The following is a 57351-nucleotide window of genomic DNA, read 5'->3' on the forward strand; positions in this document are numbered from 1 at the left end:
CTGCCCCTGCTACTGGCTATCGGTGGCCTGCTGTGGCGGCGCAAGTACCTGTATCAACGGCTGGGTAAAGTGCATCAGGATATCGGCCACTTCCGCCGTGACAGCCAGTGGCACACGCCCCAGGCCATCCTGATCAACATCCTCCTGGCGATGCCGGTGAGCCTGGGCCTGGCACTGTGCAGTTATGCCCTGCAGATCGATGCCCGCGGCCAGAACGCCAACCTCGGTGCGGCGCTGTGGCAACTGGCCCAAGCCTGGTTGGTGTTCTACACCGCCTACCGCATCCTCGCCCCCGGCGGCGTGGCGGAGATCCACTTCCGCTGGCACAAGCCGCAGGTCGAGTTCCTGCGCGGCTGGGTTCGCCGGCTGGGCACCGTGGTGCTGGCGCTGGTCGGTGTGGTAGCTGTCGCCGAGCACCAGCCTTCGGCCCTGGCCGACGATGTACTCGGTATCGGTGTGGTACTGACCTGCTATGCGCTGATGGCCTGGCTGCTCAGCCGCCTGCTGCTCAGCAGCCCCGCGCACCGTGACACCTCGCTGTTCCGCAAAGCTGTCGGGGTGGCTTTCACCGCCCTGCCGATCGCGCTGTTCGTGGCAGTCTGCTTTGGCTACTACTACACCGCACTGAAACTGACCGACCGGCTGATCTATACCCTCTACCTGCTGCTGTTCTGGCTGGTGATCGAGGCGGCCTTCGTCCGCGGCCTGTCGGTGGCTGCACGGCGCCTGGCCTACCAGCGCGCACTGAGCAAGCGCCAGGCCGCCAAGGAGGGGCTGGATGGTGAAGTCATCACCGAAGAGCCGACCCTGGACATCGAACAGGTCAACCAGCAGTCGCTGCGCCTGATCCGCCTGGCCCTGCTCGGCGGCTTCATCGCCGGCTTGTACTGGGTCTGGTCGGACCTGATCTCGGTGTTCGCCTACCTCAATAACTTCACCCTGTACGAATACACCAGCGGCACTGGCACCGCCGCCAGCATGGTGCCGATCAGCCTCGGCGACCTGCTCGGCGCCCTGGTGATAGTGGGCATCACCTTCGCCCTGGCCGGCAACTTGCCGGGCCTGCTGGAAGTGCTGGTGCTGTCGCGCCTGAACCTGGCCCAGGGCAGTGCCTATGCCACCACCACGCTGCTGTCCTACACCATCGTCGGCGTCGGCATCGTCAGCACCCTGTCGACCCTCGGGGTAAGCTGGGACAAGCTGCAATGGCTGGTGGCGGCACTATCGGTGGGCCTGGGCTTCGGCATGCAGGAGATCTTCGCCAACTTCATCTCCGGCATCATGATCCTGTTCGAGCGCCCGGTGAGGATTGGCGACACCATCACCATTGGCAACCTGTCTGGTACGGTCAGCAAGATCCGCATCCGCGCCACCACCATCACCGACTTCGACCGCAAGGACATCATCGTCCCCAACAAGACCTTCATCACCGGCCAGCTGATCAACTGGTCGCTGACCGACACGGTCACCCGGGTGACGCTGAAGCTGGGCATCGACTATGGCTCCGACCTGGACCTGGTGCGCGACCTGCTGCTCAAGGGCGCCCACGAGAACCCGCGGGTGCTCAAGGACCCAGAGCCGATCGTGTACTTCCTGAATTTCGGCGAGAGCTCGCTGGACCATGAGCTGCGCATGCACGTACGTGACCTCGGCGACCGCAACCCGACGCTGGACGAGATCAACCGCTACATCAACCGCGAGTTCAAGGCCCACAACATCAAGATCTCGGTACGCCAGGTCGAGGTATTCCTGATGGACCCGAAAGGCGGCAAGCAGCAGTTGATCCCGATGGAGCAACCTAAGCCGGATGGCAGTCCTTCGGCCTGAGTGGGCTCGAATACTTTATTCTGTGCAAATCCCCTGCGAGGGCTTCGCCCTCGTTCGCGGGCAAGCCCGCTCCCACAGAGACCGCACATTACTGTGGAAGCGGGCTTGCCCGCGAAGGGCCGTAAAGCGGCCCCGATGTCCCGACTTCAGGAGCCGGCCCCGTGAAAGCCCTCGACCAACTCAGCTTCGACAACCGCTTCGCCCGCCTGGGCGATGCGTTCTCCACCCAGGTCCTGCCCGAGCCGATCGCCGAGCCGCGTCTGGTAGTGGCGAGCGAGTCGGCCATGGCCCTGCTCGACCTCGACCCTGCCCAGGCCGAATTACCAGTATTCGCCGAAATATTCAGCGGTCACAAGCTCTGGGAACAGGCCGACCCACGAGCGATGGTCTATTCCGGCCACCAATTCGGCTCCTACAACCCGCGCCTGGGCGATGGCCGCGGCCTGCTGCTGGCTGAAGTGCTGAATGACCAGGGCGAACACTGGGACCTGCACCTCAAGGGTGCCGGCCAGACGCCGTACTCGCGCATGGGCGATGGGCGTGCCGTGCTGCGCTCGTCAATCCGTGAATTCCTCGCCTCCGAAGCCCTGCACGCCCTCGGCATCCCCACCAGCCGGGCGCTGTGTGTGATCGGTTCGAACACCCCGGTGTGGCGTGAAACCCGAGAAAGCGCCGCCATGCTCACCCGCCTGGCGCAGAGCCACGTGCGCTTCGGCCACTTCGAGTACTTCTACTACACCAAACAGCCCGAGCAGCAGCGCGTGCTGATCGACCATGTGCTGGAGCAGCACTACCCCGAATGCCGCGATGCCGAAGAGCCGTACCTGGCGATGTTCCGCACCATCGTCGAGCGCAATGCCGAGCTGATCGCCCGCTGGCAGGCTTATGGCTTCTGCCACGGGGTGATGAACACCGACAACATGTCGATCCTCGGCATCACCTTCGATTTCGGGCCATACGCCTTCCTCGACGACTTCGACGCCAATTTCATCTGCAACCACTCCGACGACCGTGGCCGTTACAGCTACGCCAACCAGGTGCCAATCGCCCACTGGAACCTCAGCGCCCTGGCTCAGGCCCTGACCACGGTGATCGAAGTGGAACCGCTCAAGGAAGCGCTGGGCCTGTTCCTGCCGCTGTACCAGGCGCACTACCTGGACCTGATGCGTCGGCGCCTGGGGCTGACCACTGGCGAAGACGACGACATGGCGCTGGTCGAGCGCCTGTTACAGCGCATGCAGAGCGGTGGCGTGGATTACAGCCTGTTCTTCCGCAGGATGGGGGAGCTACCCGTTGCCGAAGCGCTGAAGGTGGTGCGCGACGACTTCATCGACCTCGCCGGCTTCGATGCCTGGGGCGCGGATTACCTGGCCCGTTGCGCGCGCGAGCCCGGTAATGCCGAAGGCCGCCGTGAGCGGATGCATGCCGTGAACCCGCTGTACGTGCTACGCAACTACCTGGCGCAAAAGGCCATCGAAGCGGCCGAAGCGGGGGACTACAGTCAAGTGCGGCGGCTGCATCAGGTGCTGAGCAAACCTTTTGAAGAACAGCCCGGGATGCAGGCCTACGCCGAGCGGCCGCCAGAGTGGGGCAAACACCTGGAAATCAGTTGCTCTTCATGAATTCTGGGGCCGCTGCGCGGCCCTTTCGCGACACAAGGCCGCTCCTACAGGCCTGTGCGAGCCCTTGTAGGAGCGGCCTTGTGTCGCGAAAGGGCTGCGCAGCAGCCCCAAAAAACTCAAGGAATCAAAAATGTCCGACCCACTGGTAATCCCCTGCCCCCACTGCAACGGCCTTAATCGCCTGCCGGCAGCGCGCTTGGGTGACGCCCCAAAATGCGGCCGCTGCAAACAGGACGTACTGCTGAGCCAGCCCTTTGAACTCAGCGAAGCCAATTATGCCAGCCAGATCAAGGGCGACCTGCCGCTGCTGATAGACGTCTGGGCCGACTGGTGCGGCCCATGCAAATCTTTCGCCCCGACCTTCGAGCAGGCCGCCCGCCAGCTCACGGGCCGCTGCCGCCTGGCCAAGCTCGACAGCGAAGCCAACCGCAACCTCGCCGGGCAACTGGGCATTCGCTCGATCCCCAGCCTGATCCTGTTCAAGAACGGCCGCGAAATCAGCCGCCAGGCCGGGGCTTTTCCACTCCAGTCGTTGCTGGAGTGGCTGCGTAGCCAGGGGGTCTAAGCGTTCTCTTCGAGCAGCGAATGCAGCTCGACAAACTGCTGGGTCAGCTTGTGCCGTGGTTCCAGGTGGATCAACGGCAGGTTGGCGTGGTGCGATTCGCGCATCTTCACCGAGCTGCCCAGGTACACCGGCAACACCGGCAGCCCTTCGGCCAACAGCTCGTCGAGCATCTGCTGGGGCAGGCTGGCGCGGGACTGGAACTGATTGACCACGATGCCTTCGACCACCAGGTCTTCGTTGTGGTCGTCCTTGAGCTCTTCGATTTCAGCCAGCAGGCCGTACAGCGCCTGGCGCGAGAAGCTGTCACAGTCGAAGGGAATCAACACACGATCAGCCGCGATCAACGCGGAAACCGCATAGAAATTGAGGGCCGGCGGTGTGTCGATGTAGATCCGTTCGTAGTCTTCGTCCAGCTCGTCGAGCAACTTACGCAGCTTGTTGATCTTGTGCTTGGCCTCAAGCTTCGGCTGCAGGTCGGCCAGCTCTGCCGTGGCGGTGACCACGTGCAGGTTATCGAACGGGGTTTCGTAGATATCGACCTTGTTCTTCTTGCTGAATGGCCCGCTGGACAGGCTTTGCTTGAAGAAATCGGCGATACCCATGGGGATATCGTCGCCGGTCAGGCCGGTCAGGTACTGGGTCGAGTTGGCCTGGGCGTCCAGGTCGATCAGCAAGGTCCGATAACCTTCGCTGGCGCTCACTGCCGCCAGGTTGCAAGCGATGCTCGACTTGCCCACGCCACCTTTCTGATTGAACACCACGCGCCGCATGATTGACCTCCGTGTATCAACGAATGCCCGAGTATGTGGCGGCGACGCGGCTATGGCCAGTGCCATTTGCCCATTAGCCGGAACAAGGTGCAAACATCACCCCTGGCCAGCCACCAACCCCGTCAGCAACTCGGCGAACGCCCGGGCCATCGCCGAGCCACCCCGCTCGCGCTGCACCAGCCATACCGCCGACATCGCCCCTTCATCCAGCAGGGTGCGGTACACCACGCCTTCGATGCGCATGCGCTGGAACGACGCGGGCAGCACCGAGACCCCCAACCCCGCCGACACCAGGCCGATAATGGTCATCGCCTCCCCTGCCTCCTGAGCAAAATGCGGGCTGAACCCGGCCTGGCGTGCCAGGCTCAGCAACTGCGCATGCAACCCGCTGCCGTAGCTACGCGGGAAGAACACGAACGGTTCATGGGCCAGGGCGGCCATGTGCACGCCATGCTCCGTGCCTTCGGCCAGCGGATGCGAGGCATTGATCACCGCCACCAGCGGCTCGCGGAACAACTCGGTGGCCACCAGGCCCTCCGGCAGCGGCATCGGCCGCATCAGCCCGACCTCGATGGACTCGTCGAACACCCCTTCGGCGACATCCCGGCTGCTCATTTCCTTGAGGTTCAGGTGCACTGCCGGGAAGCGCTGGCGAAAGGCATGGATGGCCTTGGGAATCTTCGAGGTGAACGGCGCCGACGAGGTGAAGCCGATCTTCATCTCGCCCAGCTCACCCAACTGCGCGCGTCGCGCCACGTCGGCCGCCTTCTCTACCTGCGCCAGCACCTGGCGCGCCTCTTCGAGGAACAATCGGCCAGCCTCACTCAGCTCGACCCGACGATTGGTCCGCTCGAACAGGCGAGCGCCAAGTTCCTGCTCCAATGCCTGGATCTGCTGGCTCAAGGGCGGCTGGGAGATGCCCAACTGCTGGGCGGCGCGGCCGAAGTGCAGCTCTTCGGCAACGGCGATGAAGTAACGCAAATGGCGCAGTTCCATCATTGGCTCCAATTAGGTCGCTGAACGTCTCAAATAGGTCGAACAATATATTGGATCTAATCATTAGCCAGCTATATGCTTTTTTCATTGCGCCAGAGGTACCGCCCGTGAAAACTGCTGTAGCCCCCCTTCCTGCCGACCCAGAACCTGCCCCCCTGAACGAAATGTGGATCGAGAAAGGCACCCCCGCCTTCATGAAGACCGTGCTGGCCCTGTTCAGCGGCGGCTTCGCCACCTTCGCCCTGCTGTACTGCGTGCAGCCGATGATGCCGCTGCTGTCGAAGGAGTTTTCCATCAACGCGGCGCAAAGCAGCCTGGTGCTGTCGGTGTCGACAGCGATGCTGGCGTTCGGCCTGCTGATCACTGGCCCCATTTCCGATCGCATCGGCCGTAAACCGGTGATGGTCTTTGCCCTGGTCTGCGCTGCGCTGTCGACCCTAGCCAGCGCGGTAATGCCGAGCTGGGAGCTGGTACTGGCCACCCGCGCCCTGGTGGGCTTGTCGCTGAGCGGCCTGGCGGCGGTAGCAATGACCTACCTGAGCGAAGAGATCCACCCGCAGCACATCGGCCTGGCCATGGGCCTGTACATCGGCGGCAACGCCATCGGCGGCATGAGTGGGCGGCTGATCACCGGGGTATTGATCGACTTCGTCAGCTGGCACACGGCGATGCTGACCATCGGCGGCCTGGCCCTGGTGGCAGCGCTGGTATTCTGGAAAGTACTCCCTGAATCGCGCAATTTCCGCCCGCAGCTGATGAACCCACGCAGCCTGCTCGATGGCTTCGTCATGCACTTCAAAGATGCCGGGCTGCCTTGGCTGTTCCTCGAAGCCTTCCTGCTGATGGGCGCGTTCGTCACCCTGTTCAACTACATCGGCTACCGCCTGCTGGCAGAGCCTTACCACATGAACCAGGCGCTGGTCGGTTTGTTGTCGGTGGTGTATCTGTCGGGCATCTACAGCTCGGCGCAGGTGGGTGCCCTGGCCGACAAGCTGGGCCGGCGCAAAGTGTTCTGGGCCAGCATCGTGGTCATGGCAGGCGGCTTGCTGATGACCTTGGCCAGCCCGCTGGCGCTGGTGATTGTCGGCATGCTGGTGTTCACCTTCGGCTTCTTCGGTGCGCACTCGGTGGCCAGCAGCTGGATTGGCCGTCGGGCACTGAAGGCCAAGGGGCAGGCTTCGTCGTTGTACCTGTTCTGCTATTACGCAGGGTCCAGCGTGGCCGGTACGGCGGGCGGGGTGTTCTGGCACCAGTGGGGCTGGAACGGGATAGGGCTGTTCATTGGCAGCTTGTTGGCGGTAGCGTTGTTGGTGGCATTGCACCTGAGCAAGTTAACGCCTAAAGCGGTGTGAGAAATTCGCGGGCAAGCCCGCCCCCACAAACCTCGGCACAACAAAAAGCCCGGCACATTGGCCGGGCTTTTCATTTCAAGGCACTTACTGGTGGTATTGCGCCGACAGCTCGTGCACGGCGTTGATGAACACACCGGCATGCTCCGGGTCGACTTCTGGGGTGATGCCATGACCGAGGTTGAACACGTGGCCAGTGCCTTTGCCATAGCTGGCGAGGATACGCGCCACTTCCTGGCGGATGGCTTCGGGCTTGGCGTACAACACGGTCGGGTCCATGTTGCCTTGCAACGCCACCTTGTCACCGACCCGGCGGCGGGCGTCGCCGATCTCGCAGGTCCAGTCCAGGCCCAGTGCGTCGGCACCGGCCTCGGCGATGCTTTCCAGCCACAGGCCGCCATTCTTGGTGAACAGGATTACCGGCACCTTGCGCCCTTCATGCTCGCGGATCAGGCCGCTGACGATCTTGCGCATATAGGCCAGGGAGAACTCCTGGTAGGCCGCCGCCGACAGGTTGCCGCCCCAGGTGTCGAAGATCTGCACCGCTTGAGCGCCAGCGAGAATCTGGCCGTTGAGGTAACTGGTGACCGACTGGGCCAGCTTGTCCAGCAACAGGTGCAGGGCTTGCGGGTTGTCGTAGGCCATGGCCTTGGTCTTGCGGAAGTCCTTCGACGAACCGCCTTCGACCATGTAAGTGGCCAGGGTCCACGGGCTGCCAGAGAAACCGATCAGCGGCACGCGGCCATTGAGCTCGCGGCGGATGGTGCTGACCGCGTCCATCACGTAGCCGAGGTCTTTCTGCGGGTCAGGGACCTGCAGCGCTTCGATATCGGCCGGGGTGCTGATGACCTTCTTGAAACGCGGGCCTTCGCCGGTCTCGAAGTACAGGCCCAGACCCATGGCGTCAGGGATGGTGAGGATGTCCGAGAACAGGATCGCTGCGTCCAGCGGGTAGCGGTCCAGCGGCTGCAGGGTAACCTCGCAGGCGAACTGCGGGTTCATGCACAGGCTCATGAAATCACCGGCCTTGGCGCGGCTGGCGCGGTACTCCGGCAGGTAGCGGCCGGCCTGGCGCATCATCCAGACTGGGGTAACGTCCACGGGTTGCTTGAGCAGTGCACGCAGGAAACGATCGTTCTTCAGGGCAGTCATGTCGGCATCCGGAAAAATAGTGCGGGCATTTTCTCAGACGCCAGCGCAAAAGGCACGGTCAAGACCATGCGTTTTGTCTATTGGGTGCCACAGATCAAGCGTTTTTGTATACAAAATCATCGCGGGCAAGCCCGCTCCCACAGGGTTATGTGCAAAACCTCTGTCGGAGCGGGCTTGCCCGCGAATGCGATGGATCAGACTTCGAGGTAGTCCAGGATACCTTCGGCAGCGTTACGGCCTTCGAAGATCGCAGTCACCACCAGGTCCGACCCCCGCACCATGTCGCCACCGGCGAACACTTTCGGGTTGCTGGTCTGGTGCTTGAACCTGGCTTTCTCCGGCGCCACCACGCGGCCCTGGCTGTCCAGCTGGATGCCATGTTGCTCGAACCATGGTGCCGGGCTCGGGCGGAAGCCGAAAGCAATCACCACGGCGTCGGCCGGCAGGATCTCTTCGGAGCCCGGGATCGGCTCGGGGCTGCGGCGGCCACGGGCATCCGGCTCGCCGAGACGGGTCTCGACCACCTTCACACCTTCGACCTTGTCCTCACCAACGATGGCGATGGGCTGGCGGTTGTAGAGGAATTTAACGCCCTCTTCCTTGGCGTTCTTCACCTCTTTGCGCGAACCCGGCATGTTGGCTTCGTCACGGCGATAGGCACAGGTCACCGACTTGGCTCCCTGGCGGATCGAGGTGCGGTTGCAGTCCATCGCAGTGTCGCCACCGCCCAGCACCACGACCTTCTTGCCCTGCATGTCGACGAAGTCTTCCGGCGATTTCTCGAAACCGAGGTTGCGGTTGACGTTGGCGATCAGGAAGTCCAACGCGTCGTGCACGCCTGGCAGGTCCTCACCCGGGAAACCGCCCTTCATGTAGGTGTAGGTGCCCATGCCCATGAACACGGCGTCGTATTCGGCGAGCAGCTGCTCCATGGTGATGTCCTTGCCCACCTCGGTGTTCAGGCGGAATTCGATACCCATGCCGGTGAAGACTTCGCGGCGATTGCTCAGCACGGTCTTTTCCAGCTTGAATTCGGGGATACCGAAGGTCAGCAGGCCACCGATTTCCGGGTTCTTGTCGAACACCACCGGAGTCACGCCGCCACGCACCAGCACGTCGGCGCAGCCCAGGCCGGCAGGGCCGGCGCCGATGATGGCGACGCGCTTGCCGGTTGGCTTGACCTTTGACATGTCCGGGCGCCAGCCCATGGCGAAGGCGGTGTCGGTGATGTACTTCTCGACCGAGCCGATGGTCACCGCGCCGAAGCCGTCGTTCAGGGTGCAGGCACCCTCGCACAGACGGTCCTGCGGGCATACACGGCCGCACACTTCCGGCAGGGTGTTGGTTTGGTGCGACAGTTCCGCCGCAGCCAGGATGTTGCCTTCGGAAACCAGCTTCAACCAGTTGGGGATGAAGTTGTGTACCGGGCACTTCCATTCGCAATACGGGTTACCGCAGCCCAGGCAGCGGTGTGCCTGTTCTACGGACTGCTGCGGTTTGAAGGGTTCGTAGATTTCCACGAACTCCTTCTTGCGCTGGCGCAGCAGCTTTTTCTTCGGGTCCTTGCGGCCCACTTCGATGAACTGGAAGTCGTTGTTCAGACGTTCAGCCATTTTTCAAAACCTCTTTACCGCAGTTGCCAGCCTCAGGCTGCAAGCTGCAAGACGATCACTTGAGCACGACGGGCCCCGCACACGGGGCCGTCAATTGCAGCTGTTCTTACTGCGGGTTGGCACGGGTGCTGGACAACAGTTGCTTGAGGTTGGCCGCCTTCGGCTTGACCAGCCAGAAGCGCCGCACGTAGTCGTCCAGGTTCTCGAAGAGCTCACGCCCCCACTCGCTGCCGGTCTCTTCCACGTATTCGCCAAGGACCCGCGCCAGGTGGCTGCGGTAGGCTTCCATCGCCTCACCACTGATACGCTGGATTTCCACCAGCTCGTGGTTGAGCTTGTCGACGAAGCTGTTGTCCATGTCGAGCACGTAGGCGAAGCCGCCAGTCATGCCAGAACCGAAGTTGTAACCGGTCTTGCCCAGAACGCAGACAAAGCCGCCGGTCATGTATTCACAGCAGTGATCGCCAGTACCCTCGACAACAGCGTGGGCGCCGGAGTTACGCACAGCGAAGCGTTCGCCTGCGGTGCCGGCGGCGAACAGCTTGCCGCCCGTGGCGCCATACAGGCAGGTGTTGCCGACGATGGCGCTGTGCTGGGTTGCGAACGGGCTGCCAGCTGGCGGCACGATGGTGACCTTGCCACCGGTCATGCCTTTGCCGACGTAGTCGTTGGCGTCGCCTTCCAGGTGCAGGTTCAGGCCACCGGCGTTCCACACGCCGAAGCTCTGGCCAGCAGTACCCTTGAAGCGGAAGGTGACCGGCTTGTCGGCCATGCCCTGGTTGCCGTAAAGCTTGGCGATTTCACCCGAGATGCGGGCACCGATGGAGCGGTCGCAGTTGCAAATGTCGAGGCTGAATTCGCCACCGGCCTGATCGCGGATCGCCGGCAGGGCCATCTCGACCATCTTCTCGGCCAACTCGCCCTTGTCGAACGGCGGGTTCTTGTCGACTTCGCAGAACTGCGGCTTGTCGGCCGGGATGTGCGAGCTGCCCAGCAGCGGGGTCAGGTCCAGGTACTGCTGGCGCTCGGTGTCGCCTGGCAGCACGTCGAGCAGGTCGGTACGGCCGATCAGCTCGCCGAGGCTGCGCACGCCCAGCTTGGCCAGCCACTCACGGGTTTCTTCGGCGACGAAGGTGAAGAAGTTGATCACCATGTCGACGGTGCCGATGTAGTGGTCCTTGCGCAGTTTCTCGTTCTGGGTGGCCACGCCGGTGGCGCAGTTGTTCAGGTGGCAGATGCGCAGGTACTTGCAGCCCAGGGCGATCATCGGCGCGGTGCCGAAGCCGAAGCTCTCGGCGCCGAGGATGGCCGCCTTGATCACGTCCAGGCCGGTTTTCAGGCCACCGTCGGTCTGTACCCGTACCTTGCCGCGCAGGTCGTTGCCGCGCAGGGTCTGGTGGGTTTCGGCCAGGCCCAGTTCCCACGGGGCGCCAGCGTACTTGATCGAGGTCAGCGGCGAAGCACCGGTACCACCGTCGTAACCGGAGATGGTGATCAGGTCGGCATAGGCCTTGGCCACGCCGGCGGCGATGGTGCCAACGCCAGCTTCAGCCACCAGCTTGACCGAAACCAGGGCCTGCGGGTTGACCTGCTTGAGGTCATAGATCAGCTGCGCCAGGTCTTCGATCGAGTAGATGTCGTGGTGCGGTGGCGGCGAGATCAGGGTCACGCCTGGTACCGCGTAGCGCAGCTTGGCGATCAGGCCGTTGACCTTGCCGCCTGGCAGCTGGCCGCCCTCGCCGGGCTTGGCGCCCTGGGCAACCTTGATCTGCAACACTTCGGCGTTGACCAGGTATTCCGGGGTCACGCCAAACCGGCCAGTAGCCACCTGCTTGATCTTCGAGCTTTTGATGGTGCCGTAGCGCGCCGGGTCTTCACCGCCTTCACCGGAGTTGGAGCGTGCGCCCAGGCGGTTCATCGCCTCGGCCAAGGCTTCGTGAGCTTCTGGCGACAGCGCGCCCAGCGAGATACCGGCGGAGTCGAAGCGCTTGAGGATGGCCTCCAGCGGCTCGACCTGGTCCAGCGGCAGGGCCTCGTCGGCCACCTTCACTTTCAGCAGGTCGCGGATCATCGACACCGGGCGCTGGTCGACCAGCGTGGTGTATTCCTTGAACTTGGCGTAGTCGCCCTGCTGCACGGCGGCCTGCAAGGTGTTCACCACGTCCGGGTTGTAGGCGTGGTATTCGCCACCGTGGACGAACTTCAGCAGGCCACCTTGCTGGATCGGCTTGCGCGCGCTCCAGGCTTCGGCTGCCAGCAGCTTCTGGTCACCTTCGAGGTCGACGAAGCGCGCACCCTTGATGCGGCTGGACACGCCCTTGAAGCTCAGGCCGACCACTTCCTCGGCCAGGCCCACGGCTTCGAACAGCTGGGCGCCACGGTACGAGGCGATAGTGGAGATACCCATCTTCGACAGGATCTTCAGCAGCCCCTTGGAGATGCCTTTGCGGTAGTACTTGAAGACTTCGTCCAGATCGCCCAGCACTTCGCCGGTACGGATCAGGTCGGCCAGTACTTCATACGCCAGGTACGGGTACACGGCCGAGGCACCGAAGCCCAGCAGCACGGCGAAGTGGTGCGGGTCACGGGCAGTAGCGGTTTCGACCAGGATGTTGCTGTCGCAACGCAGGCCCTGCTCGGTCAGGCGGTGGTGCACGGCACCCACGGCCAGCGAAGCGTGCACCGGCAGCTTGCCCGGAGCGATGTAACGGTCGCTCAGCACCAGCTGGGTCTTGCCGCCACGCACAGCTTCTTCAGCCTGGTCGGCGATGTTGCGGATGGCCGCTTCCAGGCCGACGCTCTCATCATAGTTGAGGTCGATCAGTTGGCGGTCGAAGCCTTCGCGCTCCAGGTTCATCAGCGAACGCCACTTGGCAGGCGAGATGACCGGCGAGCTGAGAATTACCCGCGAAGCGTGCTCCGGGGATTCCTGGAAGATGTTGCGCTCGGCGCCCAGGCAGATTTCCAGGGACATGACGATCGCTTCGCGCAGCGGGTCGATCGGCGGGTTGGTCACCTGGGCGAACTGCTGGCGGAAGAAGTCGTATGGCGAGCGCACGCGCTGCGAAAGCACAGCCATCGGCGTGTCGTCACCCATCGAACCGACCGCTTCCTGGCCCTGCTCGCCGAGTGGGCGCAGGACCTGGTCACGCTCTTCGAAGGTGACCTGGAACATCTTCATGTACTGCTTGAGCTGGTCAGCATCGTAGCTGGCCACGCCCTGGTCATCGGTCAGGGTCGCCTGGATGCGCAGGGCGTGCTGACGCAGCCAGCGCTTGTACGGGTGGCGCGACTTCAGACGGTTGTCGATGGCGTCAGTGTCGAGAATCTGGCCGGTTTCGGTGTCCACGGCGAGGATCTGACCCGGGCCGACACGGCCCTTGGCCAGGACTTCCTCAGGCTGGTAGCCCCACACGCCGATTTCCGAGGCGATGGTGATGTAGCCGTTGGTGGTCGTCACCCAGCGCGCCGGGCGCAGGCCGTTACGGTCGAGCAGGCACACCGCGTGGCGGCCTTCGGTCATGACGATACCGGCCGGGCCATCCCACGGCTCCATGTGCATGGAGTTGTACTCGTAGAAGGCGCGCAGGTCGGCGTCCATGGTCTCGACGTTCTGCCAGGCTGGCGGCACCAGCATGCGCACGCCGCGGAACAGGTCGATGCCGCCGGTAACCATCAGCTCGAGCATGTTGTCCATGCTCGAGGAGTCGGAACCGACGCGGTTGACCAGCGGGCCGAGCTCTTCGAGGTCGGGGATCTGGTCGTTGGCGAACTTGGTGCGACGGGCCATGGCCCAGTTGCGGTTGCCGGTGATGGTGTTGATCTCGCCGTTGTGGGCGAGGAAGCGGAACGGCTGCGCCAGCGGCCATTTCGGCAGGGTGTTGGTGGAGAAGCGCTGGTGGAACACGCAGATCGCGGTTTGCAGGCGCTCGTCACCCAGGTCTGGATAGAACGCCGCGAGATCGCGCGGCATCATCAGGCCTTTGTAGATGATGGTCTTGTGCGAGAAGCTGCAGATGTAGTGGTCGGCGTCGTGGGCGTTGGCCACGGACGAACGGCGACGGGCACTGAACAGCTTGATGGCAAATTCCTGATCGCTCAGGCCTTCACCGCCGATGAACACCTGCTCGATCTGCGGCAGGCGCTCCAGGGCCAGGCGACCGAGCACGCTGGTGTCGATCGGCACCTTGCGCCAGCCGACCAGCTTCAGGCCGGCAGCAACGATTTCGCGGTCCATGTTGGCGCGGGCGGCTTCGGCTTTGACCGGGTCCTGGTTGAAGAACACCATGCCGACGGCGTACTGCTTGGGCAGCTCGACAGCAAAGTGTTCCTGGGCCACGGCACGCAGGAATTGATCGGGCTTCTGCATGAGCAGACCGCAACCGTCACCGGTTTTGCCGTCAGCGTTGATACCGCCGCGGTGGGTCATGCAGGTCAATGCCTGCATGGCGGTTTGCAGAAGGTGGTGGCTCGGTTCGCCCGTCATATGGGCGATCAGGCCAAAACCACAGTTGTCCTTGAATTCTTCGGGATGGTACAGACCTGTTTTCATAGACACTTTCTCACCAGGTTCACCTCTCAACCGGAGGCAAATCTCTTTTATGTACAACCACTTACCATCCACGCCGATCAAACGCCAGCTTTTTTGCGGTGGCCATGGAAAACCATTGTTGCACAGCGACAGTCACACCCACAAATTTTCATGTCTCACCATTGAAAATTTATGTCGCAATTTTGAATGTTTTTACGCCATTAGCCGTGATAGCGGCTTGGCTCGAGTCTGAAGCGTTTCAGCCATGACTGCAACTGAGGCTTGTGGCCGGCAGTCTGGGACAGAAAAGCCTGCCGCGCTCAGGCGCAGCAGGCTAGTCGAATGTCATTAATCGCTCAGCAACTGGGCGGCGGGGTGATGCCGCCCGGCAGGTATCAGCGGGCCGAGGCCAGCTCTTGTTGGACGCTGGCAACGGTACGTGGCCAAGGTTTACCAGCCTGGACCTTCGCTGGCAAGTTCTTGATTGCCGCAACCGCTGCGTCGCGGTTGGCAAAGTTGCCGTAGGTGACTACGTACAGCGGCTTGCCCTGCAGGTTTTTCTTGAAGTAGCGATAGTCGCCACCCTGCGCCTTGACGAAAGCCTGGGCCGACGCTTCGGAGCTGGTACCGAGGATTTGCACCACATAGTTGCCTGGCTTCTGGCCCGAGTACCAACCACTGCTGCCGGTGCCGCCGGCTACCGGTTTTTCTACTGGCTTGACGGCTGGCTTGGCGGTAGCGACCTGCGTCGGCGCGGCTGGCGCCGGCTTGGCAGGCGCAACCGGTTTGGCAGGCTGGGTAGCGACAGGCTTCGGCGCTGGAGCAACCGGCTGAACCGGCTGAACGGGTGCAGTAGCCTGGGCCATGCTCGGCGCCGGGCCGGCAGGTACACCCTGCGGTGGCGCGATCGTGGTCACGGTAGGCGGGTTGCCAGGTTGCAAGGCCGTGTTGCCGGCCGGGCCGCCCTCTTCGCCGTCACCCATGCCGGCAGCCTGCGCCAGAGGCTCGCGCATGACCGGCTGGGACTGACCCACCAGCGGCAAAGGCATCGGCTGCGACTGACCGGAGAATTCGATGGCCGGGTTGCCGTTGTTCGATTGGGCGCCCCCCGGCTGGCCTTCGCCCAACGGCAACTGCGCCTGGGCCACAGGCGCCTCGGCAGGGGCCTTGTCGCCTTTCTTGGGCATCAGAACCGCAGCACCTACGGCGACCACGACGACAGCGGACAGCGCGAGTACGTGTTTCTTAGGCATTTTGAACCCCATGGATGGTCGCTTGACCGTAGTACGGCTGGCGATCATGGCTTCGATCAAAGTATCGCGGGCGACCTGGTTGATGTTGCCAGGCCATCCGTCGGAGTTTTCATGAATATCGACCAGCTGTTCACGGGTGAACACCTCGATGCCCCGGCCAGCGCCCTCCAGGCGTTGTTCCAGGTACTCGCGGGTTTCTTCCTCACTGTAGGGGGCAAGTTCAATGACGTGGAAGCGCTCTTCCTCGACGTGAATCTCGTCCAACCCGGCAATCAGTGAAGGCTCGCCGAACAGGAACACGTGCGGGCGCCCTTCCGGTAGCCCTGCCGCCAGTTCCAGCAACGCTTGGAGTGCCGACTCGTCGAGTTGTTCCGCATCGTCCACCAGCAAATAGACTTCCTGCCCGGTCAGTGCCAGTTGCACCACCTTGTTCAGGATCGCCTGCACTTCTGGCTGGGCCACTTCCAGGGTTTGCGCCACCTGGCCAAGCACGCTGGCGGCATCGCTGGCGCCGCGGGCAGACACCACCACGCTCAGCACCGACTGCTTGTTGGTACTGGCCACCAGGGCTTGGCGCAGCAGGGTCTTGCCGCTGCCCACGGGGCCGGTGACCACCAGCATCAGCTGGCTGTAGCGGGCCAGGTGATGCAACTGGCCCAGCACCGGCTTGCGCTGGGCAGGGAAAAACTTGAAGCCGGGCACACGCGGCGCGAACGGATCGTGGCTCAACTGGTAATGTTCGAGGAACGCCTCATCGGCATGCAAACTGGTCATTACGCTGTCACAACCTCAAAGCTGGGCCACGATCGCGCGGTAATCCGCCGACAGCGTGGCCTGAAGAATCTCTTTCGGATAGTCGTCGGTGATCACGGCCTCGCCCAACTGGCGCAGCAGCACCAGCCGCAGGCGGCCATCGAGCACCTTCTTGTCGACCGCCATATGCTCCATGAAATGCGCCGGGGTCATTTCCTGTGGTGGCACCACCGGCAAACCTGCGTCCTGCAACAGGTGAATACCGCGATCACGCTCGGCCTGGTCGATCCAGCCCAGGCGCATGGACATTTCCAGGGCCATTACCGTGCCTGCGGCCACGGCTTCGCCGTGCAGCCACACGCCATAGCCCATGTGCGTTTCGATGGCATGCCCGAAGGTATGCCCAAGGTTCAGGGTTGCCCGCACGCCTGATTCGCGCTCATCGGCGCCGACCACCGCCGCCTTGGCCGCGCACGAGCGGCGGATCGCTTCGGTCAGCGCCGCGGGCTCCAAGGCACGCAAGGCCTGCATGTTGGCTTCGAGCCAGCCGAGGAAAGGTTCGTCGCAGATCAGGCCGTACTTGATCACTTCAGCCAGGCCTGCCGACAGCTCGCGCTCGGGAAGGGTCTTGAGGCTGGTGGTGTCGATCAACACCGCGTTGGGCTGGTAGAACGCACCGACCATATTCTTGCCCAGCGGGTGGTTGATGCCGGTCTTGCCGCCCACCGAAGAGTCGACCTGGGACAACAGCGTGGTGGGTACCTGAATGAAGTCGACACCACGCTGGTAACAGGCTGCGGCAAAGCCAGCCATGTCGCCGATCACCCCGCCGCCGAGGGCGACCACGGTGGTGCGGCGGTCATGCCGGGCGCCGAGCAGGCCGTCGAAGATCAGTTGCAGGGTCTGCCAGTTCTTGTGGGCTTCGCCATCCGGGAGGATGACCGGCAGCACCGAGTAGGCACCGAGGGTCTTGCTCAGGCGTTCGAGGTACAGAGGCGCGACGGTTTCGTTGGAAACGATGGCAACCTGCCGCCCGGCGATGTGCGGCGCCAGCAGTTCAGGTTGGTCCAGCAGGCCTTCGCCAATGTAGATCGGGTAGCTGCGCTCGCCGAGGTCGACCTTTAGTGTCTGCATGTATCCCCACAATGTACTTGGGCGCGGCGCCGGCTGTGCGACCCGCGCGGTAACGTTGAACCTCGCCTCGGCGCTGGCCGAGAATAGTCCCGGCTTAGCGGGGCGGCAACTGCTGCAGGCGCTCGAGAATATCAAGCACCACCATGCGCGGTGGCCGTTCGTCGGTTTCCACCACCACGTCGGCGATCTCGCGATAAAGCGGGTCGCGTGCTTCCAGCAATGCGCGCAGGGTCGCTTCCGGGTTGGCGGTGCGCAGCAACGGGCGGTTGCGATCGCGCGCAGTACGCCCGACCTGCTGTTCCACCGAGGCGTGCAGGTATATGACCCGGCCGCCCTCGTGCAGCGCCTGGCGGTTTTCCGCGCGCATTACCGCACCGCCGCCGGTCGCCACGACCACGCCATCGAGCGCGCAGAGCTCGGCGATCATCGCTTGCTCGCGGTCACGGAAGCCCGGCTCGCCTTCTTTATCGAAGATCCACGGGATGTTGGCGCCGGTTCGCAGTTCGATTTCCTTGTCGGAATCCTTGAACAGCAGGCGCAGCTCTTTGGCCAACAGGCGCCCGATGGTGCTCTTTCCAGCGCCCATGGGCCCTACAAGTATCAAATTTCGCACAGAATCAACGACTCACAGCAATCGCCTGGTCACTCATGATACGCGGAGTCAGGAAGACCAGCAGCTCGGATTTTTTCTCTTGTAATGCATCGCGTCGAAACAGCCGCCCAACATACGGCAGATCGCCGAAAAATGGCACCTTGTCGACCACATTGTTTTGCGTGGTCGAATACACGCCACCGATGACGATGGTCTCACCGTCCGCAACACTGACCTTGGCATTGACCTCGTTCTTGCGAATCGGCGGCACGTCATTCAGGGCATTGACGAAATCAGGTTCATCCTTGGTCACCTTGACTGTCATGATGACCTTGCCGTCCGGAGTGATCTGTGGCGTGACTTCCAGCGACAGCGACGCCTCGCGAAAGGCCACAGAGGTGGCGCCACTCGTGCTGGTTTCCTGATATGGCACCTCGGTGCCCTTCAGAATTCTGGCCGTTTCCTTGTCGGCCGTGACCACCTTGGGTTGGGAGATGATTTCTCCGTTGCCGCTCTTTTCCATCGCACTGAGCTCCAGGTCCAGCAACACGCCGCCGCGCAAAAGGCCTACACCGATACTGGCACCACCCCGCTCCATACCCAGGTCGACGAACAGATCCTTGCCCAGTTGCGGCGCTTCCCCATATAACCGCCGCCCCCAACGCACGCCCAGGCCTTTCTCGTAGTCGACATTGGCCTCCACGATGCGCGCCTCGATCTCCACCTGGCGTACCGGCACGTCAAGTTGCGCGACCAGCTGCCGCAACTCGGCCAGGCGTTCTGCGGGCTGATGCGCCACCAAGGTGTTGGTGCGCGCATCGACGCTCAAGCTGCCACGACCGGTCAGAATGCCGTCATCCGCCAGTGTTGCCAGCAGCAGCTCTGCAAGTTCGGAAGCGTTGGCGTGATGAATCGGCAGCAGCTCTCGTCGCAACGGCTGCAGTTGCGCATCCAGTTCCTGCCCGATACGGGCGCCGCGGGATTGCTCGGCCAGCTCGGCTGCAGGTGCAACCAGCAGCACATTCCCCTCCTCGCGCCGCGCCAGCCCCTTGCTGCGAAGGACCAGCTCCAGCGCCTGATCCCAGGGTACTTCGTGCAGCCGCAAGGTGACATTGCCTTGCACCGTATCGCTGGCCACCAGGTTGACCCCGGCGTAGTCAGCCAGCACCTGAAGCACCGAGCGCACCTCGACATCCTGGAAATTCAGCGATATGGGCTCACCCCGATAGGGTGCTGCCATGCACCACTGACTGGGTATCAGGGCCACCGCCATCCACATCAACAGGCATTTCATCACCTTCCGTGATCTCCGTATTCGCGCTCTTCCTGAGCGTCAGCATCACCGTGCGCTCGCGCCACACGCCCCCTACGAACAGTCGCTGGCGCACTTCCAGCTGGCGTTCGCCGACCTCTACAACAACCCCTCCTTCACGCCCCAGCCGGTCACCGGGGCGAGCGCGATACAAGCGCCCTGCAGACGCCAGCAACGCTTCGCGCTGCAGCCCCCGTTGCAAGCTGCCGACCATTTGCAACTGTGCCAGCGGGACGCTGCCAAGCCCGCCCTGAGCGTCACGTGTCGTCCAGGCGGAAAACAGATCAACACCCACTGGCAGCACCTCAGCACGGGCGGGTAAATCAGCGAGGGAGACAGGTTCGGGCACAGCTCCGTCGGCTTGGTAGGCATGAACCCGCATGCCAAGGCGCAACAACCCTGGCCGGTCATCGGCAGGCTCCAGCCATAACGCCTCGGCGCGCAGCAGGCGAACCTGACCAAGCCAGTCGTCCAGCCACACTCGCAACCCCGAATAACGCCCGACGACCTGCACATCCAAGGGGGTCTGCCAGTAACCAGGCTGCTTTACGTCATCTCGCACATCCAGTTGCTCGAAGTGCAGGCCATGCGCATGCCCCGAGGCAGCCAACTGGTCCAGTAAATCGCTCATGCCAGCGCCGGCAGCAAGACGCCAGCGGGCTTCCTGCAATAGCTGCTGCGCATCATCGAATGCCTCACGCATTTGCGAGAGCGCCAGTACCTCGGCAATCTTGGTTTCATGCTCCTGAACCAAGTCGCTTTGCCTGGCATGTTCCACGCCCTGGAGATGCGACCATTGCGGCAGGCGAAACAGGCAGCCAAGCCCAAACACGATGAGGCCTACCGCGCATGGCAACGTGAAACGAAGTAACCGCGAACGCTCGATGAGGGCCAGCCACATCTCTTGTTGAAACAGATTCACGACCACAACGCCGACAGACGAGCCAGCAACAGAAACTCATCGCCACCCGGCAAGCTTTTGAGGCTTTTAAGCTCCAGGTCACGCGCCACGCCAGAGCGCTCCAACTCACGCATGAGCTGCGCCACGACGGCGCCGGAGGCAGCTACACCGACCAGGCGCAGTTGTGAGCCTTCCAGTTCGAGCTTGCGCAGTTGAACACCCTCCGGCAGGTCCCGTTCCAAGTCGGCGAACACGGCGGTCAGTAGCCCCTGATCTGCACGCAATCCAGCCAACGCGGCAGCCTGCGCACGTACCACGTCATAGGATTGCCTGATGCGATCATGTTCGTTCAGCTGCGCCTCGAGCGCATCGATTGCAGCCTGCTGCCCATTGTTGGCAATGGCTTGCTGCCGAACGCGCTGGCGGGCCAGCTGGTCCATCAACAGCACCGCACACAGTGCCATGACAGCAGCCCCCAACAACGTCAGGCGCAAACGCCGGAGCACTGCCAGGCGTTGCCGCTCTCGCCACGGCATCAGATTCAGACGCAGCATCAGCGCACGCTCCCCATCGCCAGGGCGAAAGCCAAGGCCATGTGGCCGTCACTGCAATCCACACCTGCCACCGGCGGCAATGGCCGGCAGGGGAACCCGAGTTGCTCACTCAGTCGACCGAGCAAACCGTGCCCAGGCACCGAAGCCCCAACGACCAGCACTTCCTCCGGCCCCTTCCCTTCACCGAACAGATTGTCGGGCAAATCAGGTGCCGCCCCCGGGAGCAACTCCCGCCGCAATGGCAGCGTCTCGTGAATCCAGCCATGCAGTGTCGAACTGCCCGGTTCAATGCGCAGCAGCGCTGCTGCGCCTTTGCTTGGCATCAACCGACGCAAGGCAATACTGTCGACCTCGACGACCTCCAGTTCCAGCCCTGCGGCCTCGAATGCTGCTGCCAGAGGCTGCAGCGCGCTCTGACGACTGGCCGCGACCAGCACATCCAGGCTACCTGGCTGTGCCGGCGAGGCGCCGAGCACCTGGAAGTCCAGCACCAGGTCTTCAAGGGGGAAGGGAAACAACCGCTCTGCGTCCGCCAGCAGTTGTGCCTCCATCTGGCTCGGGGCCTGACTGACTGGCAGCTGACACAGCTTGCAGATCACTTGCGAGGCAGGTAGCGCCACAGCTGCCCGGCGCTGCCGACTACCAGATTGCCGAAGAGCATCGCGCAAGGCATCTACGAACCACTCAGGGTCCTGCCTGCCGCCGCCGGGCGCAAACGGTTCGCATGCATGCAACGCCCAGACAAGCTGCTCATAGCGCCCCCTGTGGCGGCGCAACTGTGCAATACGTATAGAGTCAGAGGCGATTTCGACCCCCAACAGTGAACTGGCATCCTTGCCAAAACGTCCAAGCATCACGACTTCCTTGTTACAACCATGAACCGCCCCATTGCCGGGCCTGGACGGCCAGACGGTGCAGCGGGCCGCCTGGCCGGTCACCCGGCGAGGCGAAAAATGCTTATAATGCCCAGCGTTTTTTCGTCCGCCGGCCCCGTGCGCAATTCACCCCTCAATCTGGACACCGAAAAGCCTTGATACGCCTGCTGAAGTTCTTCTGGTGGTCTTTCGTCGCAGTCATCTGCGCGCTCGTACTCGGTGTGAGCGGTGCGTTTCTGTATCTTAGCCCCAACCTGCCATCGGTCGATTCGCTCAGAAGCATCCAGTTGCAGATCCCCCTGCGGGTGTATAGCAGCGACGGCAAACTGATTGCCGAGTTCGGCGAAATGCGCCGCTCGCCGATCCGCTTCGCGGAAATTCCGCCACAGTTCATTCAGGCGCTTCTGTCAGCCGAGGACGACAATTTCCTCAATCACTACGGGGTCGACCCAAGCAGCCTGATGCGTGCTGCGACCCAGCTGGTGAAAACTGGTCACATCCAGACCGGCGGCAGCACCATCACCATGCAGGTGGCGAAGAACTTCTTCCTCACCAGCGAGCGCAGCTTCTCGCGCAAGACCAACGAAATCTTGCTGGCCCTGCAGATCGAGCGCGAGCTGACCAAAGACGAAATTCTCGAGCTGTACGTCAACAAGATCTACCTGGGCAACCGTGCCTACGGTATCGATGCTGCCGCGCAGGTCTACTACGGCAAGTCGATCCGTGACGTGAGCCTGGCGCAGATGGCGATGATTGCCGGCCTGCCCAAGGCACCGTCGCGCTTCAACCCGCTGGCCAACCCGGTACGCGCCAAAGAGCGTCGCGACTGGATCCTGGGCCGTATGTACAAGCTCGGCAAGATCGACGAAGCGAGCTATCAGGCCGCCCTGGCCGAGCCGCTCAATGCCAGCTACCACGTGCCGACTCCTGAAGTGAACGCGCCTTACGTCGCCGAAATGGCCCGCGCCGAAATGGTTGGCCGCTATGGCAGCGATGCCTACACCGAAGGCTTCCGCGTCACCACCACCGTGCCAAGCGACATGCAGGAAATGGCCAACAAGGCCATTCTCAACGGCCTCACCGAATACGATGAGCGTCACGGTTATCGCGGTCCGGAAGCACGCTTCCCGGGCAAGACCCACGCTGCCTGGCTGCAAGAGCTGAGCAAGCAGCGCAACCTCGGCGCACTGGAGCCGGCCATCGTCACCCAGGTCGAGAAAGACGGCATCAAGGTGCTGACCCGTGACGGCAAGGAAGAACACGTTGCCTGGGATACCATGAAATGGGCACGCCCATTCATCAATACCAATTCCCAGGGCCGTGCGCCGCAGTCACCTGCCGACGTTGCACAGGTCGGTGACCTGGTTCGCCTGCAGCGCCTTGACGAGGGCAAGCTCAAGTTCAGCCAGGTACCCGGTGCACAGAGTGCGCTGGTAACCCTCGACCCATACAACGGCGCCATCCGCGCCCTGGTTGGCGGCTTCTCGTTCGAGCAGAGCAACTACAACCGTGCCATGCAGGCCAAGCGCCAGCCAGGCTCGAGCTTCAAGCCGTTCATCTATAGCGCGGCACTGGACAGCGGCTACACCGCCTCCAGCCTGGTCAACGATGCGCCGATCGTGTTCGTCGACCAGTACCAGAACAACGAGTGGCGGCCGAAAAACGACACCAACACCTTCCTCGGCCCGATCCGCATGCGCGAGGCGCTGTACAAGTCGCGCAACCTTGTATCGATTCGCCTGCTGCAGGCCATGGGTGTGGACCGCACCATCGATTACATCAGCAAGTTCGGCTTCAACAAGCAGGACCTGCCACGCAACCTGTCCCTGGCCTTGGGCACCGCGACCCTGACCCCTATGGAAATCGCCACTGGCTGGAGCACCTTTGCCAACGGCGGTTACAAGGTCAACCCGTACCTGATCGACCGTATCGAAAGCCGCAATGGCGAGACGCTGTTCACCGCCAACCCGGCCCGCGTACCGCAAGGTGCCGAGGACCATGCCGGGCTGGCAGCACCGGAACAACCGATCAGCACTGCCGCCCTGCCGGGCGAGGCGCCTTCGGCCCTCGGTCAGATCGCCCCGCCACCGCAGACCCCGGCCATTGCCGAACAGATCATCGATGGCCGTACCACCTACATCCTCACCAGCATGCTGCAGGACGTGATCAAGCGCGGTACCGGCCGCCGGGCGTTGGCCTTGGGCCGCGACGACCTGGCGGGCAAGACCGGTACCACCAACGAGTCCAAGGACGCCTGGTTCTCCGGCTACAACGCCGATTACGTGACCACCGTGTGGGTCGGCTTCGACCAGCCGGAAAGCCTGGGCCGTCGTGAATACGGTGGCACTGCGGCACTGCCGATCTGGATGAACTTCATGGGCGCGGCACTGAAGGGCAAGCCGAGCCATGCGCCGGCCCAGCCGGAAGGCATTCTCAGCCTGCGGGTCGACCCTGTCAGCGGCCGCGCGGCCTCACCAAGCACACCGAACGCCTACTTCGAGTTGTTCAAGGCCGAAGACTCGCCGCCGTCGGTGGATGAGCTGGGTAATGGCGCAGCGCCTGGCAGCCCGCTGCCGGCCGATGAAGCAGCGCCGATGGATCTGTTCTGAAGCAGAGCGCCTGGATCGGGTTTTGTGTGGGCGCGTAAATCGAGCGCCGCCCGCGCGGCGCTCGACCTCACAGGCACTGACACTCTCTCGGCAAACAAAAAGCCCCGGCTCATATGAGCCGGGGCTTTTTTGTGTCGCTTACGGCAGTGATCAGCCGTTGAACACTTCATCCACGCTGTTCAGCGGGTAGTGCTTCGGATACGGCAGGGTAGCCACGCCGGATTCGATGGCAGCCTTGGCCACAGCGTCGGAAACGACGGTGATCAGACGCGCGTCCAGCGGCTTCGGAATGATGTACTCGCGACCGAACTCCAGGCCTTCAACGCCGTAAGCTTCGCAGACTTCCTTAGGTACCGGCAGCTTGGCCAGGTCTTTCAGGGCGATGGCGGCGGCGATCTTCATTTCTTCGTTGATGCGCTTGGCGCGAACGTCCAGGGCACCACGGAAGATGAACGGGAAGCCCAGCACGTTGTTGACCTGGTTCGGGTAGTCGGAACGACCGGTAGCCATGATCACGTCGCTGCGAGTGGCGTGAGCCAGCTCTGGGGAAATTTCCGGGTCCGGGTTCGAGCAGGCGAACACGATCGGGTTGGCAGCCATCGACTTCAGGCCTTCCGGGCTCAGCAGGTTCGGGCCGGACAGGCCTACGAACACGTCAGCACCGTCCAGGGCATCAGCCAGGCTGCGCTTGTCGGTGGCGTGGGCGAACTGAGCCTTGTACTGGTTCAGGTCGTCGCGGCCAGCGTGAATAACGCCGCTGCGGTCGATCATGAAGATGTTTTCGACCTTGGCGCCCATGCTGACCAGCAGCTTCATGCAAGAGATGGCGGCAGCACCGGCACCCAGGCAGACGATCTTGGCGTCTTCCAGCTTCTTGCCGGCGATTTCCAGGGCGTTGATCATGCCGGCCGCGGTAACGATCGCGGTGCCGTGCTGGTCATCGTGGAACACTGGAATGTCGCACTGCTCGATCAGGGTGCGTTCGATTTCGAAGCACTCTGGTGCCTTGATGTCTTCGAGGTTGATGCCACCGAAGGTGATCGAGATGCGGCGAACGGTGTCGATGAAAGCTTGCGGGCTCTCGGACTCGACTTCAATGTCGAACACGTCGATACCGGCGAAACGCTTGAACAGAACGCCCTTGCCTTCCATCACTGGCTTGGAAGCCAGTGGGCCGAGGTCACCCAGACCGAGGATGGCGGTGCCATCGGAAATTACCGCGACCAGGTTGCCCTTGCCGGTGTATTTGTAGGCCAGCTCTGGATCACGGCCGATTTCGCGCACGGGTTCAGCTACGCCTGGGCTGTAGGCCAGGGCGAGATCGCGGGCGGTGGCGGTGGGCTTGGAGAGCTCGACGCTCAGTTTCCCCGGACGAGGTTGAGCGTGGTATTCGAGAGCGGCGGTTTTCAGGTCTGACATGGTGGGCATTCCGCTATTTACTGTTCTGACGGACCGCCGAGGATACGCAAAGAGCCGGGGAGCCACAAGACTGGTCAGTCACTTGTGTCAAGGCCTTTGGCCTACGACTTTAAGCTATCACGCACGGGGGCATTCGACTCACAGTGTGTACAATCCAATAGCGAACTGTCTACATTTTTTCAGCCTGAAATGCGCTCCAGCATGCCCGGATAGGTCAAAGGCAACACCCAGCGTCGCTGCCCCGGTTTGAGGCCACCCTTGCGGGAACGATCCAGCACCCAACCGCGCGCCTCGACCTGGCGTCCCTTGAGGTTAGCGAAGAAGCTTTCAGGGAAGTTGCGTTGCAGACGAGCGGAAATCTGCAGCACCACTGTGTCGTCCAGTTCGAGCCAGATACCACCACGATTGCGCGCGATGCTTCGAACGGTGCCTGCGACCACGGCGAAGCCCGATTGCTTCACATCTGCGGCCTTGCGCACCGGCGAACTGCGCCACAGGCCTGCCCGCGCTTCGCGCGCCACCCGCTCGGCCGCTTGCTGGCAACTCGCCAGGCGCACATTGGGAGCGATCGCTATGCGAAAGCCAAGCCCTTCGCTGAGCAGCTGTGCTTCAAGATTGTCGCCATTGCGACCATAGATATGCGCCAGGGTACGGCCGTACTTGTCTTTGCCCTCGACCCCTGGCACCAGCCCGACACGCCCGTCACTGGCCTTGACCAAAGCCTGCAGGCGCCGCTTGGCGGCCTCGGCATAGGGTTCACTGGTACGCCCCTTGTGCCCGATCTCAGGGGCATTGATGCCGATCATGCGTACACTGCGACCGTCGGTCAGGCGCAGCGTGTCGCCATCCACCACCTGGCGCACTGTAACCTGCTGCGGCTTCTCCGGAAGCGGGCAGAACGCCATGGCAGGGAGCTGCCAGATTGCGCCCACAAAAAAGGCGCCCACAAGGGGCGCCTTTTTCAGCAACAATGCGAAGCCCGAAGGATTCGCCATGCGCATGATTACTTCTTGGTACCGAACATACCGAAGCGATCGGCGAACTTCTGTACGCGACCACCGGTGTCCAGGACTTTCTGCTTACCGGTGTAGAACGGGTGGCACAGGTTGCAAACGTCGATCGCCAGGGTGTTGCCCAGGGTCGAACGAGTTTCGAACTTGTTACCGCAGCTGCAGGTGACTGCAACTACTTCGTAGTTCGGGTGGATACCTTCTTTCATGGTCACTTCCTCGAGCTGCGTGCCGCCACCCAACACCTATTGTTGAATACCGCACGTAATTAGGCGGCGAATAATACCAGAGCACCGCGCCAACGCAAGTTGTCGCTTGCACCGACCGTCGTCTGCTAGGCTCGCCAGTCTTTGAAACGCCCTCCGAGACTTGCCGCGTGTCCGACGTCATCCTGCGCCTTGCCCTGCCCTCCCCGTTGCGCCGCCTGTTCGATTACAAGGCGCCAGCGAGCATGGCACGCCAGGTGCTGACCCCAGGCATGCGCATCCGCGTACCGTTCGGGCGCCGCGAAATGATCGGTGTGCTGGTGGAAGTGTGCGAGCAGAGCGAAGTTCCTGCCGACAAGCTCAAGCCCGCCAGCGCCCTGCTCGACCCGGTTTCGCCGATTCCGCCAGCGCTGTTCAAGCTGTGCCTGTGGACGGCCCAGTACTACCAGCACAGCCTCGGTGACACCCTGAGCTGGGCGTTACCCACCCTGCTGCGCCAAGGCGAACCTGCCGAAATGCGCCAGGAGCGTTTCTGGCACGTGGCCCCCGGCGCACGCCTGGAGGACCCACGCATCGCCCGTGCCCCGCGCCAGCGCGATGCCCTCAAGACCCTGGCCCAGCACCCGCATGGCGTTGCGCACAGCCTGCTGAGCAAGCTCAACCTGAACAAGGACAGCCTCGACCTGTTGCTGGCCAAGGAGCTGGTACAGCTGGAAGTACGCCGCCACCTGCCGGCGCTTCGCCATGAACACTGGCTGGCACAGCCGGAGTTGCCCCTCAACGAAGAACAACGCGATGCCTTCGACGCCGTGCGCGAGGGCTTTGACGGCTTCGGCGCCTTCCTGCTGGCCGGCGTCACCGGCAGCGGCAAGACCGAGGTGTACCTGCAACTGATCCGCGAAACCCTGGAAGCCGGCAAGCAGGCGCTGGTGCTGATCCCCGAGATCAACCTCGGCCCGCAGACCCTGGCGCGCTTCGAACAGCGCTTCAACGCCCGCATCGCCCTGCTGCACTCGGCCGTGAACGACCGTGAGCGCCTCGATGCCTGGCTGGCCGCCCGCGACGGCGAAGCCGACATCATTATCGGTACACGTTCGGCGCTGTTCACCCCGATGAAGAACCCCGGCCTGATCATCATCGACGAAGAACACGACGGCTCTTATAAACAACAGGAAGGCCTGCGCTACCACGCCCGCGACCTGGCACTGGTGCGCGCCCACCAGGAAAACATCCCGATCCTGCTTGGCTCCGCCACCCCGTCGCTGGAAACCCTGCACAACGCGCTCACTGGTCGCTATCGCCTGTTGCGCATGAACCAGCGCGCTGGCGGAGCCCGCCCACCGCGCATGCTGCGCCTGGATGTGAAAAGCCTGCCGCTGGACAGCGGCATCAGCGGCCCGTTGCAGCAGGCCATTCGCCAGACCCTGGAGGCCGGCCAGCAGGTGCTGGTGTTCCTCAACCGCCGCGGCTTCGCCCCAACCTTGCTGTGCCATGACTGTGGCTGGCTGTCCGAATGCCCGCGCTGCGATGCCCGCATGACCGTGCACCAGCGCTCTGGCGTGCTGCGCTGCCACCACTGCGGCTACGACGAGCGCCTGCCGCACCAGTGCCCGAAGTGCAACCACGTCGACCTGCGGCCCGTTGGCGCCGGCACCGAACGCGCCGAGGAGCGCCTGAAAGTCCTGTTCCCGGATTACCCGATCCTGCGCGTGGACCGCGACAGCACGGCGCGCAAGGACGCCATGCACAACTTGTTCAGCACCATCCAGCGCGGCCAGCCAAGCATCCTGGTCGGCACCCAGATGCTGGCCAAGGGGCACCACTTCCCGCGGGTGACCCTGGTCGCCATCCTCGATGCCGATGGTGGGCTGTTCTCCGGCGACTTCCGCGCCAGTGAGCGCATGGCCCAGCTGATCGTCCAGGTCGCTGGCCGGGCCGGGCGCGCCGAAGAGCCCGGCAAAGTGATCATCCAGACCCACCTGGCTGACCACCCGCTGCTGGTGCAACTGACCGAACAAGGTTATTTCGCCTTCGCCGAGCAGGCCCTGGACGAACGCCGCAATGCCGGGCTGCCACCGTTCTCCCACCTTGCCTTGCTGCGCGCCGAAGCGCACAAGCCCGGCCAGGCCGAGGGCTTCCTCGACGAAGCCTGCGCCGCTGCCGAGCGGCTGGTCGCCGAACAACGGCTGCCCGGCATCGAGCTGCTCGGGCCGGTGCCTGCGCCCATGGAGCGGCGCGCCGGTCGTTTCAGGGCCCAATTGTTGATTCAGGCCAATACCCGAGCCCCCTTGCATCGACTGATCAGCGCCTGGTTGCTAGTGTTGGAGCAACTGCCGAGCGGGCGCCAGGTACGCTGGTCGCTGGATGTCGACCCGGTTGACCTTTATTAAGCTTCTGCCCCAAAGGTTGGCAACCCGCCCCCAGCAACGGATAATGCCCAGTTTTTCCACCTGCGCATCCAGGCGCTCCACCGCGCTTGCGGTCGAAAAGAGATCCCCATGAAAGACACCATTCGCCAGCTGATCCAGCAAGCCCTCACCCAACTCGTCACCGACGGTGTGCTGCCTGAAGGGCTCTCGCCGGCGATCCAGGTGGAAAACGCCCGGGACAAGACCCACGGCGACTTCGCCAGCAACATCGCCATGATGCTGGCCAAGCCGGCCGGCATGAAGCCGCGCGACCTGGCCGAAAAACTGATCGAAGCCCTGCCGGCCAGCGCCGACATCAGCAAGGTCGAGATCGCCGGCCCGGGCTTCCTGAACTTCTTCCAGAACACCGACGCCCTGGCCAACCGCCTGGATGCCGCCCTGGCCGACGCCCACCTCGGTGCGCGCAAGGCGGGCCCTGCGCAGAAGGTGGTGATCGACATGTCGGCCCCCAACCTGGCCAAGGAGATGCACGTCGGGCACCTGCGCTCGACCATCATCGGTGACAGCGTCGCGCGCGTGCTGGAGTTCCTCGGTGACAACGTCATCCGCCAGAACCACGTCGGCGACTGGGGCACCCAGTTCGGCATGCTGATGGCCTACCTGCAGGAAAACCCGATCACCAGCGACGAGCTGTCGGACCTGGAAAACTTCTACCGCGCGGCGAAGAAGCGCTTCGACGAATCGGAAGAGTTTGCCACCCGCGCCCGCGGCCTGGTGGTCAAGCTGCAGGCCGGTGACCCTGAGTGCCTGGCCCTGTGGACGCGCTTCAAGGACATCTCGCTGTCGCACTGCCAGAAGACCTACGAGCTGCTCAACGTCAAGCTGACCATGGCCGACGTGATGGGCGAAAGCGCCTACAACGATGACCTGGCCAACGTGGTCGCCGACCTCAAGGCCAAGGGCCTGCTGGTCGAGGACCAAGGCGCCCAGTGCGTTTTCCTCGAAGAGTTCAAGAACAGCGAAGGCGAGCCACTGCCGGTGATCGTGCAGAAGGCTGACGGCGGCTACCTGTACGCCACCACCGACCTGGCCGCTGTGCGCTACCGCAGCAACGTGCTCAAGGCCGACCGCGCCCTGTATTTCGTCGACCAGCGCCAGGCCCTGCACTTCAACCAGGTGTTCGAAGTGGCCCGCCGTGCCGGCTTCGTCGGCCACCCGATGCAAATGGAACACATGGGCTTCGGCACCATGAACGGCGCCGACGGCCGCCCGTTCAAGACCCGTGACGGTGGCACCGTCAAGCTGATCGACCTGCTCACCGAGGCCAAGGAGCGCGCCTACGCGCTGGTCAAGGAAAAGAACCCGGAGTTTACCGAAGAGGAGCTGCGCCACATCGGCGAAGTGGTCGGCATCGGCGCGGTGAAATACGCCGACCTGTCCAAGCACCGCACCAGCGACTACAGCTTCAACTTCGAGCAGATGCTCAACTTCGAAGGCAACACCGCGCCTTACCTGCTGTATGCCTACACCCGGGTTGCCGGCGTGTTCCGCAAGCTCGGCAAGGGCTTCGATGAAGTCGACGGCCACATCGTGCTGCAGGCCGCTCAAGAGCAGGACCTGGCCGCGAGCCTTGCGCAGTTCGGCGAAATCCTCAATAGCGTTGCTGACAAAGGCACACCGCACGTGCTGTGCAGCTACCTGTACGACCTGGCCGGTCTGTTCTCGAGCTTCTACGTGAATTGCCCGATCCTCACCGCCGAAACCCCGGAACAACAGCAGAGCCGCCTGCGCTTGGCTGCCCTGACCGGTCGCACCCTCAAGCAAGGTCTGGAGCTGCTCGGCCTGGAAACCCTGGAGCGCATGTAAGTTGGCTGCCAAGAAAAAACCAGCTCCAAAACGCGGCGCCAGCCGTCAGACGGCCCCAGCCAAACAGCCGATCCCTGGCTGGGTATGGCTGGCGGTCGGCCTGACGGTCGGTGCGTTCATCGTCTTCCTGATGAAACTCGAACCCGGTGGCGGTGACATCAAGCGCACCAAGCCTGAGCAGCAGAAGCCAGAGAAGGTGGCCGAAGCCAGCAAGTCGACCACCCCTGCAACGCCACAGGCGCCGGTGAAACCGAAGTACGACTTCTACACCCTGCTGCCGGAGTCCGAGGTGATCGTGCCGCCCGAGGCCGTGCCGGAGAAGACGCCGCCAGTGCCTGCGCAACCCGTGACTCCGGTCACGCCGGCTGAAGCGGCGAAGATCGACACCGCTCGCGCCCAGGCCGCACTGCTGGGGCAGACACCGCCGCCCGCGCCACCGGTGATCAAGCCGGCGGCGACCACGCAGTACTTCCTGCAGGCGGGCTCGTTCCGCAAGCAAGCCGACGCCGACAAGGTCCGCGCGCAGATCATCCTGCTCGGCCAGGTGGTCAAGGTCGAGTCGGGTACCGTCAAGGAAGAAACCTGGTACCGCGTGTTGGTCGGGCCGTTCAGCAACCGTGAACAGCTGACCGTAGCGCAGAAACAGCTGGCGGGGGCCGGGTTCAGCAACCTGCTGCTGCAGCAGCGACAGACCCGCCAATAACAAAAAAGGCCTTGCCGCACAGCGCGACAAGGCCTTTTTTGTGGGCGCCCGTGGCCCTATCGGCTGCGGGCGTTGGCTTCGGAAATCTGGCTGTTCAAGGTCCAGAAGTCATACAGCACACCCACCAAGAACAGGCCGCCGGTGAAGAAGTAGATGATCGCCGAGATCCACTTGCCCTGGTACAGGCGGTGCACGCCAAAAATGCCCAGGAAGGTCAGCAGGATCCAGGCAATGTTGTAGTCGATGCGCCCGGACTGGAAGCGCATGTCCGCCTCACGGTCCATCGACGGGATCAGGAACAGGTCGATCAGCCAGCCGATGCCGAGCAGCCCCAGCGTGAAGAACCAGATCGTCCCGGTGATCGGCTTGCCGTAGTAGAAACGGTGCGAGCCGGTGAAGCCGAAGATCCACAGCAGGTAACCAATGACCTTGCTGTGGGTGTCGTGATGCGGCGTCCCCTGTTGATAACTGTTCATTCATAGCCCTCGTGGGTTATCCGAAAATTTTCTAAATAAAAATGTGACTTTTCCGCCGCAGGCCGACGTACGGCAGCATGACAATCGACCAACGGCCCTGAAAAGGAGCAAAAAGCTGTTATAAAGTTGCGCGCCAAACACATAAACATTCATAAGAGCTTCATCTATGCCGCCTTTATTCAAGACATGGCTGACCCTCTGCCTATTATTGCCCCTGGCCGCCCACGCCACCAATCGTGAGCAACGTCTTCCCAATGGTTTCACCGGCTACACCAGCAACACCTCGGTGAAACACGCGCCCGTCAAGCAGACCACGCTGCACGCACGCTCGAACTATTCGGGCAAGGGCCACAACCTGCCTGCCGTTGCGGCGATGTCGCCGAAGCAGAGCAGCGATGTGCTCAGCCGTGCGGTCAATGTGCTCGGTACCCCTTATGTTTGGGGCGGCAGCAACCCGAAAAAAGGGTTCGATTGCAGCGGGCTGGTCAAATACGCGTTCAACGACGTGGCAGACGTCGACCTGCCGCGTACATCCAACGCCATGGCCCAGGGCCACGGCGTAAAGGTGGCCAAGAGCGACCTCAAGCCAGGCGATCTGATCTTCTTCAATATCAAGAGCCGTCGGGTCAATCACGTTGCCATCTACCTGGGTAACGATCGCTTTATCCATGCGCCGCGTACCGGCAAGCGGGTGAGCATCGACAACCTGAGCAAGCCGTACTGGCAGCAGCACTATGTGGTTGCCAAGCGGGTGTTGCCGAAAGAGCAGCAACAGCTGAGCCTGGCCAAGCGCTAAATCGGTTTCGACCTCTTCGCGGGCAAGCCCGGTCCCACAAAACCAGCACCGTTTTCCAGTGCTGAGCAGTAACTGTGGGAGCGGGCTTGCCCGCGAAGGGACCGGAACAGGCTCTAAAAAGCTCCGATCAATCCTTTCTCCCTCAGCCCAAGCATCGCCCCCTCCATCGTCCGCATCCCCTCCGCCGCCCCCGCCTGCATCACCGAACACAACTGCGCCATCCGCCCCTCCCGCACCAGGTTGCGCACCGCAGGTGTCGCCACCAACACTTCTCGCGCCGCCACCCGGCCGCCGCCAACACGCTTGACCAGCACCTGTGCCACCACCAGGCGCAACGACTCCGCCAGCATCGCCCGCACCAGCGGCTTTTCGTCCGCCGCAAATACCTCGATCAGCCGATCAATGCTGCCAGCCGCAGACCGCGTATGCACCGTGGCCAGCACCAGATGCCCCGTCTCCGCTGCGCGTAGCGCCAGGCGGATGGTTTCCAGGTCGCGCAATTCGCCAATCATGATCACATCCGGGTCTTGACGCAGAGCGCTGCGCAGCCCTTGGCCGAAGTCGCGACAATGCCGGCCGATCTCGCGCTGGTTGACCAGGCTGCATTGGCTGCTGTGGATAACTTCAACAGGGTCTTCGAGGGTGATGATATGTAGCGCCCGCTCACCATTGAGCCGGTCAATCAGTGCCGCCAGGGTGCTCGACTTGCCGCTGCCGGTCGGGCCGCCTATCAGCACCAGGCCATCGGCATGCCGCGCAACGGCTTGAAACACTTCTTCAAGATCAAGTTCGCCAACACTGGCAATGCGTTTCGGAATCAGACGAAACGAGGCTGCCAGGCCGTTCAGTTGCCGAAACAGATTGAGACGAAAACGCCCCAACGATGCCAGTTCCAATGCCAGATCCAGCTCGTCGCCTTGCTGCCACTGCCGGCACTGGCCCTCGTCGAGCAGCGGCGTCAGTGCGTCGCTCAACGCTGCCGTCGTCACCCCCGGTAGCTGCATGCGCCGCAGCTCGCCATCCACACGCAGCATCGGTATCTCGCCCGCAGCCAGATGCAGGTCGCTCGCCCCTGCGTCCACGGCTCGGGCCAACAGGTCGGTCACATCCATGAGACTCCCCAATAGCCATCAAGCAGGTAGAATGCCGAAGATCTCCAGAGCCGACGGCATCGATCCATGTCCACCATAGCAGACAACCTTTCCGCCCTCGCCGCCCGTATCCACAACGCTGCCCAAGCTGCCGGGCGCGACCCGACCAGCGTCCAGCTGCTGGCGGTGAGCAAGACCAAACCGGCCGCCGCCATTCGCGAAATCCACGCCGCCGGCGTGCGTGATGTCGGTGAAAACTACCTGCAGGAAGCCCTGGCCAAGCAAGAAGAACTGCGCGACCTGCCCTTGATCTGGCACTTCATCGGCCCCATTCAGTCGAACAAGACCAAAGCCATTGCCGAACATTTCGACTGGGTACACTCCGTGGACCGCCTGAAAATCGCCCAACGCCTGTCCGAACAGCGCCCTGCGGGCCTGCCACCGCTGAACATCTGCCTGCAGGTGAACGTCAGCGGTGAAGACAGCAAGTCCGGCTGCGCCCCGGCCGACCTGCCAGCGCTGGCCAATGCCGTGGCAGCACTGCCGAACCTGCGCCTGCGCGGCTTGATGGCGATCCCCGAGCCGACCGAAGACCGCGCCACTCAAGAGGCCGCCTTCGCCAGCCTGCGCCAGCTTCAGGATCGCCTGGAGCTCGGCCTGGACACCCTGTCGATGGGCATGAGCCACGACCTGGAAGCGGCCATCGCCCAGGGCGCGACCTGGGTACGTATCGGAACCGCCCTGTTCGGCGCCCGCAATTACGGCCCCGCCTGATTCCATGCTTTACTCACTCTTTCCTTCAAGGACCTGACATGAGCAAGACACGTATTGCCTTTATCGGCGCCGGCAACATGGCCGCCAGCCTGATCGGCGGCCTGCGTGCCCAGGGCCTGGACGCGGCGCAGATCCGTGCCAGCGACCCCGGCGCCGAGACCCGCACCCGCGTCCAGGCCGAACACGGCATCGAAGCATTCGAAGACAACGCCCAGGCCATCGCTGGTGCCGACGTAGTCGTGCTGGCAGTGAAACCACAGGTCATGAAGGCCGTGTGCGAAGCGCTGAAGCCGAACCTGGAAGCCGGCCAGCTGATCGTCTCGATCGCCGCCGGTATCACCTGCGCCAGCCTGCAGACCTGGCTTGGCGCCCGCCCGGTAGTGCGCTGCATGCCCAATACGCCGGCACTGCTGCGCCAGGGTGTCAGCGGCCTGTACGCCACCACTGAAGTGTCTGCCGAGCAACGCCAGCAGGCCGAACAACTCCTGTCGGCAGTCGGCACCGCCCTGTGGCTGGAGCAAGAACAGCAACTGGACGCTGTCACCGCCGTTTCCGGCAGTGGCCCGGCCTACTTCTTCCTGCTGATCGAAGCGATGACCGCTGCGGGTGAAAAACTGGGCCTGCCACGTGAAACCGCCTCGCATCTGACCCTGCAAACCGCCCTGGGCGCCGCGCACATGGCCGTGGCCAGCGATGTCGATGCCGCAGAACTGCGCCGCCGCGTCACCTCGCCAGCCGGCACCACCGAGGCGGCGATCAAGTCGTTCCAAGGCAACGGCTTTGAAGCCATCGTCGAACAGGCGCTGGAAGCGGCATCGAAGCGTTCCGCCGAGCTGGCTGAACAACTGGGCAAATAAGGAGCTGTTGATGAATGCACTGTCCGGCGCCGCGATCTTCGTGGTGCAAACCCTGGTCAGCCTGTACCTGGTGATCGTTCTGCTGCGCTTTGTGCTGCAACTGGTCAAGGCCAACTTCTACAACCCGCTGAGCCAGTTCGCCGTGCGCGCAACCCAGCCGCTACTCAAGCCGATCCGCCGAGTGATCCCCAGCATCGGTGGCCTGGACACTTCGTCGCTGCTGTTGGCGATCGTCATCCAGGCATTGCTGATGGGCTTCGTGCTGATGGTCACCTACGGCACCTTCGGCGACGTCCTGCACCTGCTGATGTGGGCCATCATCGGCGTCACTTCGCTGTTCCTGAAAATCTTCTGGGTCGCGATGATCGTCATGGTGATCGTTTCCTGGGTCGCACCGAACAGCCACAACCCGGCTGCCGAACTGGCCTGGCAGATCAGTGAGCCAGTCCTGGCACCGTTCCGCCGCATCGTGCCCAATCTGGGCGGCATGGACATCTCGCCAATCTTCGCCTTCCTGGCGATTCAGGTGATCCAGTCGTTCGTCATGCCACCGCTGGCAGCCTACGCGGGCATGCCACCGGAACTGTGGCGGATGATCTGAGCCTCGACGCCTGATGGTTTACCCCAGCGGCAAGCCTTTGCTTGCCGCTGGGGGTAGCGCTCTTTAGACTTACGCCTCCGTCAAGCGTGAGCAGGGTCGATGTCCACTGTCCTTCCCGAAGATTCCGTCGGTCTGGTTACACCGCAAATTGCCAAGTTCGATGAACCGCTGGCCCTGGCCTGTGGCCGTTCGCTGAACAGCTACGAGCTGGTCTACGAGACTTATGGCACCCTGAACGCCAGCGCGAGCAATGCCGTGCTGATCTGCCATGCCCTGTCCGGCCATCACCATGCCGCTGGCTACCATGCCGCCACCGACCGCAAGCCGGGCTGGTGGGACAGCTGCATCGGCCCTGGCAAGCCGATCGATACCAACCGCTTCTTCGTGGTCAGCCTGAACAACCTCGGCGGCTGCAACGGCAGCACCGGCCCGAGCAGCATCAACCCAGCCACCGGCAAGCCTTATGGCGCCGAGTTCCCGGTACTGACCGTGGAAGACTGGGTGCACAGCCAGGCACGCCTGGCCGACCGCCTGGGCATTGCGCAGTGGGCCGCCATCGTCGGTGGCAGCCTGGGCGGCATGCAGGCCTTGCAGTGGACCATGACCTACCCCGAACGCGTGCGCCACTGCGTGGACATCGCGTCGGCACCCAAACTGTCGGCGCAGAACATCGCCTTCAACGAAGTGGCACGCCAGGCCATCCTCACCGACCCCGAATTCCACGGCGGCTCGTTCCAGGACCAGGGCGTGATCCCCAAGCGCGGCCTGATGCTGGCGCGCATGGTCGGCCACATCACTTACCTGTCCGACGACTCGATGGGTGAGAAATTCGGCCGCGAGCTGAAGAGCGACAAGCTCAACTACGACTTCCACAGCGTCGAATTCCAGGTCGAAAGCTACCTGCGCTATCAGGGCGAGGAGTTTTCCGGCCGTTTCGACGCCAATACCTACCTGCTGATGACCAAGGCCCTGGACTATTTCGACCCGGCCGCGGCCCAGGGTGGCGACCTGGCCGCCACCCTGGCCCACGTCAAGGCAGACTACTGCATCATGTCGTTCACCACCGACTGGCGCTTCTCGCCAGCCCGCTCGCGGGAGATCGTCGATGCCTTGATGGCAGCGCGCAAGAACGTCTGTTATCTGGAGATCGACTCACCTTATGGGCACGATGCCTTCCTGATCCCCACACCTCGCTACATGCAGGGTTTCGCGAACTACATGAACCGCATCGCCATCTGAGGACAGCATGAGAGCCGATCTGGAAATCATCCACGAGTGGATTCCCGCCGGCAGCCGGGTACTCGACCTGGGCTGCGGCAATGGCGAGCTGCTGGCCTCGCTGCGTGACCGCAAGCAGGTCACCGGCTATGGCCTGGAGATCGACGCCGATAACATCGCCGCCTGCGTGGCCAAGGGCGTCAACGTCATCGAACAGGACCTCGACAAGGGCCTGGGCAACTTTGCCAGCAACAGCTTCGATGTGGTGATCATGACCCAGGCCCTGCAGGCCGTGGAGTACCCCGACCGCATCCTCGACGAGATGCTGCGGGTGGGCCGCCAGTGCATCATCACTTTCCCCAACTTCGGCCATTGGCGCTGCCGCTGGTACCTAGCCACCAAGGGCCGCATGCCGGTGTCGGACTTCATGCCCTACACCTGGTACAACACGCCGAACATCCACTTCTGCACCTTCGCCGACTTCGAAGAGCTGTGCCATGAGCGCCGCGCCAAGGTCCTGGACCGCCTCGCCGTCGACCACTTGCACCGTAACGGGTGGGGTGGGCGGCTATGGCCTAATCTACTAGGTGAAATCGGCATCTATCGCGTCAGCAGCCCGGGCCTGCAGGAGCACCAACTGGCGGTCTGACGCCCACCGGAGGATTCGCACCATGCGTCGCCTAGCCCTGTTCCTGATCAGCCTGTGCCTGGCCCTGCCAGTGATGGCGGCCGATGCCGCCCGCCCCGAGCGCAAGGAAGTCTTCGGCGACGTGACGGTGCACTACAGCGCCTTCACCTCGAGCATGCTGCAACCGGACATCGCCGCTGCCACCGGGCTCAACCGCAGCAAGAACCAAGGCGTGCTCAACATCGCCGTGCTCAAGGCCGACAAGCCAGCCATGGCGGTGGTCAGCGGCACAGTGAAAGACCTGACCGGGCGCACCAGCCCGCTGTCGTTCAAGCAAATTACCGACCAAGGTGCGGTGTACTACATCGCCCAGTTCAAGATCGAGCAGGCCGAGACCCTGACCTTCGACCTCAATGTCGAAACTGGCGGGGTCAGCCATCAACTCAGTTTCAACCAGGAAGTGTTCCCAGGCGAATGATGAATTTCCAGCAACTCGTATTGGCCAGCCACAACGCCGGCAAACTCAAGGAACTGCAGGCCATGCTCGGCCAGTCCGTGCAACTGCGCTCGATCGGCGAGTTCAGCCAGGTCGAGCCCGAAGAGACCGGCCTGTCGTTCGTCGAGAACGCCATCCTCAAAGCCCGCAATGCCGCACGCATCTCTGGCCTGCCCGCTCTTGCCGACGACTCCGGCCTGGCGGTGGACTTCCTCGGCGGCGCGCCGGGCATCTACTCGGCGCGTTATGCCGATGGCAAAGGTGACGCTGCGAACAACGCCAAGCTGCTCGAAGCCCTGAAAGACGTGCCGCAAGACCAGCGCGGCGCCCAGTTCGTCTGCGTGCTGGCCTTGGTACGCCACGCCGATGACCCGCTGCCGATCCTTTGCGAAGGCCTGTGGCACGGCAGCATCCTGTTTGAAGCCAGCGGCGAGCATGGCTTTGGCTACGACCCGTTGTTCTGGGTGCCGGAGCGCAAATGCTCGAGCGCCGACCTCGCCCCTGTGGATAAGAACCAGCTCAGCCACCGCGCGCGCGCCATGGCCCTGCTGCGTCAACGTCTGGGCCTGGCATGATCGCAACGCTGTCCCAAGCCGGCGCGGTGGCGCTCACCAGCCTGCCGCCGCTGGCGCTGTACATCCACATCCCGTGGTGTGTGCGCAAATGCCCTTACTGCGATTTCAACTCCCACGCCGCCGGGCCTGAGCTACCGGAAGAGGCCTACGTCGACGCCCTGTTGACCGACCTCGACCTGGAACTGGCCGCCGTACAGGGCCGGACACTGTCGTCGATCTTCTTCGGCGGCGGTACGCCGAGCCTGTTCAGCGCCAATGCCCTGGGGCGCCTGCTGCGCGGCGTAGAGCAGCGCATCCCGTTCGCGCCGGACATCGAGATCACCCTCGAGGCCAACCCGGGTACCTTCGAGCAAGAGAAGTTCAAGGCCTACCGGCAAACGGGTATCAACCGGCTATCGATCGGCGTGCAAAGCTTCCAACCCGCCAAGCTGGAGGCGCTTGGGCGCATCCACAATGGCGACGAAGCGATCCGCGCCGCCGGCATGGCACGTGCTGCGGGCTTCGACAACTTCAACATGGACCTGATGCACGGCCTGCCCGACCAGTCGCTGGACGACGCCTTGGGCGACCTGCGCCAGGCCATCGACCTGGGGCCGACGCACCTGTCGTGGTACCAGCTGACCGTCGAGCCGAACACAGTGTTCTGGAACCAGCCGCCGGAGCTGCCCGAGGACGATATCCTCTGGGATATCCAGGAGGCTGGCCAGGCCCTGATGGCGGCCAACGGCTTCAAGCAGTATGAAGTTTCGGCCTACGCCCAGGCTGACCGTGCCGCCCGGCACAACCTCAACTACTGGCGCTTCGGTGACTTCATCGGCATCGGTGCCGGCGCCCACGGCAAGCTGACCTTCGCCGATGGCCGCATCCTGCGCACCTGGAAGACCCGCCTGCCCAAGGATTACCTGAACCTGGCCAAGCCGTTCAAGGCCGGCGAGAAGCTGTTGCCGGTCGACGAACTGCCGTTCGAATTCCTGATGAACGCCCTGCGCCTCACCGACGGCGTGGAAGCCGAGCTGTTCAGCCAACGTACCGGGCTGCCCTTGGCACAGCTGGCCGAAGCCCGCCGTGCGGCCGAACAAAAGGGCCTTTTGCAGGTCGAACCGGATCGACTGGTGGCCACACCACGCGGCCAGCTGTTCCTCAATGACCTGCTGCAGTATTTCTTGACCTAAGGATGACCCATGGATCTGGTACTTGATCTGCTCGCCACGGTTTCGCGCTGGAGCCGCAGCAACCTGTCGGAGATTTCCCTGGCCCTGGTAGGCTGCCTGCTGGTGCTGTTCGGCACCGATATCAAAGGCTGGGTGGATCAACGCCTGGGCGCCTTGGCGGGTGCGCTGCGCGTGCCGGTGATGGCTGCGCTGGTGATGATCGGCAGCGGTGCGGCGCTGATCTATGCCACGCCGTGGGTAGTGAAAGGATTGGGGCAGTTCAACAACTACGCCTTGGCGCCAGTGTTGTTGGTGGTGCTGGTATTGATCGGCGTGGTGGCTGATCGCCGCGGGTGAGCCTGCTAAAAGCTGCCCCGGAGAACCAGGGCAGCCCTACCACCTGACTAGCCCTTACTGGGCATCATCGAAGTGATCGCGCATGAAATCCCGAACGGTCTTGAGCACAGTCAAGATCCGGATGAGCTTCCAGGCGCGGCTCAGCGCATCAAGCAAACGCTTCATATGCCTTGGCCTCCTTGTTGGCGGGCCAATCTTCCAGCATCTAACCGGCGCTTCGATGCCTTCGAAAACCGTACGGGGCTTTTCGGTGAAGTGGCCAGGTCAATGGCCCTTCGAAATACTCACCGGCACGGTTCTCAGGCCGTGTCGAAGGGGCCGGAAAGCAGAATTCTTCGCCCACCCGACCCATCACTAAAATTATCCGCACAGGAGCAGCGCGATGATACTTGGGATATACGATCGAAGCTGTTAATCGCTCCGACACACATTATGCTGGATATTTCTGATCATTGACCCGTCGTCTCGGGGTGCCTATGATCCACTGACCGTACGGGGGTTTTCGGTGAAATCCCGGAGCGGAGGATACTCAGTCCTGTCGCTCACACAAAAAAACCGCTCTTCTCAGAGCGGTTTTTTTTGCCTGCATTTCTACAAGCCTCAGCGTTTCGAAAGGCTTATCCAGCCAATCAATCCACTTTCTCGAACTTCAGATCCCACACCCCATGCCCAAGCCGCTCGCCGCGGCGTTCGAACTTGGTGATCGGGCGCTCTTCCGGGCGCGGCACATAGGTGCCGTCTTCAGCACGGTTGCGATAGCCCGGGGCGGCGCTCATCACTTCCAGCATGTACTCGGCATAGGGTTCCCAGTCAGTCGCCATGTGGAACACACCACCCGGCTTGAGCTTGCGTCGCACAAGCTCGGCAAACTCCAGCTGGACGATACGGCGCTTGTGATGACGCGCCTTGTGCCATGGGTCGGGGAAGAACAGCATCAGGCGATCAAGGCTGTTGTCCGCCACGCAGCGGTTGAGCACCTCAATGGCGTCGCAGTCGTAGACACGCAGGTTCTTCAGACCCTGGGTCAGCACACCGTTGAGCAGTGCGCCGACACCCGGACGGTGCACTTCGACACCGATGAAGTCCTGCTCAGGCGCAGCAGCGGCCATCTCCAGCAGGGAATGGCCCATGCCGAAGCCGATCTCCAGGGTACGCGGCGCCGAACGGCCGAACACCTGGTCGTAATCTACCGGGCTGTCCGCCAGCGGCAGGATGTACAGCGGGCCGCCCTGGTCGAGGCCGCGTTGCTGGCCTTCGGTCATGCGCCCGGCGCGCATCACGAAACTCTTGATGCGGCGGTGTGGGCGGGCTTCGCCGTCGGCGGAGATCGGCGTATCTTGCGAGTCAGTCATCAGGGGCTCTTACTTGATCAGACCATCCAGCGGCGACGAGGCGCTGGCATAAAGTTTTTTCGGCATGCGCCCGGCCAGGTAGGCCATGCGACCGGCGAGGATGGCGTGCTTCATGGCCTCGGCCATCAGCACCGGCTGTTGGGCGTGGGCGATAGCCGAGTTCATCAGCACGGCTTCACAACCCATTTCCATGGCGATGGTGGCATCCGAGGCGGTGCCCACACCGGCGTCGACCAGTACCGGCACCTTCGACTCTTCCAGGATGATCTGCAGGTTGTACGGGTTGCAGATGCCCAGGCCAGTGCCGATCAGGCCAGCCAGCGGCATCACCGCGATGCAGCCGGCTTCGGCCAGTTGGCGGGCGATGATCGGGTCGTCGCTGGTGTAGACCATCACGTCGAAACCGTCCTTGACCAGCACTTCGGCGGCCTTGAGGGTTTCGATCACGTTAGGGAACAGGGTTTTCTGGTCGGCCAGCACTTCCAGCTTCACCAGGGTGCGCGACTCGTGGGACTTGTGGCCATCGAGCAGCTCACGGGCCAGACGGCAGGTACGCACCGCCTCGACAGCGTCAAAGCAACCTGCCGTGTTTGGCAGGATGGTGTACTTGTCGGGCGACAGCACGTCGAGCAGGTTCGGCTCGCCCGCATTCTGGCCCAGGTTGGTCCGGCGCACAGCCACGGTGACGATCTCGGCACCCGAGGCCTCGGTGGCCAGGCGGGTTTCTTCCATGTCACGGTACTTGCCGGTGCCGACCAGCAGGCGCGACTGGAAAGTGCGCCCGGCCAGGATGAAGGGCTTGTCGCTACGAACGTTGCTCATCGTTGTTCCTCGGGAAAAGATTGCTGGGCTTGCAGGTGAATCGCCGGACCGGGCTCAGCCGCCACCGATGGCGTGGACCACTTCGACCTGGTCGCCTTCGTTCAGCTGCGTGCTGTCGTGCTGGCTACGCGGCACGATATCCAGGTTGAGTTCCACCGCCACCCGGCGCCCGGTCAGTTCCAGGCGGGTCAGCAGGGCCGCGACGCTTTCGCCAGCGGGCAATTCGTAAGGTTCACCGTTCAGTTGAATGCGCATGCGCACGGCCACCATTGTTCTTTGGGGCCCGCATTCTAGCGCCGATCCACGCATGAACCCAAGGGCGCTGCACGCCATTAGTCGCGATTGTGGACCGTTCGGTCAGCCCAGGCGCCAGGCAGCCAGGCCCAGGCACAGCCAACCGGCGAGGAAGCACAGGCCACCAATGGGGGTGATGATACCCAGCTTGCCCAGGCCGCTGAGGGTCAGCAGGTACAGGCTACCGGAGAACAGCACGATCCCCAGGGCGAACAGACCGCCGGCCCAGCCGACCAGGCGCCCCGGCAGGTGCGCCGAAAGCACGGCGACACCAAAGATCGCCAGGGCATGCACCAGCTGATAGGTGACCCCCGTGTGGAAAATGGCCAGGTAATCCGCGGTCAGGCGATTCTTAAGCCCATGTGCGGCGAACGCGCCCAGGGCGACGCCGGTAAAGCCGAAGAAGGCGGCGAGCATGAGGAAGCTGCGAAGCATGGGACGACTCCTTGTATCGGGTCTGTATAATGGCCCGTTCCACCGGTCCGGCCAAGCCATCGCCATGCTGTCATCCATTCTCCGCCGCCTCGCCCGCGCCCTGCTCTGGTTCGCTGCCGGCAGCATTGTGCTGGTGCTGGTGTTTCGCTGGGTACCGCCGCCGGGCACCGCATTGATGCTCGAGCGCAAGGTGCAATCATGGGTGAGTGGCGAGCCGATCGACCTGCAACGCGACTGGGAACCGTGGGAAAACATCTCCGACGAGCTCAAGGTTGCGGTCATTGCAGGTGAAGACCAGAAGTTCGCCAGCCATTGGGGCTTCGACATCCCAGCCATACAGGCGGCACTGGCGTACAACGAGCGTGGTGGCAGCATTCGTGGTGCCAGCACCTTGACCCAACAGGTGGCCAAGAACCTGTTCCTCTGGTCGGGCCGCAGCTGGTTCCGCAAAGGGCTGGAAGCCTGGTTCACCGGGCTGATCGAGCTGTTCTGGTCGAAGGAGCGCATTCTCGAGGTTTATCTGAACAGCGCCGAATGGGGCAAGGGCGTGTTTGGCGCCCAAGCGGCCGCACGCTATCACTTTGGTGTCGATGCCAGCCGGCTGACCCGCCAGCAGGCCGCGCAACTGGCGGCGGTGCTGCCAAGCCCGATCAAATGGAGTGCCAGTCGGCCAAGTGCCTATGTGGCGAGCCGGGCGGGCTGGATTCGGCGACAGATGAGCCAGTTGGGTGGGCCCAGCTACCTGATGCAACTGGATTCTTCGCGCAAGCTTTGAATTTTTTGGGGCTGCTGCGCAGCCCATTCGCGACACAAGGCCGCTCCTACAGCTGATCGCGTCCTCTAGCAGGGGCGGCCCCAAAATCGCGCTGGCAATAAAAAGCCGCTCACCCTCTTCGGGCCAGCGGCTTTTCGATGCGACCAAGCGTGATCAGATGGTGATCAGCGCCTTGACCTTGTTCATCGCATTTTTCTCCAGCTGGCGAATCCGCTCAGCCGAAACGCTGTACTTGTCAGCCAGCTCATGCAACGTGGCCTTTTCTTCTGCCAGCCAACGCTGGTAGAGAATATCGCGGCTGCGATCATCCAGGCCTTGCAGCGCTTCGTGCAGGTTGCTGGTGGAGTTGTCGCTCCAGTCGGCATCCTCCAGCTGTACAGCCGGGTCGTAGCGGTGGTCTTCCAGGTAGTGCGCAGGCGACTGGAAGGCGCTGTCGTCATCCGCTTCGGCTGCCGGGTCGAAGGCCATGTCCTGACCACTCAGGCGGCTTTCCATCTCGCGCACCTCACGTGGCTCGACGCCGAGGCTTTCCGCCACGCGATGCACTTCGTCGTTGTTCAGCCAGGCCAGACGCTTCTTCTGGCTGCGCAGGTTGAAGAACAGCTTGCGCTGGGCCTTGGTGGTCGCCACCTTGACGATGCGCCAGTTGCGCAGGATGAATTCGTGGATCTCTGCCTTGATCCAGTGCACGGCGAAGGACACCAGGCGCACACCCATTTCCGGGTTGAAACGCTTGACTGCCTTCATCAGGCCTACGTTGCCTTCCTGGATCAGGTCGGCCTGGGCCAGCCCGTAGCCTGCATAGCTACGAGCGATATGTACGACGAAACGCAGGTGGGCCATCACCATTTGCCGAGCGGCCTCGAGATCCTGCTCGTAGTAGAGACGCTCGGCCAGATCACGCTCCTGCTCGACAGACAACAGCGGGATGCTGTTGACCGTGTGCACGTAGGCTTCCAGGTTTGCACCGGGTACCAGGGCATAGGCAGGTTGCAACGATGTGGTCATTCAAGAACCTCCGACTTACTAAACTCGCGCCTTGTGAGCGCTGCCAACATTGACCCGGAACGACCGTACAAGTTCCCTGGTGAAGAAAATGTCAATGCTGGCACGTAAAAACTATCGCGGCGCCAGCTCGTTCAGATGACGAGCGACTGCGATCCATGCACCGATATACCCCAACAGCACCGCTCCGATCAAGAGCGACAGACCATCGGAAGCCGGCACACCACCCAGGGCGAAATCACTGCCATACAGCCCGGACAGCCCTACCACGGCCTCGTTCAGCCAGTTCAGGCCGAAGGCCAGGATGGCCCAGGCCAGCACGCCCGCACCCAGGCCATACAAGGCGCCCATGTACAGGAAAGGCCGGCGTACGTAGCTGTCGGTGCCGCCTACCAGCTTGATGACTTCGATCTCGATACGGCGGTTTTCAATATGTAGACGAATTGTGTTACCGATTACTAACAGCAGCGCAGAAATCAGCATTACCGCCAGGCCGAAGACGAAGCGATCGCCGAGCTTGAGGATCGCCGCCAGGCGTTCCACCCATACCAGGTCCAGCTGCGCATTTTCTACCCTTGGCAGTTCCGACAGGCGCTGCCGCAGGGCTTCCAGGGCCGGCTTGTCGACTTCGGTCGGGGTCACCACCACGACACCGGGCAACGGGTTGTCGGGCAGCTCGCGCAGCGCCTCGCCCAACCCGGACTGCTGCTGGAACTCTTCCAGGGCCTGCCCGGGGCTGACGTACTGGGCGTCGGCGACACCCGGCATGCGCCGGATGTCGTCGCGCAGGGCTTCACCCTGCTGGCTGCCCGCGTCGAGCTTGAGGTAGAGCGAAATCTGCGCAGCGCGCTGCCAGGAACCGCCCAGCACCTCGATATTCTTCAACAACAGCGACAGGCCCATGGGCATGCTCAGGGCCACTGCCATCACCAGGCAGGTGAAGAAGCTGCCGATCGGCTGCTTGCCCAGGCGTCGCAGGCTGTCGGCCAGGCTGGCACGATGGCTTTCCAGCCAAGCGTGCAGCAGGGTGCGGAAATCCGGGCCGTCGTCGTCGTGATCGCCGCCCTTCTTCTTGGCAGGCTGCGGGTCAGCGGCCTTGGGCGCAACGCGCTCGGAAACCTTTGGTGTACGTGTAGTGCTCATTGCCCGGCCTCCCCATCGCCGATCAGACGACCGCGCTGCAGGGTCAGCATGCGGTGGCGCATGCGCGCAATCAGTGCCAGGTCGTGGCTGGCGATCAGAACTGTGGTACCCAGGCGGTTGATGTCTTCGAACACGCCCATGATCTCTGCGGCCAGGCGCGGGTCGAGGTTACCGGTGGGCTCATCCGCCAGCAGCAAGGCCGGCTGGTGGACGATGGCACGGGCAATACCGACCCGCTGTTGCTGGCCGGTGGACAGGTCGGCCGGGAACAGCTCGCCCTTGTCCGATAACGAAACACGCTCCAACGCCGAATCAACGCGCTTGGCGATCTCTGCCTTGGACAAGCCTAGAATCTGCAGCGGCAAGGCGATGTTGTTGAACACCGTGCGGTCGAACAACAGCTGGTGGTTCTGGAACACCACGCCGATCTGCCGGCGCAGGAACGGGATCTGTGCATTGCTGATCTGGCCCAGGTCCTGCCCAGCCAGCATCAGCTTGCCGCTGGTCGGGCGTTCCATGGCCAGCAGCAGGCGCAGCAAGGTGCTCTTGCCCGCCCCCGAATGCCCGGTGACGAACAGGAATTCGCCCCGACGCGCCCGGAAGCTCAGCTCATGCAAGCCGACATGGCCATTGGGGTAGCGCTTGGCAACCTGTTCGAATCGGATCATGGTCAGTCTCGCTCGGCGAACAGAGCCTTGACGAACGGCTCGGCTTCGAAGGTGCGCAGGTCGTCGATGCCTTCACCGACACCGATGAAGCGGATAGGGATGTTGAACTGCTTGGCCAGCGCGAAGATCACCCCGCCCTTGGCGGTGCCGTCCAGCTTGGTCAGGGCCAGCCCGGTGAGTTCGACGCTCTGGTTGAAGTACTTGGCCTGGCTGATAGCGTTCTGCCCGGTACCGGCATCGAGCACCAGAAGCACTTCGTGCGGCGCCTCGGCGTCGAGTTTGCCGATCACCCGGCGGACCTTCTTCAGCTCTTCCATCAGGTTGTCTTTGGTGTGCAGGCGGCCGGCGGTGTCGGCGATCAGCACATCGACACCACGGGCCTTGGCAGCCTGTACAGCGTCGAAGATCACCGAAGCGGAGTCGGCGCCGGTGTGCTGGGCGATCACCGGGATCTGGTTACGCTCGCCCCAGACCTGCAATTGCTCGACAGCGGCGGCGCGGAAGGTATCACCGGCCGCCAGCATGACTTTCTTGCCTTCCAGCTGCAGCTTCTTGGCCAGCTTGCCGATGGTGGTGGTCTTGCCGGCACCGTTCACGCCGACCACCAGAATCACATAAGGCTTGTTCTGCGCTTCGACCTTGAGCGGCTGCTCGACCGGGCGCAGCAGTGCGGCCAGCTCTTCCTGCAGGGACTTGTACAGCGCGTCGGCGTCGGCCAGCTGCTTGCGGGCGACCTTCTGGGTCAGGTTCTGGACGATGGCCGAAGTGGCTTCAACGCCAACGTCAGCAGTCAGCAGCCGGGTTTCGATCTCGTCGAGCAGGTCGTCGTCGATGACCTTCTTGCCCAGGAACAGGCTGGCCATGCCCTCGCCGATGCTGGCGCTGGTCTTCGACAGGCCCTGCTTGAGGCGGGCGAAGAAGCCGGGTTTGGACTGTTCAGTGGCAACCGGCACGGCAACTACAGGGACTGGCTCAGGCTCCACTGGCGCAGGCGCAGGCGCAGCGACTGCGGCCACGACCACAGGCTCTGGCGCGGGACGTTCCGGAATCGCCGGCGGCGCCTTCGGCTCCAGGTCCGGCACCAGCGCCACAGGTTCTTCGGCTACCGGAAGCACCAGATTACTGACGGGGGCGGCATGCTCGACCACCGGGGCAACCTCGACCGGCCCCGCTTGCAGCGGCACAGAGGCGACGGGCTCAGGCGTCGGGGCGACCAGCGGCTCAGCGGCGATCGGCTCGGGGTCGGGCGCCTGCAATGGCTGGGAAGCAACCGGCTCTGGCACAGGCGCTTCGGCCACCGGGGCCACCGGCTCGACCGGCGTAGGCTGCTGTGCTTCGACAAGCGGCTGCTCGACGGCAGGCTGCGGCGCTACCGGTTCGGCTGGCTGCAGCTCGGGCGCTTGTGGCTCAGGCGCTTGAGGCTGTTCGGCGACAGGTTGCTGCGGCTTCTTGCGAAACCAGCTGAACAGGCCTTTTTTCTCGCCAGCCTCGGCCGGCGCTTTTTTGTCGTCGTTGGAACCAAACATGGAAGACGGCTATCTCAGGGTAGCGATGGGCCAGCAGCTGGCGCATCGGGAATTCTCTAAACGCAGAACAGACTATTTTGAATCCGACTGGTTCATGCGCAATGTTTTGTCTTAATGGGCCTGCGGGCCAGAACGGCGACAGGCATGGTCGCCAGGCAACCGGATCAGTATCCTAGCACCTCCTGGCCCGTCGACGCTAAACCAGCGGGCCGCCGAACAGGTTAATCACCGTATGAATGCTCTAGCCCGCCGCGCCGCTGGCCTGTTGCTCAGCACGCTCTGCCTGCCGCTCGTGGCTTTCGCCGCCGACGTGCAACCCACCCACGAATTCATCCTCGACAACGGCCTGAAAGTGGTGGTGCGCGAAGACCATCGCGCCCCGGTGGTGGTGTCGCAGATCTGGTACAAGGTCGGCTCCAGCTACGAGACCCCGGGGCAGACCGGCTTGTCCCATGCCTTGGAACACATGATGTTCAAGGGCAGCGCCAAGATCGGCCCCGGCGAGGCCTCGCGCATCCTGCGTGACCTCGGCGCGGAAGAAAACGCCTTTACCAGCGACGACTACACCGCCTATTACCAGGTGCTGGCCCGCGACCGCCTGCCAGTGGCACTGGAGCTGGAAGCCGACCGCCTGGCGAGCTTGCGCCTGCCTGCCGACGAGTTCGCCCGCGAAATCGAGGTGATCAAGGAAGAGCGCCGCCTGCGCACCGACGACCAGCCAAGCTCCAAGGCTTTCGAGCTGTTCCGTGCCATGGCCTTCCCGGCCAGCGGTTACCACACCCCGACCATCGGTTGGATGGCCGACCTTGAGCGCATGAAGGTCGAGGAGCTGCGCCACTGGTACGAATCCTGGTACGCGCCGAACAACGCCACCCTGGTGGTGGTCGGCGATGTCACCGCCGATGAAATGAAAGGTCTGGCGCAGAAGTACTTCGGCAGCATTCCCAAGCGGGCCGTGCCTGCGGCCAAGCTGCCGCTGGAGCTCGCCGAGCCAGGCCAGCGCCTGCTGACGCTGCACGTGCGCACCCAGCTGCCGAGCCTGATCTACGGTTTCAACGTGCCGAGCCTGGCAACCACCAAAGACCCGCGCACCGTGCACGCCCTGCGGCTGATCTCGGCCCTGCTCGACGGCGGCTACAGCGCGCGCATGCCGGCACGCCTTGAACGTGGCCAGGAACTGGTGGCCGGAGCCTCGTCCAGCTACAACGCCTTCACCCGTGGCGACAGCCTGTTCCTGATCTCGGCCACGCCAAACGTGCAGAAGCAGAAGACCCTGGCCGACGTCGAAAAAGGCGTCTGGCAGCTGCTCGACGAGCTCAAGACCACGCCGCCCAGCGCCGAAGAGCTGGAACGCGTGCGTGCCCAGGTCATCGCCGGCCTGGTTTACGACCGCGACTCCATCAGCAGCCAGGCCACCACCATCGGCCAGCTGGAGACAGTCGGCCTGTCGTGGAAGCTGATCGACAGCGAGCTGGACGAACTCAAGCGCGTCACCCCGGAAGACGTGCAGAACGCCGCACGCACCTACTTCACCCGCGAACGCCTGAGCGTTGCCCATGTACTGCCCGAGGAGTCCGCTCATGAGTGATCGCAGCGCACCACGCTACACCCTGATCGGCACAGGCATCATCGCGCTGGTAGTGGCCGTGGCCGCCGTGCTCGCCCGCCCGGCTCACTCCGAGGCCGAAAGCAGCGCCGCACGCCCGGCCAACACCTTGCAATCGCTGGCCGAGCTGGACGGCAAGGCGCCCAGCCGGCGCCAGCTGAACATCCAGAACTGGACCACCGCCGAAGGTGCCCGCGTGCTGTTCGTCGAAGCCCGCGAGCTGCCGATGTTCGACCTGCGCGTGACTTTCGCCGCAGGCAGCAGCCAGGACGGCAACACCCCTGGCCTGGCCACCCTGACCAACGCCATGCTCAACGAGGGTGTTGCCGGCAAGGATGTGACCGCAATCGCCGAGGGCTTCGAAGGCCTTGGCGCCGATTTCGGCAATGGCTCCTACCGTGACATGGCCGTGGCCTCGCTGCGCAGCCTGAGCGCCAAGGACAAACGCGAGCCGGCGCTCAAGCTGTTCGCCGAAGTGGCCGGCAAGCCGACCTTCCCTGAAGACGCCCTGAAACGCATCAAGAACCAGCTGCTGGCCGGCTTCGAGTATGAGAAACAAAACCCTGGCAAGATCGCCGGCAAGGCGCTGTTCAGCAAGCTCTACGGCGACCACCCTTACGCTCAGCCAAGCGATGGCAGCGCCGAGAGCGTGCCAGGCATCAGCCTTGAGCAACTGCGTGCTTTCCACGCCAAGGCCTATGCCGCTGGCAACGCGGTAATCGCCCTGGTGGGCGACCTCAGCCGCGAGGAAGCCGAGGCGGTCGCCGCCCAGGTGTCCGCCGCCCTGCCCAAAGGCCCGGCGCTAGCCAAACCGGCCCAGCCGGTTGAACCCAAGGCCGGTGCCACCCATATCGACTTCCCGAGCAAGCAGACTCACCTGATGCTGGCCGAACTCGGTATCGATCGCCAGGACCCGGACTGGCCGGCCCTGTCGCTGGGCAACCAGATCCTCGGCGGCGGCGCTTTCGGCACCCGCCTGATGAGCGAGGTCCGCGAGAAGCGTGGCTTGACCTACGGCGTATACTCGGTGTTCAGCCCGATGCAGGTGCGTGGCCCGTTCATGATCAACCTGCAGACCCGTGCCGAGCTCAGCGAAGGCACGCTCAAGCTGGTACAGGACATCCTCGCCGACTACCTCAAGAGCGGCCCGACCCAGCAAGAGCTGGACGACGCCAAGCGCGAACTGGCCGGCAGCTTCCCGCTGTCCAATGCCAGCAATGCCAGCATCGTCGGCCAACTGGGTGCCATCGGTTTCTACAACCTGCCACTGACCTGGCTGGAAGACTTCATGCAGCAGTCCCAGGCGCTGACCGTTGAACAGGTCAAGGCGGCGATGAACAAGCATCTGGCAGCCGATAAGCTGGTGATCGTCACCGTTGGCCCGAAAGTGCCACAAAAGCCACTGCCTGCCCCCACTGATAAGCCGTCCGAGCAACCGCTCGGCGTACCGGAGCACTAATGCCTAGATCCACCCCTCCCGCCCGCCCGCAGCAGGGCCAAAGCAAGGGCCAGGGTCACCTGCGCATCATCGCCGGCGAGTGGCGCAGCCGCCGCCTGGCGGTACCGGAAGGCGAAGGCCTGCGCCCAACCCCTGACCGCGTGCGCGAAACCGTATTTAACTGGCTGGCGCCCCATATCGAAGGCGCCCGGGTGTTGGACGCCTTCACCGGCAGCGGCGCCCTGGTGCTGGAGGCACTGTCCCGTGGCGCCGAGGATGCCGTGGCGCTGGACAGCAACCCGGCGGCCATTGCCAACCTGAAGAACAACCTCGAGATCCTGCGCTGCCCACGCGGGCAGATCTTGCAGACCGACGCCCTGCGCTACCTGCAGAGCCCGGCCAAACAGCAGTTCGATGTGGTGTTCCTCGACCCGCCGTTCCACCAGGACCTGCTGGCCAATACCTGCAACCTGCTGGAACAGAACCAGTGGTTGCGCGAACAGGCGTGGATCTACACCGAAAGCGAGGCCGCTCCGTCGACGCTGCCGATGCCCGGCAACTGGCGCCTGCACCGCGAGAAGAAGACCGGCCAGGTCCACTACGCGCTCTGGCAACGGGGCTGATCCGGTAAGCCGTATTTAGTTACCGCAAACCTTCTGCCAGCATGGTTGAAGCTGCTCCCAGGTTCTTGCTGGAGCACTTCAACCATGATCGACCGCCCTTCTGCGCCCATCCAGGGCAGCACCGTACAATCATTCACCCTTTCCAATGGCCTGCGTATCTACCTGCGTGAAGACCATCGCGCCCCGCTGGTCAGTGTGCAGTTGTGCTATCACGTTGGATCGAGCTACGAGCCAGCCGGCCATACCGGTCTTTCCCATGCCCTGGAGCATCTGCTGTTCGAAGGCAGCAGCAAACTGACAAGTGGTCAATATTCGTCTGTCATGACTCGCCTCGGCGGCGAGCCGAATGCCTTCACCTCTACCGATGCCACGGTCTTTCCGCTGACCCTGCCAGGCAGTCGGCTCGAAATTGCTCTGGAGGCCATGGCCGACGTCATGGCGAGCGCCACGATCAGCGATACACCTTTCGCTCGCGAACTGGACGTGGTCATGGCCGAGCGCCGAGAACAAGTCGACAACAACCCCTTTTCACTGGCGCTGGAGCATCACCATTTACTGGCGTATGGAAGATACGGCTATGGCACGCCAATCATTGGCCACAAGGCTGACCTTGAGCACCTGACCCCGGCCGCCGCCCGAACCTGGTACCAAAGCTGGTACCACCCAAACAATGCCACGCTGGCAGTAGCCGGTGACATCACCCTGCCACGGCTGCAAACCTTGGTAATGCGGCACTTTGCAAACATTGCCGCCAATCGACTGCCGGCCCGAATGACTCCCTCGGCGCCGCCACTGCAAGCTCGCCGCCATCAGACGCTGCGCCTGCCAGGCCTTAACACAGGCACCATCCTCAGTTTCAACCTTCCCAGCCAATGTACCGCCCGGTCTGGCGAGCAAGCCTACGCATTGCGGCTACTGCCCGATCTGCTGGCCAACGGACATAGCAGCGTCCTGCAACGCCTGCTGGTTCTGGATGACCCTGTTCTTCGTAGCCTGAGATCAGCCTACGAACCTTGGCAGCGCGGTGACAGCTTGCTGGCGCTCTACGCATTTTGCAGCCCTCAGATAACGCCGGAGATCGCTGCCGAAAGGCTGATGCTGGAAATCGAAGCATTTCGCCAGTCGGCCCCCTCCAGGGACGACTTGGAACGTGCCAAGGCTCGCTTGCTGGCAAGGCAGGTGTTCGAAAAGGATGACATCAGCAACCAAGCGCAGGCCATCGGCAAGCAAGCTGTCTGCGGCCTGGACCCGATTGCGCTGGCAGATGAACGACAAGCCATCGAAGCCGTGACAGCCGAGCAGGTCGGCCAGGTAGCCCTTGAGTTCCTGACCGATTCCCGCTCTGCCATGACTTTCATGCACCACAAGGAAAGCGCTCATGCATGACTCGACTCCAGATACCACCCAGACCAACAACATTTACGGCGGCCTGGTCTCTGCCCAGGGGCTCGACCTGGATCAGTTCGAGTCCATCCAGACTCAGGTACAAGCCTGGACGACGGAAGCGGGTACAGGCGTGAAATTCGTCGAAGCCCGCGGGTTACCAATTGTCGATGTAGTACTGAGGTTCAAGGCCGGCACTGTTCAGGACACTGCCCACTCGGGCCTGGCAGCCTTGACGCTGTACATGCTCGATGAGGGCAGCCATCAGTACACAGCCGCGCAGCAGGCCGAACACCTCGAGCGCCTGGGAGCGATCTTCGAAAAGCAGATCCGTCTGGAGCATGCGACGCTGAGCCTGCGCAGCTTGAGTACCCAGGCCGTGCTGGCACCTGCCATGGCGCTTTTCACCGACCTCGTGGCACATCCTGCTTTCCTCTCCTCGGCTCTGGACAAGATCAAGCGCCAGTTGCTGCAGAGCAGCGCCTCACGCGAGCGGCGCGCTGTTTTGAGGGCGCGTAGCGAAGCCTTCCGCCACCTGTTCAGTGGCCATCCCTATGGTTGCCCACTGGGTAGCACCGAACAAGGCGTATCGGCGGTCACCACAGACGACTTGCGGACATTCCACCAACGCGCCTACTCCGCCAGCAACCTGGAGATGGTCGTGGTTGGAGACCTTTCCCTCGCTGAAGCTCAGGCACTCTCACGGCAGATCAGCCAGGCTTTACCTCAGGGCTGGTCGGCAACAGATTTGCCAACTGTCCCGGCCGCCGCCCGCGCGACCCTGCACGTCGAACAGCCTGGTGCGAGCAGTGCCGTCCTGCTGGCGCTCCCTTTGAACGTGCCCGCCAATGATCCACAGTTCCCCGCCCTGGTACTGGCCAGCGATGTACTGGGAGAAGGGCTTGAATCGCGCCTGATGGTGGAGCTTCGCCAACGCCGCGGCCTCACCTACGGCGTGCATACCCGTGTATCGCCATTACGGGCAGGCGGGTTGTTCACCGCCGAATGGGAAGTCGCACCGGCGCATGTGCAAGGTTCTCAGGAACTGGTAGTGACTCTGCTGCGCGACTTCATCGAGCAAGGGCCGACCCAGGCCGAATTGCAAGTGGCACGCAAACAACTGGAAGGGCAATTGCTGCGCGGTGTCGCTCAGAACAAGCGCCTGGCAGCGCTGCTCACGGAGTTGACCCATCAACGTCAACCTGAGGATCATCTCAACACCTACATCGAGCGCATCAACCAGCTGACGCCGGCAGATGTCCGCGCCGCCGTGCAGCGTCATCTCGACCTAAGCTACACCGTACAGGTCAGTGTCGGCCCAAGCGTCGAGCAACAACCTCTGCCAGCCCCCGACCAATAGCGCAGGTACAGCGGCGGGGTTTCATGGCACTCTAAGCAGGCATATCACGAGTCGCCCAGCATGCCCAGTCTCACCGCCACGTTCCGCCCGGCCATCGGCCTGTCAAACCCCCACCTGCAGACCCTGTGGGGGCCACTGTGGCGCAGGCTGCCGGAGCTGGAACGCCGCCGCGAACGCCTGTGGCTGGCCGATGGCGATTTTCTCGACCTCGACTGGCATGGGCCACATAGCCCGGATGCGCCGCTTGTGCTGGTGCTGCATGGCCTGACCGGCTCATCCCACTCGCCCTACGTCAAAGGCTTGCAACAATCGTTGCAAGCCCGCGGCTGGGCCAGCGTAGCGGTGAACTGGCGCGGCTGTTCGGGCGAGCCGAACCTGCTACCGCGCAGCTACCACTCTGGTGCCAGCGAAGACCTCGCCGAGGTGGTCGCTCACCTGCACGCCCAACGCCCATCGGCTCCGTTGTATGCCGTCGGCTATTCACTCGGTGGCAATGTATTGCTCAAGTACCTGGGGGAAAGTGGTTCAGCCAGCCAGTTGCAGGCAGCCGTGGCAGTTTCGGTACCGTTTCGTCTGGACCAGTGCGCCGACCGCATAGGCCAGGGCTTTTCCAAGGTTTACCAGGCGCACTTCATGCGCGAGATGATGGCCTACGTACAGGTGAAACAACGGCACTTCCGCGACCATGGGCACCACGAAGGGCTGGCCGCGCTCGACCGGCTGGGGCCATTGGGCAGGCTGAAGACATTCTGGGATTTCGACGGCAAGGTCACCGCGCCGCTCAACGGTTTCAACGATGCCCACGATTATTATCGCCGCTCATCGAGCCGGTTCTATCTGGGGGAAAACCGCACGCCGACACTGATCATCCACTCCACCGATGACCCGTTCGTGTTCGGCCACAGCCTGCCCACGGCCAGTGAACTGGCACCGCAGACGCAGTTCGAGTTGCATGAGCGGGGTGGGCATGTGGGGTTTGTCGACGGCAGCCTGCGCAATCCGGGTTATTACCTGGAGCGGCGGATTCCGCAGTGGCTGCTCGACGGTCAGTGATTACTCGCCAGTCGCCACGCCATGCTTGGGATCATTTATCCATTCGCTCCACGACCCGGCGTACAGTTTGCCTAACGGATACCCCGCCAGCGCCAGGGCAAACAGGTTATGGCATGCCGTCACCCCAGACCCGCAGTAGGCCACCAGTTGCTCTGGCGAACGCCCTGCCAGCTTTTCAGCAAAGCGCTGCTTGAGCTGCTCCGGCGCCAGGAAGCGACCGTCAGCTGCGAGGTTTTCGTTGAAGGCCGCGCACTGGGCCCCCGGAATGTGCCCGGCAATCGGATCGATCGGCTCCACCTCACCGCGAAAGCGCGGCAACGCACGGGCATCGATCAGGGTCAGGTCAGGGCTGCCCAGGCGCTTGGCCAGGTGCTCGGCGTCGATCAACAGCTTGGCGTCTGGTTCACCGCAGAAGGTCCCCTCGCGCTTGGCAGGGGCATCCAGACTCAGCGGCAGATGCGCCGCATGCCAGGCCTTGAGCCCACCATCAAGGATCGCCACATCGCTGCGCTTGCCCAGCCAGACCAGCAGCCACCAGGCCCTGGCGGCAAAAGCGCCCGGCCCATCGTCGTAAAGCACCACTTCGCTGTCGTCGTCCAGGCCCCATTCGCGCAGGCGCTCGACCAACCGGTGCGGGTCGGGCAACGGGTGGCGGCCGGTGCGGCCCTTGCTGACCGGCCCGCTCAAGTCACGCTCCAGGTCGGCAAAGTGCGCACCGGCGATATGCCCCTCGGCATAGCTGCGTTGACCGTAATCCACATCCTCCAGGGCAAAACGACAATCCAGGATCACCAGCTTGGGCGAGTCCAGACGCTCGGCCAGCTGTTGCGGGGTGATCAATTGCGCAAGGGGCATGACAATCTCCTG

Annotated in this window: 51 protein-coding genes (1 of these 51 running past the window's edge); 25 read left to right on the top strand and 26 right to left on the bottom strand. The window is 63.0% G+C overall.

From position 1 onward, the window contains the following. From mscK to trxC, 3 genes are all read left to right on the top strand, one after another. A protein-coding gene (gene mscK, locus BUQ73_RS24585; protein ID WP_079230036.1) for a mechanosensitive channel MscK crosses the window boundary here: on the top strand, positions 1–1827 show its 3' portion. It extends 1482 nt beyond the left edge of the window; only the last 1827 of its 3309 coding nucleotides appear in the window; the start codon falls outside the window, past its left edge; its stop codon occupies positions 1825–1827. A gap of 161 nt (positions 1828–1988) precedes the next feature. After that, complete coding sequence (gene selO / locus BUQ73_RS24590) at positions 1989–3449, top strand: protein adenylyltransferase SelO (protein ID WP_079230037.1); 1461 nt, start codon at positions 1989–1991, stop codon at positions 3447–3449. 130 nt (positions 3450–3579) lie between these two features. Then, entirely contained in the window at positions 3580–4014 is a 435-nt protein-coding gene (trxC, locus tag BUQ73_RS24595; RefSeq protein WP_079230038.1) for a thioredoxin TrxC, read from the top strand. On the opposite strand, the gene BUQ73_RS24600 is transcribed toward trxC, so the two are convergent. Together BUQ73_RS24600 and BUQ73_RS24605 are read right to left on the bottom strand one after the other, a co-directional pair. Continuing rightward, positions 4011–4784 (bottom strand): ParA family protein, encoded by a 774-nt coding sequence (locus tag BUQ73_RS24600; RefSeq protein WP_016395419.1) that lies wholly within the window; start codon positions 4782–4784, stop codon positions 4011–4013. The two genes, trxC and BUQ73_RS24600, sit on opposite strands and share 4 nt — an antisense overlap. A 96-nt stretch (positions 4785–4880) precedes the next feature. Further along, a complete protein-coding gene (locus BUQ73_RS24605) occupies positions 4881–5780 on the bottom strand; it encodes a LysR family transcriptional regulator (RefSeq protein ID WP_079230039.1) in 900 nt (299 codons plus the stop codon). Positions 5781–5944: 164 nt separating this feature from the next. Between BUQ73_RS24605 and BUQ73_RS24610 the strand changes: the two genes are divergently transcribed. Then, a complete protein-coding gene (locus BUQ73_RS24610; protein ID WP_237772802.1) occupies positions 5945–7132 on the top strand; it encodes an MFS transporter in 1188 nt (395 codons plus the stop codon). Positions 7133–7216: 84 nt separating this feature from the next. Here the strand turns inward: BUQ73_RS24610 and hemE are convergent, their stop codons facing one another. The 10 genes from hemE to pilM all read right to left on the bottom strand — a co-directional run bounded on the left by hemE (position 7217) and on the right by pilM (position 21778). Continuing rightward, entirely contained in the window at positions 7217–8281 is a 1065-nt protein-coding gene (hemE, locus tag BUQ73_RS24615) for a uroporphyrinogen decarboxylase (protein ID WP_079230041.1), read from the bottom strand. Positions 8282–8475: 194 nt separating this feature from the next. Next, positions 8476–9894: an FAD-dependent oxidoreductase gene (locus tag BUQ73_RS24620; protein ID WP_079230042.1), complete on the bottom strand. Its 1419-nt coding sequence runs from the start codon at positions 9892–9894 to the stop codon at positions 8476–8478. A 106-nt stretch (positions 9895–10000) separates the two neighbouring features. Continuing rightward, a complete protein-coding gene (gene gltB, locus BUQ73_RS24625; protein ID WP_079230043.1) occupies positions 10001–14446 on the bottom strand; it encodes a glutamate synthase large subunit in 4446 nt (1481 codons plus the stop codon). Positions 14447–14820: 374 nt separating this feature from the next. Continuing rightward, complete coding sequence (locus tag BUQ73_RS24630; protein ID WP_079230044.1) at positions 14821–16452, bottom strand: AAA family ATPase; 1632 nt, start codon at positions 16450–16452, stop codon at positions 14821–14823. A 15-nt stretch (positions 16453–16467) separates the two neighbouring features. Further along, the gene (aroB, locus tag BUQ73_RS24635; RefSeq protein WP_079230045.1) at positions 16468–17565 is read right to left on the bottom strand and encodes a 3-dehydroquinate synthase; all 1098 of its coding nucleotides are present in this window, start codon (positions 17563–17565) and stop codon (positions 16468–16470) included. Positions 17566–17659: 94 nt separating this feature from the next. After that, positions 17660–18178, bottom strand: coding sequence for a shikimate kinase AroK (gene aroK / locus BUQ73_RS24640; protein WP_027920998.1), 519 nt, complete (start codon positions 18176–18178; stop codon positions 17660–17662). 4 nt (positions 18179–18182) lie between these two features. Beyond that, the gene (locus BUQ73_RS24645) at positions 18183–19451 is read right to left on the bottom strand and encodes a type IV pilus secretin PilQ (RefSeq protein ID WP_079230046.1); all 1269 of its coding nucleotides are present in this window, start codon (positions 19449–19451) and stop codon (positions 18183–18185) included. After that, entirely contained in the window at positions 19375–20391 is a 1017-nt protein-coding gene (locus tag BUQ73_RS24650; protein ID WP_237772730.1) for a pilus assembly protein PilP, read from the bottom strand. The genes BUQ73_RS24645 and BUQ73_RS24650 overlap by 77 nt, the downstream gene beginning before the upstream one ends. Then, a complete protein-coding gene (locus BUQ73_RS24655) occupies positions 20388–20924 on the bottom strand; it encodes a PilN domain-containing protein (RefSeq protein WP_079230047.1) in 537 nt (178 codons plus the stop codon). The genes BUQ73_RS24650 and BUQ73_RS24655 overlap by 4 nt, the downstream gene beginning before the upstream one ends. Then, entirely contained in the window at positions 20924–21778 is an 855-nt protein-coding gene (pilM, locus tag BUQ73_RS24660) for a type IV pilus biogenesis protein PilM (protein WP_079230048.1), read from the bottom strand. The genes BUQ73_RS24655 and pilM overlap by 1 nt, the downstream gene beginning before the upstream one ends. Before the next feature lie 176 nt (positions 21779–21954). Between pilM and BUQ73_RS24665 the strand changes: the two genes are divergently transcribed. Next, complete coding sequence (locus BUQ73_RS24665) at positions 21955–24408, top strand: penicillin-binding protein 1A (RefSeq protein WP_079230049.1); 2454 nt, start codon at positions 21955–21957, stop codon at positions 24406–24408. Between the two features lie 150 nt (positions 24409–24558). Here the strand turns inward: BUQ73_RS24665 and BUQ73_RS24670 are convergent, their stop codons facing one another. The 3 genes from BUQ73_RS24670 to rpmE form a co-directional block, all read right to left on the bottom strand. Next, a complete protein-coding gene (locus BUQ73_RS24670) occupies positions 24559–25827 on the bottom strand; it encodes a malic enzyme-like NAD(P)-binding protein (RefSeq protein ID WP_027920992.1) in 1269 nt (422 codons plus the stop codon). Positions 25828–26006: 179 nt separating this feature from the next. After that, the gene (locus BUQ73_RS24675; protein WP_079230050.1) at positions 26007–26828 is read right to left on the bottom strand and encodes a thermonuclease family protein; all 822 of its coding nucleotides are present in this window, start codon (positions 26826–26828) and stop codon (positions 26007–26009) included. A 2-nt stretch (positions 26829–26830) separates the two neighbouring features. After that, the gene (gene rpmE / locus BUQ73_RS24680; RefSeq protein ID WP_027920990.1) at positions 26831–27046 is read right to left on the bottom strand and encodes a 50S ribosomal protein L31; all 216 of its coding nucleotides are present in this window, start codon (positions 27044–27046) and stop codon (positions 26831–26833) included. A gap of 167 nt (positions 27047–27213) precedes the next feature. On the opposite strand from rpmE, the gene BUQ73_RS24685 reads away from it, so the two are divergent. The 3 genes from BUQ73_RS24685 to BUQ73_RS24695 all read left to right on the top strand — a co-directional run bounded on the left by BUQ73_RS24685 (position 27214) and on the right by BUQ73_RS24695 (position 31981). Next, positions 27214–29433, top strand: coding sequence for a primosomal protein N' (locus BUQ73_RS24685; protein ID WP_079230051.1), 2220 nt, complete (start codon positions 27214–27216; stop codon positions 29431–29433). A 108-nt stretch (positions 29434–29541) separates the two neighbouring features. Then, positions 29542–31278, top strand: a complete 1737-nt coding sequence (gene argS / locus BUQ73_RS24690) for an arginine--tRNA ligase (RefSeq protein ID WP_079230052.1) — start codon at positions 29542–29544, stop codon at positions 31276–31278. A 1-nt stretch (position 31279) separates the two neighbouring features. Further along, complete coding sequence (locus BUQ73_RS24695; protein ID WP_079230053.1) at positions 31280–31981, top strand: SPOR domain-containing protein; 702 nt, start codon at positions 31280–31282, stop codon at positions 31979–31981. A 56-nt stretch (positions 31982–32037) separates the two neighbouring features. Here the strand turns inward: BUQ73_RS24695 and BUQ73_RS24700 are convergent, their stop codons facing one another. After that, positions 32038–32457: an NINE protein gene (locus BUQ73_RS24700; RefSeq protein WP_079230054.1), complete on the bottom strand. Its 420-nt coding sequence runs from the start codon at positions 32455–32457 to the stop codon at positions 32038–32040. Between the two features lie 166 nt (positions 32458–32623). On the opposite strand from BUQ73_RS24700, the gene BUQ73_RS24705 reads away from it, so the two are divergent. Next, on the top strand, positions 32624–33253 hold the full coding sequence (locus tag BUQ73_RS24705; RefSeq protein ID WP_027920985.1) for a C40 family peptidase: 630 nt from the start codon (positions 32624–32626) through the stop codon (positions 33251–33253). Between the two features lie 113 nt (positions 33254–33366). Here BUQ73_RS24705 and BUQ73_RS24710 read toward each other — a convergent pair whose 3' ends face one another. Continuing rightward, complete coding sequence (locus BUQ73_RS24710; protein ID WP_079230055.1) at positions 33367–34365, bottom strand: type IV pilus twitching motility protein PilT; 999 nt, start codon at positions 34363–34365, stop codon at positions 33367–33369. A gap of 66 nt (positions 34366–34431) precedes the next feature. Here BUQ73_RS24710 and BUQ73_RS24715 point away from each other — a divergent pair, with 66 nt between their 5' ends. From BUQ73_RS24715 to BUQ73_RS24755, 9 genes are all read left to right on the top strand, one after another. Further along, positions 34432–35118 carry a YggS family pyridoxal phosphate-dependent enzyme gene (locus tag BUQ73_RS24715; RefSeq protein ID WP_079230056.1) on the top strand — a complete coding sequence of 229 codons (687 nt, stop codon included), beginning with the start codon at positions 34432–34434 and terminating at the stop codon, positions 35116–35118. Between the two features lie 38 nt (positions 35119–35156). Continuing rightward, positions 35157–35975: a pyrroline-5-carboxylate reductase gene (gene proC, locus BUQ73_RS24720; protein WP_079230057.1), complete on the top strand. Its 819-nt coding sequence runs from the start codon at positions 35157–35159 to the stop codon at positions 35973–35975. Positions 35976–35985: 10 nt separating this feature from the next. After that, positions 35986–36576 (top strand): YggT family protein, encoded by a 591-nt coding sequence (locus tag BUQ73_RS24725; protein ID WP_079230058.1) that lies wholly within the window; start codon positions 35986–35988, stop codon positions 36574–36576. 99 nt (positions 36577–36675) lie between these two features. Beyond that, positions 36676–37815 (top strand): homoserine O-succinyltransferase MetX, encoded by a 1140-nt coding sequence (gene metX, locus BUQ73_RS24730; protein WP_079230059.1) that lies wholly within the window; start codon positions 36676–36678, stop codon positions 37813–37815. A gap of 7 nt (positions 37816–37822) precedes the next feature. After that, complete coding sequence (gene metW / locus BUQ73_RS24735; protein ID WP_027920979.1) at positions 37823–38443, top strand: methionine biosynthesis protein MetW; 621 nt, start codon at positions 37823–37825, stop codon at positions 38441–38443. 22 nt (positions 38444–38465) lie between these two features. Continuing rightward, entirely contained in the window at positions 38466–38900 is a 435-nt protein-coding gene (locus BUQ73_RS24740; RefSeq protein ID WP_027920978.1) for a DUF4426 domain-containing protein, read from the top strand. Beyond that, on the top strand, positions 38897–39493 hold the full coding sequence (gene rdgB, locus BUQ73_RS24745; protein ID WP_027920977.1) for an RdgB/HAM1 family non-canonical purine NTP pyrophosphatase: 597 nt from the start codon (positions 38897–38899) through the stop codon (positions 39491–39493). The genes BUQ73_RS24740 and rdgB overlap by 4 nt, the downstream gene beginning before the upstream one ends. Continuing rightward, positions 39490–40665 (top strand): radical SAM family heme chaperone HemW, encoded by a 1176-nt coding sequence (gene hemW, locus BUQ73_RS24750; protein WP_079230060.1) that lies wholly within the window; start codon positions 39490–39492, stop codon positions 40663–40665. The genes rdgB and hemW overlap by 4 nt, the downstream gene beginning before the upstream one ends. Positions 40666–40674: 9 nt before the next feature. After that, positions 40675–41001 (top strand): DUF3392 family protein, encoded by a 327-nt coding sequence (locus BUQ73_RS24755; RefSeq protein ID WP_027920975.1) that lies wholly within the window; start codon positions 40675–40677, stop codon positions 40999–41001. A gap of 629 nt (positions 41002–41630) precedes the next feature. On the opposite strand, the gene trmB is transcribed toward BUQ73_RS24755, so the two are convergent. The 4 genes from trmB to BUQ73_RS24775 all read right to left on the bottom strand — a co-directional run bounded on the left by trmB (position 41631) and on the right by BUQ73_RS24775 (position 43904). Beyond that, positions 41631–42353, bottom strand: a complete 723-nt coding sequence (gene trmB / locus BUQ73_RS24760) for a tRNA (guanosine(46)-N7)-methyltransferase TrmB (protein ID WP_027920974.1) — start codon at positions 42351–42353, stop codon at positions 41631–41633. Positions 42354–42362: 9 nt separating this feature from the next. Further along, the gene (locus tag BUQ73_RS24765; protein ID WP_027920973.1) at positions 42363–43175 is read right to left on the bottom strand and encodes a thiazole synthase; all 813 of its coding nucleotides are present in this window, start codon (positions 43173–43175) and stop codon (positions 42363–42365) included. A 54-nt stretch (positions 43176–43229) separates the two neighbouring features. Next, positions 43230–43430: a sulfur carrier protein ThiS gene (gene thiS, locus BUQ73_RS24770; protein ID WP_033696634.1), complete on the bottom strand. Its 201-nt coding sequence runs from the start codon at positions 43428–43430 to the stop codon at positions 43230–43232. 102 nt (positions 43431–43532) lie between these two features. Beyond that, positions 43533–43904 (bottom strand): DUF423 domain-containing protein, encoded by a 372-nt coding sequence (locus BUQ73_RS24775; RefSeq protein ID WP_060498067.1) that lies wholly within the window; start codon positions 43902–43904, stop codon positions 43533–43535. 64 nt (positions 43905–43968) lie between these two features. Here BUQ73_RS24775 and mtgA point away from each other — a divergent pair, with 64 nt between their 5' ends. Next, positions 43969–44679, top strand: a complete 711-nt coding sequence (gene mtgA, locus BUQ73_RS24780) for a monofunctional biosynthetic peptidoglycan transglycosylase (protein ID WP_079230061.1) — start codon at positions 43969–43971, stop codon at positions 44677–44679. A gap of 153 nt (positions 44680–44832) precedes the next feature. Here the strand turns inward: mtgA and rpoH are convergent, their stop codons facing one another. The 4 genes from rpoH to ftsY form a co-directional block, all read right to left on the bottom strand. After that, positions 44833–45687 (bottom strand): RNA polymerase sigma factor RpoH, encoded by an 855-nt coding sequence (gene rpoH / locus BUQ73_RS24785; RefSeq protein WP_079230062.1) that lies wholly within the window; start codon positions 45685–45687, stop codon positions 44833–44835. Between the two features lie 111 nt (positions 45688–45798). Continuing rightward, positions 45799–46827 (bottom strand): permease-like cell division protein FtsX, encoded by a 1029-nt coding sequence (gene ftsX, locus BUQ73_RS24790; RefSeq protein WP_079230063.1) that lies wholly within the window; start codon positions 46825–46827, stop codon positions 45799–45801. Then, positions 46824–47495 (bottom strand): cell division ATP-binding protein FtsE, encoded by a 672-nt coding sequence (gene ftsE / locus BUQ73_RS24795; protein ID WP_012274659.1) that lies wholly within the window; start codon positions 47493–47495, stop codon positions 46824–46826. The genes ftsX and ftsE overlap by 4 nt, the downstream gene beginning before the upstream one ends. Before the next feature lie 2 nt (positions 47496–47497). Further along, positions 47498–49021, bottom strand: a complete 1524-nt coding sequence (gene ftsY / locus BUQ73_RS24800) for a signal recognition particle-docking protein FtsY (RefSeq protein WP_079230064.1) — start codon at positions 49019–49021, stop codon at positions 47498–47500. A gap of 232 nt (positions 49022–49253) precedes the next feature. Here ftsY and BUQ73_RS24810 point away from each other — a divergent pair, with 232 nt between their 5' ends. The 6 genes from BUQ73_RS24810 to BUQ73_RS24835 all read left to right on the top strand — a co-directional run bounded on the left by BUQ73_RS24810 (position 49254) and on the right by BUQ73_RS24835 (position 56484). Continuing rightward, positions 49254–50609, top strand: a complete 1356-nt coding sequence (locus BUQ73_RS24810) for a M16 family metallopeptidase (protein ID WP_079230065.1) — start codon at positions 49254–49256, stop codon at positions 50607–50609. Further along, complete coding sequence (locus BUQ73_RS24815; protein ID WP_079230066.1) at positions 50602–52086, top strand: M16 family metallopeptidase; 1485 nt, start codon at positions 50602–50604, stop codon at positions 52084–52086. The genes BUQ73_RS24810 and BUQ73_RS24815 overlap by 8 nt, the downstream gene beginning before the upstream one ends. Further along, a complete protein-coding gene (rsmD, locus tag BUQ73_RS24820) occupies positions 52086–52688 on the top strand; it encodes a 16S rRNA (guanine(966)-N(2))-methyltransferase RsmD (protein WP_079230067.1) in 603 nt (200 codons plus the stop codon). Before BUQ73_RS24815 ends, rsmD begins: the two co-directional genes overlap by 1 nt. Positions 52689–52772: 84 nt before the next feature. Continuing rightward, positions 52773–54074: a M16 family metallopeptidase gene (locus BUQ73_RS24825; RefSeq protein WP_079230068.1), complete on the top strand. Its 1302-nt coding sequence runs from the start codon at positions 52773–52775 to the stop codon at positions 54072–54074. After that, positions 54067–55431 (top strand): M16 family metallopeptidase, encoded by a 1365-nt coding sequence (locus BUQ73_RS24830; protein ID WP_079230069.1) that lies wholly within the window; start codon positions 54067–54069, stop codon positions 55429–55431. The genes BUQ73_RS24825 and BUQ73_RS24830 overlap by 8 nt, the downstream gene beginning before the upstream one ends. A 60-nt stretch (positions 55432–55491) precedes the next feature. Further along, the gene (locus BUQ73_RS24835; RefSeq protein WP_079230070.1) at positions 55492–56484 is read left to right on the top strand and encodes a hydrolase; all 993 of its coding nucleotides are present in this window, start codon (positions 55492–55494) and stop codon (positions 56482–56484) included. On the opposite strand, the gene BUQ73_RS24840 is transcribed toward BUQ73_RS24835, so the two are convergent. Then, the gene (locus tag BUQ73_RS24840; protein WP_079230071.1) at positions 56485–57339 is read right to left on the bottom strand and encodes a sulfurtransferase; all 855 of its coding nucleotides are present in this window, start codon (positions 57337–57339) and stop codon (positions 56485–56487) included. Positions 57340–57351: the final 12 nt, after the last annotated feature.

The organism is Pseudomonas putida (assembly GCF_002025705.1).
In the GTDB taxonomy this organism is placed as follows: domain Bacteria; phylum Pseudomonadota; class Gammaproteobacteria; order Pseudomonadales; family Pseudomonadaceae; genus Aquipseudomonas; species Aquipseudomonas putida_J.

Bases quoted from the DNA above. Each gene is read 5' to 3' on its own strand.
- BUQ73_RS24655 (WP_079230047.1), bottom strand. From the start codon at position 20,924: ATGCTGCGTCTGAATCTGATGCCGTGGCGAGAGCGGCAACGCCTGGCA.
- ftsE (WP_012274659.1), bottom strand. From the start codon at position 47,495: ATGATCCGATTCGAACAGGTTGCCAAGCGCTACCCCAATGGCCATGTC.
- BUQ73_RS24840 (WP_079230071.1), bottom strand. From the start codon at position 57,339: ATGCCCCTTGCGCAATTGATCACCCCGCAACAGCTGGCCGAGCGTCTG.
- BUQ73_RS24765 (WP_027920973.1), bottom strand. From the start codon at position 43,175: ATGAGCAACGTTCGTAGCGACAAGCCCTTCATCCTGGCCGGGCGCACT.
- BUQ73_RS24630 (WP_079230044.1), bottom strand. From the start codon at position 16,452: ATGACCAGTTTGCATGCCGATGAGGCGTTCCTCGAACATTACCAGTTG.
- BUQ73_RS24600 (WP_016395419.1), bottom strand. From the start codon at position 4,784: ATGCGGCGCGTGGTGTTCAATCAGAAAGGTGGCGTGGGCAAGTCGAGC.
- metW (WP_027920979.1), top strand. From the start codon at position 37,823: ATGAGAGCCGATCTGGAAATCATCCACGAGTGGATTCCCGCCGGCAGC.
- BUQ73_RS24605 (WP_079230039.1), bottom strand. From the start codon at position 5,780: ATGGAACTGCGCCATTTGCGTTACTTCATCGCCGTTGCCGAAGAGCTG.
- ftsX (WP_079230063.1), bottom strand. From the start codon at position 46,827: ATGAGCACTACACGTACACCAAAGGTTTCCGAGCGCGTTGCGCCCAAG.
- trxC (WP_079230038.1), top strand. From the start codon at position 3,580: ATGTCCGACCCACTGGTAATCCCCTGCCCCCACTGCAACGGCCTTAAT.
- rpoH (WP_079230062.1), bottom strand. From the start codon at position 45,687: ATGACCACATCGTTGCAACCTGCCTATGCCCTGGTACCCGGTGCAAAC.
- hemE (WP_079230041.1), bottom strand. From the start codon at position 8,281: ATGACTGCCCTGAAGAACGATCGTTTCCTGCGTGCACTGCTCAAGCAA.
- gltB (WP_079230043.1), bottom strand. From the start codon at position 14,446: ATGAAAACAGGTCTGTACCATCCCGAAGAATTCAAGGACAACTGTGGT.
- BUQ73_RS24810 (WP_079230065.1), top strand. From the start codon at position 49,254: ATGAATGCTCTAGCCCGCCGCGCCGCTGGCCTGTTGCTCAGCACGCTC.
- BUQ73_RS24755 (WP_027920975.1), top strand. From the start codon at position 40,675: ATGGATCTGGTACTTGATCTGCTCGCCACGGTTTCGCGCTGGAGCCGC.
- pilM (WP_079230048.1), bottom strand. From the start codon at position 21,778: ATGCTTGGACGTTTTGGCAAGGATGCCAGTTCACTGTTGGGGGTCGAA.
- BUQ73_RS24710 (WP_079230055.1), bottom strand. From the start codon at position 34,365: ATGGATGTGACCGACCTGTTGGCCCGAGCCGTGGACGCAGGGGCGAGC.
- aroB (WP_079230045.1), bottom strand. From the start codon at position 17,565: ATGCAGACACTAAAGGTCGACCTCGGCGAGCGCAGCTACCCGATCTAC.
- BUQ73_RS24670 (WP_027920992.1), bottom strand. From the start codon at position 25,827: ATGTCAGACCTGAAAACCGCCGCTCTCGAATACCACGCTCAACCTCGT.
- rdgB (WP_027920977.1), top strand. From the start codon at position 38,897: ATGATGAATTTCCAGCAACTCGTATTGGCCAGCCACAACGCCGGCAAA.
- BUQ73_RS24620 (WP_079230042.1), bottom strand. From the start codon at position 9,894: ATGGCTGAACGTCTGAACAACGACTTCCAGTTCATCGAAGTGGGCCGC.
- BUQ73_RS24835 (WP_079230070.1), top strand. From the start codon at position 55,492: ATGCCCAGTCTCACCGCCACGTTCCGCCCGGCCATCGGCCTGTCAAAC.
- proC (WP_079230057.1), top strand. From the start codon at position 35,157: ATGAGCAAGACACGTATTGCCTTTATCGGCGCCGGCAACATGGCCGCC.
- hemW (WP_079230060.1), top strand. From the start codon at position 39,490: ATGATCGCAACGCTGTCCCAAGCCGGCGCGGTGGCGCTCACCAGCCTG.
- BUQ73_RS24775 (WP_060498067.1), bottom strand. From the start codon at position 43,904: ATGCTTCGCAGCTTCCTCATGCTCGCCGCCTTCTTCGGCTTTACCGGC.
- trmB (WP_027920974.1), bottom strand. From the start codon at position 42,353: ATGACTGACTCGCAAGATACGCCGATCTCCGCCGACGGCGAAGCCCGC.
- rsmD (WP_079230067.1), top strand. From the start codon at position 52,086: ATGCCTAGATCCACCCCTCCCGCCCGCCCGCAGCAGGGCCAAAGCAAG.
- metX (WP_079230059.1), top strand. From the start codon at position 36,676: ATGTCCACTGTCCTTCCCGAAGATTCCGTCGGTCTGGTTACACCGCAA.
- argS (WP_079230052.1), top strand. From the start codon at position 29,542: ATGAAAGACACCATTCGCCAGCTGATCCAGCAAGCCCTCACCCAACTC.
- BUQ73_RS24715 (WP_079230056.1), top strand. From the start codon at position 34,432: ATGTCCACCATAGCAGACAACCTTTCCGCCCTCGCCGCCCGTATCCAC.
- BUQ73_RS24815 (WP_079230066.1), top strand. From the start codon at position 50,602: ATGAGTGATCGCAGCGCACCACGCTACACCCTGATCGGCACAGGCATC.
- BUQ73_RS24645 (WP_079230046.1), bottom strand. From the start codon at position 19,451: ATGAAATGCCTGTTGATGTGGATGGCGGTGGCCCTGATACCCAGTCAG.
- thiS (WP_033696634.1), bottom strand. From the start codon at position 43,430: ATGCGCATTCAACTGAACGGTGAACCTTACGAATTGCCCGCTGGCGAA.
- BUQ73_RS24830 (WP_079230069.1), top strand. From the start codon at position 54,067: ATGCATGACTCGACTCCAGATACCACCCAGACCAACAACATTTACGGC.
- BUQ73_RS24675 (WP_079230050.1), bottom strand. From the start codon at position 26,828: ATGCGCATGGCGAATCCTTCGGGCTTCGCATTGTTGCTGAAAAAGGCG.
- BUQ73_RS24725 (WP_079230058.1), top strand. From the start codon at position 35,986: ATGAATGCACTGTCCGGCGCCGCGATCTTCGTGGTGCAAACCCTGGTC.
- BUQ73_RS24705 (WP_027920985.1), top strand. From the start codon at position 32,624: ATGCCGCCTTTATTCAAGACATGGCTGACCCTCTGCCTATTATTGCCC.
- mtgA (WP_079230061.1), top strand. From the start codon at position 43,969: ATGCTGTCATCCATTCTCCGCCGCCTCGCCCGCGCCCTGCTCTGGTTC.
- BUQ73_RS24700 (WP_079230054.1), bottom strand. From the start codon at position 32,457: ATGAACAGTTATCAACAGGGGACGCCGCATCACGACACCCACAGCAAG.
- BUQ73_RS24825 (WP_079230068.1), top strand. From the start codon at position 52,773: ATGATCGACCGCCCTTCTGCGCCCATCCAGGGCAGCACCGTACAATCA.
- BUQ73_RS24610 (WP_237772802.1), top strand. From the start codon at position 5,945: ATGTGGATCGAGAAAGGCACCCCCGCCTTCATGAAGACCGTGCTGGCC.
- rpmE (WP_027920990.1), bottom strand. From the start codon at position 27,046: ATGAAAGAAGGTATCCACCCGAACTACGAAGTAGTTGCAGTCACCTGC.
- BUQ73_RS24740 (WP_027920978.1), top strand. From the start codon at position 38,466: ATGCGTCGCCTAGCCCTGTTCCTGATCAGCCTGTGCCTGGCCCTGCCA.
- ftsY (WP_079230064.1), bottom strand. From the start codon at position 49,021: ATGTTTGGTTCCAACGACGACAAAAAAGCGCCGGCCGAGGCTGGCGAG.